At 32.9% G+C, this 57,671-nt stretch carries 53 protein-coding genes, 1 pseudogene and 1 CRISPR repeat array (1 of these 55 running past the window's edge); of the genes and pseudogenes, 16 read left to right on the top strand and 38 right to left on the bottom strand.

From position 1 onward, the window contains the following. Nucleotides 1-155: direct repeats of the CRISPR family, unit length 30 nt; unit sequence ACTCCAATCGTACCATTTAGGAATTGAAAT (it extends 1,123 nt beyond the left edge of the window). 77 nt (nucleotides 156-232) lie between these two features. The 9 genes from ACOVO2_RS02760 to ACOVO2_RS02720 all read right to left on the bottom strand — a co-directional run bounded on the left by ACOVO2_RS02760 (nucleotide 233) and on the right by ACOVO2_RS02720 (nucleotide 13,030). Continuing rightward, the gene (locus ACOVO2_RS02760) at nucleotides 233-1,549 is read right to left on the bottom strand and encodes a TolC family protein (RefSeq protein WP_421768505.1); all 1,317 of its coding nucleotides are present in this window, start codon (nucleotides 1,547-1,549) and stop codon (nucleotides 233-235) included. 39 nt (nucleotides 1,550-1,588) lie between these two features. Then, nucleotides 1,589-3,028, bottom strand: coding sequence for an HlyD family secretion protein (locus ACOVO2_RS02755; RefSeq protein ID WP_421768504.1), 1,440 nt, complete (start codon nucleotides 3,026-3,028; stop codon nucleotides 1,589-1,591). Beyond that, the gene (locus ACOVO2_RS02750) at nucleotides 3,028-5,232 is read right to left on the bottom strand and encodes a peptidase domain-containing ABC transporter (RefSeq protein WP_421768503.1); all 2,205 of its coding nucleotides are present in this window, start codon (nucleotides 5,230-5,232) and stop codon (nucleotides 3,028-3,030) included. Before ACOVO2_RS02750 ends, ACOVO2_RS02755 begins: the two co-directional genes overlap by 1 nt. A gap of 26 nt (nucleotides 5,233-5,258) precedes the next feature. Further along, nucleotides 5,259-6,305, bottom strand: coding sequence for a glycosyltransferase family 2 protein (locus tag ACOVO2_RS02745; protein ID WP_421768502.1), 1,047 nt, complete (start codon nucleotides 6,303-6,305; stop codon nucleotides 5,259-5,261). Continuing rightward, complete coding sequence (locus ACOVO2_RS02740; RefSeq protein ID WP_421768501.1) at nucleotides 6,305-7,702, bottom strand: TlpA family protein disulfide reductase; 1,398 nt, start codon at nucleotides 7,700-7,702, stop codon at nucleotides 6,305-6,307. The genes ACOVO2_RS02745 and ACOVO2_RS02740 overlap by 1 nt, the downstream gene beginning before the upstream one ends. Before the next feature lie 177 nt (nucleotides 7,703-7,879). Further along, on the bottom strand, nucleotides 7,880-8,119 hold the full coding sequence (locus tag ACOVO2_RS02735) for a hypothetical protein (RefSeq protein ID WP_421768500.1): 240 nt from the start codon (nucleotides 8,117-8,119) through the stop codon (nucleotides 7,880-7,882). Between the two features lie 57 nt (nucleotides 8,120-8,176). Next, nucleotides 8,177-9,604: a TlpA family protein disulfide reductase gene (locus ACOVO2_RS02730; protein ID WP_421768499.1), complete on the bottom strand. Its 1,428-nt coding sequence runs from the start codon at nucleotides 9,602-9,604 to the stop codon at nucleotides 8,177-8,179. Between the two features lie 433 nt (nucleotides 9,605-10,037). Next, the gene (locus tag ACOVO2_RS02725) at nucleotides 10,038-11,660 is read right to left on the bottom strand and encodes a vitamin K epoxide reductase family protein (RefSeq protein ID WP_421768498.1); all 1,623 of its coding nucleotides are present in this window, start codon (nucleotides 11,658-11,660) and stop codon (nucleotides 10,038-10,040) included. Then, nucleotides 11,657-13,030: a glycosyltransferase gene (locus ACOVO2_RS02720; protein WP_421768497.1), complete on the bottom strand. Its 1,374-nt coding sequence runs from the start codon at nucleotides 13,028-13,030 to the stop codon at nucleotides 11,657-11,659. Before ACOVO2_RS02720 ends, ACOVO2_RS02725 begins: the two co-directional genes overlap by 4 nt. Nucleotides 13,031-13,336: 306 nt before the next feature. Between ACOVO2_RS02720 and ACOVO2_RS02715 the strand changes: the two genes are divergently transcribed. Beyond that, nucleotides 13,337-13,540: a helix-turn-helix domain-containing protein gene (locus tag ACOVO2_RS02715; RefSeq protein WP_305951699.1), complete on the top strand. Its 204-nt coding sequence runs from the start codon at nucleotides 13,337-13,339 to the stop codon at nucleotides 13,538-13,540. An 85-nt stretch (nucleotides 13,541-13,625) separates the two neighbouring features. Next, entirely contained in the window at nucleotides 13,626-14,936 is a 1,311-nt protein-coding gene (locus ACOVO2_RS02710) for a helix-turn-helix domain-containing protein (protein WP_421768496.1), read from the top strand. A gap of 191 nt (nucleotides 14,937-15,127) precedes the next feature. Here the strand turns inward: ACOVO2_RS02710 and porV are convergent. After that, nucleotides 15,128-16,027 (bottom strand): annotated as a pseudogene (gene porV, locus ACOVO2_RS02705) (type IX secretion system outer membrane channel protein PorV); the annotation flags it as partial. Between the two features lie 805 nt (nucleotides 16,028-16,832). Between porV and ACOVO2_RS02700 the strand changes: the two are divergent. The 4 genes from ACOVO2_RS02700 to ACOVO2_RS02685 are packed head-to-tail and all read left to right on the top strand — an operon-like array spanning nucleotide 16,833 to nucleotide 19,277. Next, the gene (locus ACOVO2_RS02700) at nucleotides 16,833-17,465 is read left to right on the top strand and encodes a hypothetical protein (RefSeq protein WP_421768495.1); all 633 of its coding nucleotides are present in this window, start codon (nucleotides 16,833-16,835) and stop codon (nucleotides 17,463-17,465) included. A gap of 58 nt (nucleotides 17,466-17,523) precedes the next feature. After that, nucleotides 17,524-18,339, top strand: a complete 816-nt coding sequence (locus ACOVO2_RS02695; RefSeq protein ID WP_421768494.1) for a DUF932 domain-containing protein — start codon at nucleotides 17,524-17,526, stop codon at nucleotides 18,337-18,339. A 50-nt stretch (nucleotides 18,340-18,389) separates the two neighbouring features. Beyond that, a complete protein-coding gene (locus ACOVO2_RS02690; protein ID WP_421768493.1) occupies nucleotides 18,390-19,067 on the top strand; it encodes a PD-(D/E)XK nuclease-like domain-containing protein in 678 nt (225 codons plus the stop codon). A gap of 6 nt (nucleotides 19,068-19,073) precedes the next feature. Then, nucleotides 19,074-19,277 carry a hypothetical protein gene (locus ACOVO2_RS02685; protein WP_305951693.1) on the top strand — a complete coding sequence of 68 codons (204 nt, stop codon included), beginning with the start codon at nucleotides 19,074-19,076 and terminating at the stop codon, nucleotides 19,275-19,277. Between the two features lie 332 nt (nucleotides 19,278-19,609). Here the strand turns inward: ACOVO2_RS02685 and ACOVO2_RS02680 are convergent, their stop codons facing one another. From ACOVO2_RS02680 to ACOVO2_RS02655, 6 genes are read right to left on the bottom strand one after another with little or no spacing between them, the layout of a single operon-like run. Beyond that, entirely contained in the window at nucleotides 19,610-20,110 is a 501-nt protein-coding gene (locus tag ACOVO2_RS02680; protein WP_421768492.1) for a DNA N-6-adenine-methyltransferase, read from the bottom strand. Continuing rightward, complete coding sequence (locus ACOVO2_RS02675; protein WP_421768491.1) at nucleotides 20,107-20,571, bottom strand: hypothetical protein; 465 nt, start codon at nucleotides 20,569-20,571, stop codon at nucleotides 20,107-20,109. Before ACOVO2_RS02675 ends, ACOVO2_RS02680 begins: the two co-directional genes overlap by 4 nt. A 9-nt stretch (nucleotides 20,572-20,580) precedes the next feature. Further along, nucleotides 20,581-21,726, bottom strand: a complete 1,146-nt coding sequence (locus tag ACOVO2_RS02670; protein WP_421768490.1) for a PorV/PorQ family protein — start codon at nucleotides 21,724-21,726, stop codon at nucleotides 20,581-20,583. Beyond that, on the bottom strand, nucleotides 21,723-22,550 hold the full coding sequence (locus tag ACOVO2_RS02665) for a T9SS C-terminal target domain-containing protein (protein ID WP_421768489.1): 828 nt from the start codon (nucleotides 22,548-22,550) through the stop codon (nucleotides 21,723-21,725). Before ACOVO2_RS02665 ends, ACOVO2_RS02670 begins: the two co-directional genes overlap by 4 nt. A gap of 1 nt (nucleotide 22,551) precedes the next feature. Beyond that, nucleotides 22,552-23,613, bottom strand: coding sequence for a hypothetical protein (locus tag ACOVO2_RS02660; RefSeq protein WP_421768488.1), 1,062 nt, complete (start codon nucleotides 23,611-23,613; stop codon nucleotides 22,552-22,554). A gap of 20 nt (nucleotides 23,614-23,633) precedes the next feature. Next, nucleotides 23,634-25,676: a hypothetical protein gene (locus tag ACOVO2_RS02655; RefSeq protein WP_421768487.1), complete on the bottom strand. Its 2,043-nt coding sequence runs from the start codon at nucleotides 25,674-25,676 to the stop codon at nucleotides 23,634-23,636. Between the two features lie 78 nt (nucleotides 25,677-25,754). On the opposite strand from ACOVO2_RS02655, the gene ACOVO2_RS02650 reads away from it, so the two are divergent. After that, nucleotides 25,755-27,842, top strand: coding sequence for a YWFCY domain-containing protein (locus ACOVO2_RS02650; RefSeq protein WP_421768486.1), 2,088 nt, complete (start codon nucleotides 25,755-25,757; stop codon nucleotides 27,840-27,842). 13 nt (nucleotides 27,843-27,855) lie between these two features. Further along, complete coding sequence (locus ACOVO2_RS02645) at nucleotides 27,856-28,242, top strand: hypothetical protein (protein ID WP_421768485.1); 387 nt, start codon at nucleotides 27,856-27,858, stop codon at nucleotides 28,240-28,242. Here ACOVO2_RS02645 and ACOVO2_RS02640 read toward each other — a convergent pair. Then, nucleotides 28,232-28,804 carry a M23 family metallopeptidase gene (locus ACOVO2_RS02640; protein WP_421768484.1) on the bottom strand — a complete coding sequence of 191 codons (573 nt, stop codon included), beginning with the start codon at nucleotides 28,802-28,804 and terminating at the stop codon, nucleotides 28,232-28,234. The genes ACOVO2_RS02645 and ACOVO2_RS02640 overlap by 11 nt on opposite strands. Nucleotides 28,805-28,860: 56 nt before the next feature. On the opposite strand from ACOVO2_RS02640, the gene ACOVO2_RS02635 reads away from it, so the two are divergent. From ACOVO2_RS02635 to ACOVO2_RS02625, 3 genes are read left to right on the top strand one after another with little or no spacing between them, the layout of a single operon-like run. Continuing rightward, nucleotides 28,861-29,523: a hypothetical protein gene (locus ACOVO2_RS02635; RefSeq protein ID WP_421768483.1), complete on the top strand. Its 663-nt coding sequence runs from the start codon at nucleotides 28,861-28,863 to the stop codon at nucleotides 29,521-29,523. Continuing rightward, on the top strand, nucleotides 29,523-29,735 hold the full coding sequence (locus tag ACOVO2_RS02630; protein ID WP_421768482.1) for a hypothetical protein: 213 nt from the start codon (nucleotides 29,523-29,525) through the stop codon (nucleotides 29,733-29,735). Before ACOVO2_RS02635 ends, ACOVO2_RS02630 begins: the two co-directional genes overlap by 1 nt. 19 nt (nucleotides 29,736-29,754) lie before the next feature. Then, nucleotides 29,755-31,926 carry a toprim domain-containing protein gene (locus ACOVO2_RS02625; protein WP_421768481.1) on the top strand — a complete coding sequence of 724 codons (2,172 nt, stop codon included), beginning with the start codon at nucleotides 29,755-29,757 and terminating at the stop codon, nucleotides 31,924-31,926. A 33-nt stretch (nucleotides 31,927-31,959) separates the two neighbouring features. On the opposite strand, the gene ACOVO2_RS02620 is transcribed toward ACOVO2_RS02625, so the two are convergent. The 16 genes from ACOVO2_RS02620 to ACOVO2_RS02545 all read right to left on the bottom strand — a co-directional run bounded on the left by ACOVO2_RS02620 (nucleotide 31,960) and on the right by ACOVO2_RS02545 (nucleotide 44,941). Then, nucleotides 31,960-33,099 (bottom strand): replication initiation protein, encoded by a 1,140-nt coding sequence (locus ACOVO2_RS02620; RefSeq protein ID WP_421768480.1) that lies wholly within the window; start codon nucleotides 33,097-33,099, stop codon nucleotides 31,960-31,962. 1,166 nt (nucleotides 33,100-34,265) lie between these two features. Further along, complete coding sequence (locus ACOVO2_RS02615; RefSeq protein WP_421768479.1) at nucleotides 34,266-34,739, bottom strand: hypothetical protein; 474 nt, start codon at nucleotides 34,737-34,739, stop codon at nucleotides 34,266-34,268. A 1-nt stretch (nucleotide 34,740) separates the two neighbouring features. Continuing rightward, nucleotides 34,741-35,343 carry a conjugal transfer protein TraO gene (locus tag ACOVO2_RS02610; RefSeq protein WP_421768478.1) on the bottom strand — a complete coding sequence of 201 codons (603 nt, stop codon included), beginning with the start codon at nucleotides 35,341-35,343 and terminating at the stop codon, nucleotides 34,741-34,743. Continuing rightward, nucleotides 35,312-36,259 (bottom strand): conjugative transposon protein TraN, encoded by a 948-nt coding sequence (gene traN, locus ACOVO2_RS02605; protein ID WP_421768477.1) that lies wholly within the window; start codon nucleotides 36,257-36,259, stop codon nucleotides 35,312-35,314. Before traN ends, ACOVO2_RS02610 begins: the two co-directional genes overlap by 32 nt. Before the next feature lie 10 nt (nucleotides 36,260-36,269). Continuing rightward, entirely contained in the window at nucleotides 36,270-37,544 is a 1,275-nt protein-coding gene (gene traM / locus ACOVO2_RS02600) for a conjugative transposon protein TraM (protein WP_421768476.1), read from the bottom strand. A gap of 17 nt (nucleotides 37,545-37,561) precedes the next feature. Beyond that, the gene (locus ACOVO2_RS02595) at nucleotides 37,562-37,738 is read right to left on the bottom strand and encodes a hypothetical protein (protein ID WP_421768475.1); all 177 of its coding nucleotides are present in this window, start codon (nucleotides 37,736-37,738) and stop codon (nucleotides 37,562-37,564) included. Between the two features lie 34 nt (nucleotides 37,739-37,772). Then, nucleotides 37,773-38,390, bottom strand: a complete 618-nt coding sequence (traK, locus tag ACOVO2_RS02590; protein WP_305951673.1) for a conjugative transposon protein TraK — start codon at nucleotides 38,388-38,390, stop codon at nucleotides 37,773-37,775. 6 nt (nucleotides 38,391-38,396) lie between these two features. After that, nucleotides 38,397-39,359 (bottom strand): conjugal transfer protein TraJ, encoded by a 963-nt coding sequence (locus ACOVO2_RS02585; protein ID WP_421768474.1) that lies wholly within the window; start codon nucleotides 39,357-39,359, stop codon nucleotides 38,397-38,399. Between the two features lie 9 nt (nucleotides 39,360-39,368). Further along, on the bottom strand, nucleotides 39,369-40,334 hold the full coding sequence (locus ACOVO2_RS02580) for a hypothetical protein (protein WP_421768473.1): 966 nt from the start codon (nucleotides 40,332-40,334) through the stop codon (nucleotides 39,369-39,371). A gap of 38 nt (nucleotides 40,335-40,372) precedes the next feature. Then, nucleotides 40,373-42,832, bottom strand: coding sequence for a TraG family conjugative transposon ATPase (locus tag ACOVO2_RS02575; RefSeq protein ID WP_421768472.1), 2,460 nt, complete (start codon nucleotides 42,830-42,832; stop codon nucleotides 40,373-40,375). 4 nt (nucleotides 42,833-42,836) lie between these two features. Further along, complete coding sequence (locus tag ACOVO2_RS02570; RefSeq protein ID WP_421768471.1) at nucleotides 42,837-43,148, bottom strand: DUF4133 domain-containing protein; 312 nt, start codon at nucleotides 43,146-43,148, stop codon at nucleotides 42,837-42,839. Next, nucleotides 43,145-43,348, bottom strand: a complete 204-nt coding sequence (locus tag ACOVO2_RS02565) for a DUF4134 family protein (RefSeq protein ID WP_421768470.1) — start codon at nucleotides 43,346-43,348, stop codon at nucleotides 43,145-43,147. The genes ACOVO2_RS02570 and ACOVO2_RS02565 overlap by 4 nt, the downstream gene beginning before the upstream one ends. Further along, nucleotides 43,349-43,606: a hypothetical protein gene (locus ACOVO2_RS02560; RefSeq protein ID WP_421768469.1), complete on the bottom strand. Its 258-nt coding sequence runs from the start codon at nucleotides 43,604-43,606 to the stop codon at nucleotides 43,349-43,351. It lies immediately after the preceding gene. After that, the gene (locus tag ACOVO2_RS02555; protein ID WP_421768468.1) at nucleotides 43,593-43,856 is read right to left on the bottom strand and encodes a DUF4134 family protein; all 264 of its coding nucleotides are present in this window, start codon (nucleotides 43,854-43,856) and stop codon (nucleotides 43,593-43,595) included. Before ACOVO2_RS02555 ends, ACOVO2_RS02560 begins: the two co-directional genes overlap by 14 nt. Beyond that, on the bottom strand, nucleotides 43,856-44,155 hold the full coding sequence (locus tag ACOVO2_RS02550; protein WP_305951665.1) for a DUF4134 domain-containing protein: 300 nt from the start codon (nucleotides 44,153-44,155) through the stop codon (nucleotides 43,856-43,858). Before ACOVO2_RS02550 ends, ACOVO2_RS02555 begins: the two co-directional genes overlap by 1 nt. A 69-nt stretch (nucleotides 44,156-44,224) precedes the next feature. After that, a complete protein-coding gene (locus tag ACOVO2_RS02545) occupies nucleotides 44,225-44,941 on the bottom strand; it encodes a hypothetical protein (RefSeq protein WP_421768467.1) in 717 nt (238 codons plus the stop codon). Nucleotides 44,942-45,124: 183 nt separating this feature from the next. Here ACOVO2_RS02545 and ACOVO2_RS02540 point away from each other — a divergent pair, with 183 nt between their 5' ends. Beyond that, on the top strand, nucleotides 45,125-45,871 hold the full coding sequence (locus ACOVO2_RS02540) for a ParA family protein (protein WP_421768466.1): 747 nt from the start codon (nucleotides 45,125-45,127) through the stop codon (nucleotides 45,869-45,871). An 11-nt stretch (nucleotides 45,872-45,882) separates the two neighbouring features. Continuing rightward, complete coding sequence (locus ACOVO2_RS02535; protein WP_421768465.1) at nucleotides 45,883-46,665, top strand: hypothetical protein; 783 nt, start codon at nucleotides 45,883-45,885, stop codon at nucleotides 46,663-46,665. A 51-nt stretch (nucleotides 46,666-46,716) separates the two neighbouring features. Here the strand turns inward: ACOVO2_RS02535 and ACOVO2_RS02530 are convergent, their stop codons facing one another. Genes ACOVO2_RS02530 through ACOVO2_RS02520 form a run of 3 tightly spaced genes read right to left on the bottom strand, consistent with a single transcriptional unit; the run spans nucleotide 46,717 to nucleotide 48,056 of the window. Further along, nucleotides 46,717-46,995, bottom strand: coding sequence for a hypothetical protein (locus tag ACOVO2_RS02530; protein WP_421768464.1), 279 nt, complete (start codon nucleotides 46,993-46,995; stop codon nucleotides 46,717-46,719). Beyond that, complete coding sequence (locus ACOVO2_RS02525; protein ID WP_421768463.1) at nucleotides 46,992-47,699, bottom strand: hypothetical protein; 708 nt, start codon at nucleotides 47,697-47,699, stop codon at nucleotides 46,992-46,994. The genes ACOVO2_RS02530 and ACOVO2_RS02525 overlap by 4 nt, the downstream gene beginning before the upstream one ends. A 9-nt stretch (nucleotides 47,700-47,708) precedes the next feature. Further along, the gene (locus ACOVO2_RS02520) at nucleotides 47,709-48,056 is read right to left on the bottom strand and encodes a hypothetical protein (RefSeq protein ID WP_421768462.1); all 348 of its coding nucleotides are present in this window, start codon (nucleotides 48,054-48,056) and stop codon (nucleotides 47,709-47,711) included. 314 nt (nucleotides 48,057-48,370) lie between these two features. On the opposite strand from ACOVO2_RS02520, the gene ACOVO2_RS02515 reads away from it, so the two are divergent. Continuing rightward, the gene (locus ACOVO2_RS02515; RefSeq protein WP_421768461.1) at nucleotides 48,371-48,895 is read left to right on the top strand and encodes a plasmid mobilization protein; all 525 of its coding nucleotides are present in this window, start codon (nucleotides 48,371-48,373) and stop codon (nucleotides 48,893-48,895) included. Between the two features lies 1 nt (nucleotide 48,896). Continuing rightward, entirely contained in the window at nucleotides 48,897-50,087 is a 1,191-nt protein-coding gene (locus tag ACOVO2_RS02510; RefSeq protein ID WP_421768460.1) for a relaxase/mobilization nuclease domain-containing protein, read from the top strand. Between the two features lie 367 nt (nucleotides 50,088-50,454). Here the strand turns inward: ACOVO2_RS02510 and ACOVO2_RS02505 are convergent, their stop codons facing one another. Together ACOVO2_RS02505 and ACOVO2_RS02500 are read right to left on the bottom strand one after the other, a co-directional pair. Continuing rightward, nucleotides 50,455-55,455, bottom strand: coding sequence for a helicase-related protein (locus ACOVO2_RS02505; protein WP_421768459.1), 5,001 nt, complete (start codon nucleotides 55,453-55,455; stop codon nucleotides 50,455-50,457). Continuing rightward, the gene (locus tag ACOVO2_RS02500; protein ID WP_421768458.1) at nucleotides 55,445-55,870 is read right to left on the bottom strand and encodes a DUF1896 family protein; all 426 of its coding nucleotides are present in this window, start codon (nucleotides 55,868-55,870) and stop codon (nucleotides 55,445-55,447) included. Before ACOVO2_RS02500 ends, ACOVO2_RS02505 begins: the two co-directional genes overlap by 11 nt. 268 nt (nucleotides 55,871-56,138) lie before the next feature. Between ACOVO2_RS02500 and ACOVO2_RS02495 the strand changes: the two genes are divergently transcribed. Then, a complete protein-coding gene (locus ACOVO2_RS02495; RefSeq protein WP_421768457.1) occupies nucleotides 56,139-57,569 on the top strand; it encodes an AAA family ATPase in 1,431 nt (476 codons plus the stop codon). The last annotated feature ends 102 nt before the right edge of the window (nucleotides 57,570-57,671 follow it).

The following is a 57,671-nucleotide window of genomic DNA, read 5'->3' as shown; positions in this document are numbered from 1 at the left end:
ATCCCACCATTTAGGAATTGAAATTTTGAGTAATACCAAAAAGTGTTAGGTATGGGCTGCACTCCAATCGCACCATTTAGGAATTGAAATGAGCTAACCAGTCGATGCAACGTGGCTGGCGTGATACTCCAATCGTACCATTTAGGAATTGAAATAATAAAAAGATATTTAAATATAATCTTCACCAAAACTTGAAATGAATTGGGGAATGGGAATATGATTTAGAAAAAAGTTACTTATTCGAATAATAATCCAATACGGTTTTTCTAAAATTAAACTCGTATTTCGATTGAATCAAATTTGATTTTGCCCTTTCGAGATTAATACGAAAAGTATTTAATTCAATTGCATGAAGTAAGCCTTCTAAATAACGGTCTTTGGCAGAATCGTAGGCAATTTGTTGAGCTGAAACCTGCCTTTGGGCAGCCTTTAGCTTTTCTTGGGCAATTTTGGCAGTCAGATACACCTGCTCAATTTCTTGCTTTATTTGAAGTTTTGTCTGTGATAGCTGAGTTTCTACAATTCTTTGATTGATTTGAGCATTTGTAATTCGTCCTTTAACCTGCCCATTGGTGTAAATTGGGATATTTATACTTAAACGTGCAAATTGATTCAAATTAAAGCCTAATTGATTGAAATAATTATATTCTTTCGCTGCTGCACTCGAATACGCTGAACCAACTCCTGCACCCAAAGAAACAGTTGGATATTTACCTGCTTCGGCGAGTTTTACGCCTATATTGGCACTTCTTACTCGTAATTCTGCACTTTTAATAATTGGTTGAAAATAAAATCCAGAAAGAATATTTTGCAAGTAATTATCATTCAAGAGAACTGTTTTTTCTTCTATCGAATTACTCTCAATATCATACGCCACAAAATTCGGAAAAGCCATCAATTGAGCCAATGAAAGTTTTGAAACATCAATATTGTTTTTGGCATTTAGAGCATCATATTCGGCAGTGGCGAGTTGTGCATCTAAATCAATTAAATTAGTTTTTGGCATATTCCCTTCATTGACCAATGCCTTTGCTCGTTCATATTGAGATTGGATGTTTTGAATTTGCTCCTGAGCAATTTTTGATAATTCTTGGTTCATCAGCACCTGCATATAAGCAAGTGTGATTCGGATTCGTAATTCATTTTTTGCCCTTTGAATTTCCACTTGGTCTGCTTCGGCATTGTATTGGTTTTGAATAATCTGATTTTTAAGCGAAAACCCATTAAAAATTATAAAATTGGCATTTGCACCAAACGAATTGGAAGAAATAGTGCGTTGAATGAAGCCATTGGTGAAAGGGTCAATGCTCCGACCTGAATTAATCCCCTGCGAAAACGAACCTGAAAGATTTGGGAGAATAGCTTTTTCTGACTGCTCCAAAGTATTTTCAGATTGCTTTAATCTTAACTCTTTTAACTTTACATCAAAATTTTGTTTGTAGCCGTATTCTATACATTGATTGAGAGAAAAACGCTGTTGAGCATTTCCTCCAAAGTAGAGCAAGATTAGAATTAGTTGTAGAAAATATTTTAAAATACGGTTATCCATATAAAACAAACTCCCTTTTAGGGACGATTCGATTGGGAGCTACCTCTCAAAAATCCTAATAAATTCTTTAAAAAACCTCTCTATCAGCCTTTTATCTTCTGTAATTATTTCACCTGATGCGGTCATTCCATTACGAAAAGGGATAGTTTTATTTGCTGAAGTTTTTAGTCCTTTTGGGAAATTTACTTTAACAAAATAAGCCGAGTCTTTTGGGATTTCGGAAATACTTTGAATCTGCCCTCGTAGTGTACCATACTCTTCATAAGGATAACTTTGAAGCTTTACTATAATTTCCTGCCCACGTTTTACTTTACCAAAATTAAATTGACCGATATTCATTTCTCCGTGAAACCCTTCTCCATTAGGTAAAACATAAAGCAATTCTTGTCCTGTTTTTACTAACTGGTTTTCTTGTAGTGATGTTAAAAAAACCACTTTTCCTGCCGTTGGAGCAATAGCAACGTAAAGTTGTTTCCATGCTTCAATATCACTTTTGAGGGTGTGCATGGCTTGAATGAGGGCATTCTTTTGTTCTGTAATCGTTTTGTCTAATTCCAAAATTTCTTGTTGCTTTTGATTTTGAGATATTAGATTATTCTTCATCGAACTCTGCATTTGCTCATTGCTTTGCTGTTTGCCAAGCACTTTGCTGATGGCTTGCCGATAATCATTTTTTGAAACATAACCTTTTTCTTGTAGTCGTTTTTGGCTTTCCAGTTCATCTTCGGCTAATGCTAAATCTTTTTGATTATTCTGTAATTGATTTTTAAGATTTGACTGCAATGAATTTAGTTGAGCAAAATCATTTTCGAGCATTTTTCGTTTTTGTAAATAAGTACCATTACCAACAAAAGATTTTACTCTGGTAAATGTTTCTTGAAAAACCTGATAAGATTTTTGTAATTCACCCAATTGAAAAAAAGATGGAATTTCGACGGTATAAGCAGCCGAAAGATTATCATTAGCAGTCATATTGACCAAAGAATCCGTTAAATCATTCAATATCAAAACTTCTTCATGATTGGCGGTACTCTCCAAAAATGCAATCCTTTGTCCTTCTTTTACTGTCTGGCCATCAGTTGTTAGTAATTTTACGAGTTTTCCATCTGTTTTAGCTATAACTGATTTTGGTAGGTTCTGTGAAACAATTTTAAGACTTCCGCTCACCAAATCAGGGTAACGAATAAACCAGGTAACTGCCAGCATCAGCACCAAAACAAAGAAAAAAACAGTAATTCCCCAACGAATAAGCCACGCAGGTGGTTTGCTCAAAACTTCATTTACCTCGCTGCTTCGTAGTTCGGGCATTCTTCCATCATTGCCATTATTTCCGTTTTTGTTGATAATTGGAGGTAAAGTAGGAGGTACAATGATTTCTTGTTTCAATAAATCATCAGTTATTTCCATACCTTTTCCACCCAACAATTCCATCAGATTTGTTCGGAGTAATTTCTCTGAATTATTTGATTCGTCGTTCATTAATTCCCTAATTCTAACTGATTTTTCACTAACTCAAAATATTTTCCATGTCGTTGTGTGAGTTCGGCATGAGTTCCAACTTCTACAATTTCTCCTTTTTCCATAACTACAATTTGGTCAGCATTTTTTACCGTACTTAGTCGGTGAGCTACTACAATTACCGTCCTTCGACCCGTGGAACCGCTTTTAAAGAATTCTTCTAAATTTGCCATGATAACGCTTTCGTTATTGGCATCAAGTGCGTTGGTAGCTTCATCGAAAAATATAAAATCAGGGTTTTTGTAAACGGCTCTGGCAATTAGTATTCTTTGCTTTTGCCCTTGTGAAATACCATTTCCTTCTGCACCAATTTTTGTATTATAACTCAATGGCAATTGTTCAATAAACGATTGAATATTAGCAACTTTTACTGCATGAAGCAGCTTTTTAGTGTCTGGAAATTCATCACTGAAAGCAATATTCTCAGCAATAGTATCTGAGAAAATAACCCCTTCTTGCATGACCGTTCCACATTTACTACGCCAAAGTTTGTGGCTGATATTTTCGAGTGAAACATTACCTAAGCGAATTTCTCCGCTTTGGGGCTTATAAAATTTTAGTAATAATTTTAATAGTGTAGTTTTCCCACTACCACTTGTGCCTACAATTGCCGTTATTTTTCCTTGTGGAATTGTCAAATTAATATTTTTCAAAACAGGTTCATTTCCTGCACCAGTATAAGTAAACGTGAGGTTTTTGAGTTGAATATCTTGATTTTCGGGCAAAATATGTAACAATGGTTTTTGTGTAGTTTCTTCATCATCAATTTCATGAATTTCATTCAATCTTTCGAGGCTGATTTGTGCATCTTGGTAGTGTTGCATAAACTGAATCAATTGCTCGACAGGGCTATTGAGCTGCCCAATGATGTATTGGAGTGCCATCATTGCCCCTAAAGTCATTTGCCCATTAACAACCGCAGTGGCTGCCAAAAACGAAATGACAATATTTTTACCCTCGTTGATAATCATTGCTCCCGTTTGCTGATATTGTTGCAAAGCAAGCCCCTTGACGCTTAAATGAAAGTTCTTCACTTGTAAATTCTCCCACTCCCAACGTTTTTTTATTTCGGCATTATTGAGTTTTAGTTCAGGAACAGACTGTACAAGTTGTATCAAAGAACTTTGATTTTGACTCGCTAAAGCAAAGCGTTTATTATCTAATTTTCGGCGATAACGCAGAAAAAATACTATCCAAATACTATAAACAATACTACTCACTAAAAAAACGCCAAAGATAGTAAGATTATAATACGCTAAAACTACGCTAAAAATGATGAGATTGAACATCGAAAAAAGTATATTAAGCGATGTTCCCGTAAGGAAAGACTCAATGCGTTGGTGGTCGCCGATGCGTTGGAGAATATCGCCAGTTTTTTTTGATTCAAAAAACGAAACGGGCAAACGCAATAGTTTACCCAAAAAATCTGACAATATACTGAGGTTTATACGTGTACTAATATGAAGGAGTATCCAGCTACGGATAAACTCTACCGACATTCGGCCAATAAACAGCATCAGTTGGGCTGCCAGTACCAAATAAATAAAATGCAAATTGCGGGTTTGGATGCCAGTATCTACCACCGATTGTGTAAGAAACGGTAGAATAAGCTGTAATATTGAACCAATAAAAAGCCCCAAGAAAAGTTGTAGGATAAGGCGTTTATACTTAAAAAGGTAGCCCGACAGCATACTTAGGTTAATACCCTTTGTTTGCTCGTCAGTTTCTTGGTAAAATCTTTGAGTTGGCTCTAAAAGTAGTGCAATGCCTGTTTTTTCACCTTCGACTATAGTAGTTGCCCACTGGCTTTCAAACTCGGCATAAGAATATTTAATAAGACCCAATGCAGGGTCTGCAATATAAACTTGGTTCTTTTTGATTTGATAAACAACAACAAAATGATTTTGTTTCCAGTGAATTATACATGGCAGTGGAGCATCTTTTTCTAATTGTTTGAAAGGTACTTTTACTGCCAACGTTTTGAAACCAATGCTCTCGGCAGCCTCACTGATACCCAATAAAGATACACCCTCTTTGCCTATCTGGGTTGCCTCACGTAGTTTTTGTATAGAAAACCCTCGCTCATAATGCTTTGCTACCATGCGTAGGCAGGTAGGACCGCAATCCATTGCATCGTGTTGTTGGAAGTGAGGAAATTTAGGCATTATATAAATCTTTTTACTTTAAAATCTTAACAAAACCCTTCAAACTCATTACTCGTTTTCATCAATCCTAATTCAACTAACTGGTTTGCATCTTTAAATTTTTTAGACTTTTCGTAATAAAAATTTAGTTTTGGCTGCTTATCTATTGTTTTGGCGTAATGTTCATATCTAATTGCATTACCATAATGTTGCTTTCTGCTTACTTCCTCCTGCACTTCCCCTATAAAATCTGATAAAAATTTTGTGTGAAATACAACCCCTTCAATATCGGCAGAATTTGTATTTGTTATTGCGTGCATTCCTTGAACAAGATAAACACCATCACAATATTTGAAGAGTGGAACTTTTGAAAGAATATCTGTTGGATTCATTTTCCCAAATACTCTTTCTCTCATACCGCCTGCATAGGCACTAATTTGAATTGGTTTCATATTTTTATTATCATAAAATACAAATGAGGCTTTGTAGTATTCTGTATCAAAAAAAAGCAATATTTCTAATGGATTAGTTTGTGTATATTCAACTTCTAAAATATTATTATCAGCGTACATATCTAATAAAAGCGTTGAAATTGAAGTAAATTTATGTTTTTCAAGGTATTTTATTAAACTCGGTAAAGATATAGTATTGAAATTTGGATAATAAAACAGTTCATCAATATCAACTACTATACACCAATAATTTTTACCATAAGTATCTAATAGATGTTCCATCCAAAACCAATGATTTTTATATGTTTCATTGGTAGAAAAAAGATGAAGGTTTATTTCTTTTAAAGCAATTTCTACGGAGTTATCGGTTGAATTATTATCAATTATGAAAAATCTATTAACCCCCATTTGTTTATAATATTGAAAAAAATGAGGTAATCTCATAGATTCATTTCGCATAATGGCAAATAAACGTATTTCATTTAAGTCTGCTGGTATACTATATTGGTCTATTCTATTGAGCGTTTTAACAGACTCTTTTCTTCGCAGATTATATTCTCGCCTCTTCTTTTTTATACTCCAATATTCTTTTGCCTTGCTTAACAAGGTTATCCATCTATATTTCAAAGAATAATTCGGCATTACTTTTTCTTTAAAAGTTGTTCAAACAAAATTTTAGTTTCGGCATCAGAAGGACGAGGAGCATTAGGATTTATAACTTCACCATCTTTTCCAATTAGAATATATCGAGGTATTGTTGTAATATTAAACTTTTGTGCAATTTCTGATTCGCTTCCTTTAGGTAAGAAATAGCTTTCATCCTCTGATAAGCCCATTTGATTTGTTGCTTTAGCCCATGCCTTAAAATTTTCATCAATTGAGATATAAACAAAGTTTACTCCCCTGTTTTTATATTTATTATTTAGCTTTTGAGATATTGGCATTTCTTTCCTACAAGGTAAACACCATGAAGCCCAAAAATCTATATATGTAATTTTACTATCGCAAATAGCTTTTAACGTTTTAGGGGCTTGATTTAAGGAAAGTAATTCATCATTACTTATTTCTACCTTTCTATTATTACCTAATAAATCTTTTAAATATACATTATATTGAAGTGATTTACTTGTTAGTATAAATTCATTAACCAAGCTATCATATTCAGCATGTGTAAATTTAAAATCTGTTCGATTATTTTTTACCCAAGATAAAATTTTAAATTGCATATAAACCTTAGTATGACTCTTAAAATTTGAGCTAATGAGTGTGTAATATTGCTTTAAGGATAAGTCTTCTCCAGGATTTTCTAAGTAGTATAATAAATTTGATATGCCCCAACACCCTTTACGATAGTAAGGAATATAGAGAAGCTCATCATTGTTATAATACTTTAAATTATAACTTAACTCTTTTAAGTATTTGGCATCCCATTTATTATAATTACCAAAATAAGTTTTTCGAAACAATTTGTCATACATTATTATTTCTTGCCAATCCGTTAAGAAAGTGCTATCCAAATTATGTCTTACACAATAATCTTCAAGAAATTGTCTCTTTTCTTCATAATAGTTTTCTATTTTTTCTTCTCTCAAGTTATATTTTTTTAAAAAAGTTGTATCTAAAAAAAAAGATTCTAAGAATGATGCCCTTTTTTGCGAGAATTGTTTATCAAATTCTACTGAGAAATTTAACTCTTTCTCCCATTTTTTATCTTCAGTTTTAGTTCTAATTTGATTTAAAGAATCACTAATACTTATTGAAATATTTTTATAGGCTTCTCTAATTAAAATATCTTTTGATTGCCAACCCTCTGTTGAAATTATAGATGGCGATTTTACTTCATTTCTCCCTTGGTTCAAGTCAATGATTTCATCAAAAATATTTTCATAAGATAAGAGTTGATTTTTAGTATTATTAAAAATTAGTGAACTGTATTCATTTTCTGACTTGTTAGGCACGGTTTTATCAGCATAATTTATTTTGGATTCATTTGAACAGTTACATCCAAATACTACTATAAAATAATTTAAAAATAACATCAATTGGCTTCTTTTATAAGTAATGCTATTTTGTTTCCCTTTAAAAGTATAAATTAGACATCTCCTAAAGAGATTCGAATGTTTCTTCTGTGGCATACTATTTATTTTAAACCTATTTGAAAAAAATAAAACGAACCTAAAACAATAAATTAGGCTCGTTTTAGCACTTTAATCTAATTACCAAGAGGCACTTTTATGTGATGAACAACTATCACAGCAGTAAAAAGTTTGTACCCCTCCCCCCCAAGAGGCAACAGTTTTTGCTTCTTTTTTTGCAGAGTCTAAGGACGAATGATTGCAGTTTCTGGAACCACCTGTGTTACCTATAACAGTTACACAACAAGCTCCACCACCCTTTACTTTTTTCATTTCTGACCTTGTCAAGATTGAATCATTAAAGCTTAATAAACTTTTCATTTTTTCATTTTTTTGAATTTAGAAAATTGATTTTATTTTTGATTTCGAAATCCATACCTATTTCCTCAAAAGTTCGTCAAATATTTGCCTGATTTTTGGGTCTGATGGGCGTGGTGCATCTTGATTGATTACTTTGCCATCTTTATCAATAATCATATATCTCGGAATTGAATTAATTTTATACTTTTTTGCTATTTCAGATTCAGTATTTTTGGGAAGAATAAAACTTTCATTTTCTAAAAGCCCTATTTGTTTCATTGCTTTTTCCCAAGAAGCAGGATTTTCATCAATAGAGATATAAAGAAAATTTACCCCTTTTTCTCTATATTCTTCTTTTAGTTTTTTAGAAACGGACATCTCTTTAAGGCAAGGGAAACACCAAGAAGCCCAAAAATCAATATAAGTTAACGGAGACTGATTTAATTTATCAAAAACAAACTGTTTATTATTGATATCTAATACTTCATTACCTTTTGTAATCAAATTATCTAAATTTTGTTTTTTTGTTAAGCTATTAATAAATTCAGGAGTTTTACATGAAGAAATATATTTGTTCAATATTTCACCATACTCTTGGTCAGTAAATTTAAACCTGTATGGATTATTTTTTACAAGGGAAATGTATTTGTATAAAAATAAATCTCTAGTTTGATTAGTAAAAATCTTATCAAGTTCATCATATTCAGATTGTAGGTTGTAAGCTTTTTGTAATGGTGCTTTAGTGGTAAAGTAGTCATAGACTAAACCTACACTATTTTTGTAAGCTCTTAAATATAGTTTTGAATCATTATTGAAGTTTGAAAAAGTATTTTTTATTTCCTCATGATACCACTTTGGTAAAATTGTCATAATTTTTCTGTTAGGTATAATATACAATTTTTTCTCAAGCATTTCATATTTAAAAAAATCTCTCCAAGCACTAATCGATTCCTCACTCAATTCAAACTTTTGTTTATAACTCTCTAAAAAAATATTTTTTGATTCTAAATCTATTTCTATTTTTTTCTCCCTTTCCTTCAAGTTTTCATTCAAATTATTTTCTTCTATTGTAACATCAGGTACATTGTCCACTATTTTAACCTTACTCTCTTGTATATATTTTAAATATAAGTTATCAATTATTGAGTCTTTCAAATTTTTAGATTTAATAAAGAAAAATGATTTTTTTTCGGAAATTTTTATGGTGTCTTTATTTGTATCACAAAGAAAAACTTGTTTAATTGTTCTATTTTGGCATACAACTTGGATTTTTTTTTGTGAAGTTTCTATATTTGTTATCCCCGTGGATAATAAATGATACTTTCCAAAACTATCATAATACAATACAGCAGAGTTGTTCTGACTAAGTTCAATTTTAAATACTATCAAATCCTTATTTTTTTTAAAATTTGTCAAAACAAGGTTTTCTACTTTTTTTACTTTTGTGCCTTTAGATTCGCATGAAATTAGAAAGGTGATTATGAGTGAAAAATAAAATATTTTCATAATGTTTATAATATAATTATTGACCTGATTATCAGATTGTTATATTAGCTAAAACATAATTTAATTAGTATTGTACACATAAATTACAATTAAATTATTTTAATTTTACCTCAACTAAATAAAAACTTGTGAGGTAAAATTAAAAGAAGTATTTTAGCACCAAGAACATACTTTCGATGGGCCATCTGTACAACTAGAACAGCACCATCGAGTAGACCCTCCATTGCTTGCACAAGTTGCCTTTCCCTCTTTGCTCAATACTTCACCTTTATTACCATAAATGGGTTGCATCGCCCATCCATTTCCATAACATTGGGAAGAACATTGACCACCCTTAACACTCTTCATCTCTGACCTTGTCATTGATGAATCAAAAAAACTCATTAAACTTTTCATTTTTTTCATTTGTAAAATTTAGAAGAAATTAAATTTATTATTGATTTCGAAATCCTATTTTTGATTGTAAACTGAGCAATTTTATAATTTCGGTCGTGTTATAATACTTTGGTATTTCTATATTATTCAAGAAAGTAACTGGTGCTTCTGTTACCCCTGCTAACTCAAGCCAACGAAGATAAAAGGCTGTTTGTTTATACCCTTCTTCATTCTCTTCTATAATCTGTGTGCGTTTTATCCATTTCTTTACATTTTTAGATTCATCAGCAAACCATTCCCGCAAAGCTTCACTCAAATTTTCTTGGCTCAATATTCTTCTGCTTATTTGCCCAGCGTTGTCATTGCGTGCCAAAGAAGCCGCTAAAATTATTTGAACTTTTATTGTATCCTCAATTTCTAATAATTTCTTAACGATATGGTAAGTTTGTCGGCAAGAAGCACAAACAGGACTTAAAACTAAAATCAAACTATTCTCCGCTGCAGGATTTCCCATTTCAATAGTTTTCATACCCTCAAAAATAGGTGGAAGAAATACTTCTTTACCCATTAATGCTTGAATATAGTCTGGGTCAAATTTGAGTTTCTGAAACTCTCGATATATGGTGTCAATTCGTAATGATTTTTGTATTGGTTTCTTTATGAAAGCCCAAAGGATAGGAGTGAGAACAAACGCAAAAACAGCTCCCCAACCCCCGATGGGGGAGTTAAAAAATAAAATAGGACTTGTAAAACCCATTTTCAGAAAGATAAAAAACTCCACCCAAATCAAAACTTGAATTGTTACGCAAAGCGGACACCATTCTTTGGCAATAAATGCTTGGTAATAAATTGACCAGATGGTGTAAGGTAAGGCTAAAACACCCAAGCTCCCTAAGCTCCAGAGAGGGAATTTAGGAAAAAATAATAGTGTTAGAAATCCACCTGCAAAATAGAAAAGCCCAACTTCTGACCACGTAAGCCAACCGAAAATTCTAGCGGCTTTTGAGTTCAAAATATTATTACAATTTGTTTTGTTATTGAGTTGGCAAACACTTCTTAAAAACGAATTATTACTATCAATACTGTACCAAACCAGCATTACCGAAACAACTAAACCTAATGTTTTTGTAAGTAAGAGGGCATAATATTGCCAGTTGTCAGTAATTGAGTATTGTTTTGTAACTTGGTAAAGCAACAAACCAAAACATGTTAATAGCCCTGTAATAATGAAAGGAAATCGAAGGCTCTCAATGATTTCTTGCTTGCGTTTTTCTTTGTAATTTACTTCACCCGAAGTTTCATTGGGTTCAATTAAAAGCGTAGTACCTTGCCAGTGATGCAAAAAAGAGGTAATGCTTTCTTTTTTTATTCCAATTTCATCATGTGTCCATTCAATAGTATCATCTATTATTTTAGTAATGGTTATAAATGTGCCACCACCACCCTCAAAATGAGCAATAGCAGGTAATGGAATTTCGTGCAAACGGTCGGGGGTTAGCCGTGTTGCTAAATTTGGCACATTAAAGTCATGCAGTACATCACTAAAAGCAACAAATGTTGGAAAATTAGGATGTTGTAATAGTGCATTTTTTAGACTTGTTGCTGTTATTTTTAAATTGGTCAACCTTACTAATTGCCAAATAGCCTCAAAAGCATTCTTTTCGTTAGGATTGAGTTTCATAATCCAATTTCGTTGAGTGTTTGTTTAAGTATTTCGGGTGAATAGTTCTTTACATTTATTTCTTTAAATGTTTTAATCTTATTTTTAAATGCTTCATCATCAAGTAATTGATTTATTTTTATTTTGAGTTCGTTTAATCTTTCAAAGCCAAATACCCCTCTTAAACCAATACCAAAATACTCAACTTTAAAGGCATTTCCGTTTTGGTCATAGTGCATATCTAAAGGATAAACCAGCATTGGCACTTCATAATGAATACTCTCTTTTATTGAACCAAATCCGCCATGTGTGATAAACAAATCACAGATTTGTAGTACCTGTAATTGTGGTACTCTCGAAAAAAAAATGACGTTTGGTATGTCTTTTCTATTACTCTCTATAAATTCAATCACAAATCGATTAACGGATATTATTAGAAATGAATTAGGAATACTGCTCACAGCATCAATTATTGTATTCAGAAAATCTAATAACTTTCGGTCTGGACCTTCATAATAGGTACCAAAACTGCAATAGATAATTTTTTTAGGGGATATTTCATCACTTCCTTGTTTTTCTTTGATGATTTTTTGCCAACCTTTTTCAAAGTTTTCATCTAATTCTGTATCTTTTCTCTTTTCTCGGTGGCAAAGTCCTAAATAATATTGATAGCTTTTGCGAACTTCGGGGGCGAACTCAAATTCTAAGGGTGCAAGTAAAAGTTCGGGTACATTATCAAATGACATCGTAAAGCTATTAGGCACTATTTTATATTTTTCTGGAATCTCATTGTTCATTATTAATTTTTTAACTTGGTTTTGAGCTAAATATGCCAAAATTGTTGATTTTGGGTACTTCAAAAAACCTTTGATTGAAAACTTATTCAGTTCTTGATTCTCATTTTTTCTGTTACTTTTAATCAAAAATCCTTCTGAAACAATAGGGTAATCTCCAACACGATAAGTAGAAGGCATCGGATTGAACAAACAAATTTTTATTTCATGATGCTTGTGATAGAGACTTATAAAATCGGTACTATTAAAAATGTCTAAAATAATGACACTCGGTTTTATCAATTCAATTAGTTTATTGTACTCTCCTTTCCGATACTCATATACTTCATTTGTTCGGTATGCTTTTACAAGCCTCAAAAAACTGACCTTATCTTTTTTTATTTCTGTAATAACTCTCCCTTCAGCACCGATAGCAACCTTAAAACTTGAAATGATATACGCTTTGTAGGCATTTTTCTCAACTATTTCCTTTAATATTTCGGTCGTTACGGCGTAATGAACTTCATATCCATTCTCTGAAAGTAAATCAGCCAAAAACAAAGATGGTATAACATGACTTCGTATAGATGCAGGTACAATCAATGCCCTTTTATTCATTGGTCGGTTGCTAAATGAAATATTTAAAATACTTTACGATGTAATACAAGGACTCACCAATCAAAAATTAGTAATTCAGGAGTTTATAGGAATGTAATTTTTTTAAGAATTACTTTACTTTTTGGAAGTGAGACAAAATTGAGAGATAAGCGAGTGAATTCCTATGCAAAAACGCATAATCGTTATGCAATTTTGCATAATTTTTAATGCGTATTTTTACGTATTAAAAATAGGTATTTTTACGCTATTATTTTTTATAAAAAGTTCTTTAATTTGCCAATTATATCCCTAACTTGAGCACAAACCATGACTTACGGTACTAAACTCCGCAATATCCGATTACAAAAAAGTTTATCACAAGCAGAAGTAGCTAATGCTATTGGTCTTGACCAAAGTAGTTATTCTCGCATCGAAAGCGACCAAAGCGAACCCAAAGCTGGTGTATTGATGAAAATCGCCAAGTTTTATCAGGTAGATATAACGTCTCTGTATCCTCCATCTGCATTATGAGTGTTTTATCTTTACTCTAATATTGGGTTAGTAATTATTTCTATATCACAATATTGTTCAAACTCATTACATCACATTAAATAATATGTTTAATAAAAAACTGCAAGACCTTACTTACCAAGATTTGGAGGATTTAATTTATATTCAACAGGTTGGTGAAGGGTACAACTTAGATTTTAAAGGAGAACCTAAGAATATAGATGATTTTTCTAATAAACTCCTTAAAATATTTTCATCATTTGCAAATACAAATGGGGGGTATATAATTATTGGGGTAGAAGAAATAGACAAACAACAAAAAGGATTTGAGATAAGAGGCATAAATCCAGCCATTAATAATAAAAATGCCGTTGAATGGATAAACCAAACAATTAATGGTAATCTTGAACCTAAAGTATTTTACTACGACCCCAAAGTAATAGAGATACCTAACACTGATAAAATAGCGGTTATCTATCAAATTCCAGAGAGTTCAAAAAAACCACACTTTAATAATCGAGACTGTAAATACTACATTCGTCAGAATGATAGTTCAGAAGCGGCCAAACATCATACAATTAGAGATATGTTTGAATTTTCAAGACATCGAACAGAGGAATTAAGCAATTTTTTAATCAAAAGAAACCTTTTCAATGAAAATGACGAAGATTTTGGCTTGACAAATATTTCAAAACAGATTAAGACTGAAGAATTTACAGCAGAAATAGCAGTTCCACAACCATTATTTTTAGCGTCTTTTATTCCTAAATACTTAAATCAAGATGTTTCAAAAGTTCAGAAAAGAGATTTTGTGAATTGGTTAGAGCAAAACTCACGAGGTTATCCACCTTTACCAAATTATCCTGTAATTTCTACTACTAAAAAAGAATATAGTTTAGATGGTGTAACTTTCAGAAGTTACAATCAATCATCTTATTTCGATTTTCTAAATAATGGTTTTTTCGAGGTTGGCTTATGCGATTCGCTATTTTGGAATTTTGAAGAAGAATGGGAAAAGCAACAGGTTTATTGCCTACATGTCACGTTTACGGCTGGTTATATCATTAGTTTACTTCATTTCATGAAAAAATTCTACGAGTATATCAATTATGATGATGAAGTAATGTTACAGTTGAGTTTTAGGAATGTTTTGAATTTTCATATTGAAGGCTTTAATCAAACAAAAGGCCGTCGTGAATGGAGAAACTACCGTGATATTCCTAAGAATAAAAACCACAATCATTTCAAAATTTTGCATTACTTCACACCAAGTTCGCTGAATGATGATTCAATCTCTTTGATAACTCAGGAGTTATGTGAAAAGATACTTTTAGGTTTTGGTATTAATGATAGTACGGCTTGTTTTATAGAAAATAATATTGATGTAAATACTTACAGTCATAAACGTCATATTTAATTTATCAAAAATGTCCGAACTATTGTCCTATCATACCGTCCGATTAACATTCAACGTGATTTTTTAATAGTTAGGAATTTCTTATATTTAAGCCTCATATATTTTCTGTTACAAGAAATCTTAAATAATTCATTCACATATCGTCTGATAACCTTCAAAAGTATCAGACGATATGTAATAGGAACAAAAAACTACTTGGTATTGTAGTAATTCAAAGAAACCCGAAAAGTATTCGACAATACCTCATTTAGTTTATTTGGAATCAAATACGCTAAATCAAGTCCAAAATCCTTAAATTTTCCACCTAAACCAAGTGTGAAATATTGTATATCCCCCTTACGCTTATTCTGAGTATAGTAGCCCGCACGAGCATAAAGAAATTCACGAAATTGAAATTCTATACCTAATGAAAAAGTAATTTCTCTCATGGTTTCACGAAAGCCATCAGGTGCAGTACCCCAAGATTGAAAAATTGTGCCGATTCCTGAAATACTTTCTTCATTTCGCCCTGCAATCACTTCATTTTGAATATTTCGTATCGAAGGCGTTGGCACGAGTAATTTGTTGGCATCAACAGTAAACATAAGTACATTCTCTTTCTTCCCCAAAACGAGGTTTTGTGCTGCACCAAGTTTGAGCAGTGTTGGTTGAAAATTTCGTGCTTTATAGTCTCCATAAGAAACTTTACCACCAATATTGGTCAACGAAGCACCATAATTTAACCAACGCTTTTTTGTATTCCTCCCATCGTGGTAAAAATATAAATCTCCAGCAATAGCATTGACTGGTTTTATGGTGATATTTTGGGTGATTGAACGAGCCGATAAGTTGGAATAAATATATTTCAAACCAACGGAAAGGCTATTGTTGTGGCGAAGTTTGAGGCTATAAAAACTATTGATTGAAAACTCTTTCGATTGGAAGTTTTTGATAAACTCCCTTTTATCGCCATAGATTGCTACATTTCCTGTATCAAAATATTTTGCCCCAAATCCATACGCATTTTTCTCTTTGGCTTGAAATAGATTCAACCCATATAAATTCATCCCTTGAATGAGGTTTCTGTAATAGGGTGTATAATGCAACGATGCACCGTAGGTTTTTCGATTTTTTTAGTGTTAGTGGTTGCTTAATTGTTATTTGTTAATAACAATACCACCTAACCCCAATCGTGCCATTTAAGAATTGAAATGACGTTAACAGTTTATAATATTACAGGGGAAATATTCCAGCCCTCAACCATCATCAAATAAACAATTTTGAAAGAAAATTAATTATTTGACTCGCACCTAATTTTAAACACAATTACTATTCATTCTTCATTTTTCGCACCCGTTGCACTGGGAGCTGGTAAAATGAAAGGAATAGCAATTAAGTTAGTGAATAAAAGGGGAAGTTTTTTAAAATCTTCTCCCTTACTCAAGTTATTACATTTCTTCAACTGATAGATACAAACTGACAGAATTTGAGTATTCGCCTTTCAATATATCTACACAATATTATTTCTTCTTTCTACCAAAAATCATCAAAACAGCGATTACAAAAGAGAACAGCAAAATTGCAGGCGTTGGCTATTTGACTGACAAGGGTAAACATAGCTCATTTGTGCAGTTTGGGTATCCCGAAGGGAACCCTCCCAACTTCCGCATTTCGCCCTTGTCCGCCAAGCCCACGACTGCTTTTCATTTGGCGTTCTTTTTGCTTTTCGCAGTTTCGATAAGATTCTTGCCTACGAAGAAGGGAAATAACCTCTTCCGAAGTATTGAAAAAACGACCAAACATTGGCCGGCTCATACATCATCTGTCTAAAAAACAGGTAATGAGATGGGAAAGAAAAAATGCGAAAGTTTACTGAACGCCAAATTTTTTTCAAAAACTTTTTAAATTTTTACAATCATGTCAAACAACAAATCAACCTCTCTCAAATCTTATCAAACTGTTGATGAAACAAACGGTGAAGTTTTATCTATTTATCGCTACCTCACTGGCAACCCAAGAGAATACCGCTTTAATGGGCAGGTAGGTAAATTTTACCTTGATGGCAATGATATAGGAGCAAAACTCAAAATGCAACCGATTGCGTGGCGTTTCTTTGAAGAAAACCTCTTTGCGAGAGATAGAAAGGAAGAATGGGGCGAAGTATTTTTTATTGACAAAGATAATTGTGTGGCGGTTGTGATGTTCAATAATTCGAGTGTAAACAACCTCAAAAAAGTAATGCAAAGTATCTATTATCGTGGTAGCCTTCAAAACCCAAAAACCTTTGCTGATTTTATTGTGAATATTGCTTCGAAAGAAAAAACAAACGAAAAAGGCAAATACTACATTGCAGAGTTTGATATTGAAGATGCCGACCCTGAAAAAGTAAAAGGATACCGTGAGTTTGCTTTAGACCACCACATCTACCGTGAAGATACGTTAACACCTACGGCAGTGTACAATAAAAGTTTGGTGTCAGATACCTACTTTTTACCACCAGTCCCAAGGGTTGAGGAATTAGACGAAGTAACCGAAACAATTCTAAACTAAACATTTAGGGGGTGAAACTCCCCCTACTCTATTTTAATCCTAATTATAAATCAAAAGCATGGAATCAAATACACTCTCGTGGGACATTGTAGAAAAACCTATTTTCTCAAATGATGCAGTTTTGACAAGTCATAAAGCCATTTTTAGAAACGATACCAATAATTTATTGAATGTAACTAAGCAAAGTTATACACCCACGAGCAACGAAAGATTTTTGGAAGTAGTTGAGCGAATGAACGAAATTACAGGTTTCCCGATACGTTGTTATGATGAATTTGAGGGAGGAAAAAAGGTTTTAGCATTTTTGGAATGTACCGAACCAATAAAAGTTTCGGGTTATGACTTCACTGATTATATGCTTATCGGCAACAGCCACGACAGCAGTACAGGATTTTTTATTGGCAATAGTTCGATGATGATACGTTGTAAAAATCGTTTCTCTAAAGTCTTCCGCCAGTTGCAAATACACCACACTAAAAACCACGACCAAAAAATTGAGGGTTTACTGAAAAACTTTGAAACGTATATGCAACAACGGCAAATACTTTTTTCAAGAATGGAACAAATGCACAGCGTTGAAATTGATGAATCAGTCAAAACGGCTTTGGTTGAAAGATTAGTACGAATGAGTGAAGAAGAGAAACTCGGTAATGAAGAACTAACCTCAAGAAAGAAAAACCTCATTACAAATATCAATACTTGTATCAAGAAAGAATGTTTGGCTTTGGGCGATACCGCTTTTGGTTTAATACAAGGTATTACCAATTTTACAACTCACGTACGTCGAAATCGTGAAAATGTTTTTGGTAATGTTCTCGGCGGAGCTGCCCGAATCAATGAAGAAGCATTTAGGTTTTGTGAGGCTTTGGTTTAATTCTAATCAAACCCTTTCCAGTTCTCAAAAGTGTTTAAAACTATCTTTTTATGCAAAACAATGTATTTATAAATAATTATCGAGCCTATCCAAGTATTTCTAATTCAGATTTGACTGAGTTTAAAAATTATCTTTTTGGCTTAAACCCCTTCAAACCTTACAAGGCTTTTGCGTTTGGGTCGGTATTACATAGTAAACTATTAGAGCCTCATTCACCCATTATTATTCCGCAAGATGTTGATATTGATTTGATTGAAAATCTCATTTCAAGAATCAAACAAAACCGATTTTGTAGCTGGGTTTTGAATGGAAGTCATAATGAAATGGGCATTTTATTTAACGACAAAAACACGAAACTACCTTGCAAAGCCAAATTAGATTTGGTATGTAGAAAAAATATCATTGTTGATATTAAAACCACCAGTCAGCGAAGCTATAATGCTTTTGTAAAATCTTGTTATCAATACGAATACGACCGCCAAGCGGCTTTTTACTTAGATGCCCATAACAGACAAACACCAAGCAAAAGTTGTTTCTTTTTTGTTGGAGTGCAGAAAAAAGAACCCTACGATATTTTTGTTTTTGATGCACTTGCCCATCCCAATTTTATTAAGGATGGCAGAAATAAATACCAAATGCTTTTACAGAAATGGCAAGAAGTAGGTGGAATCCCGAACGGCTTTATAGCACCATCTTGGAACATGAATCTTTTAAAAAATGTAGCATAGAATTGTATGAAATGGAAAGATGAAATTTTGAAAATGACTAACTCCGATGGGAGTTATCATTTTTTCAACCCTGCTTTGATTATTGATATTTTGGTTTGTGAAACTACATTTCAAGTAACAACCGCCAACAGAGAGTTTTTCACATTTCCCATTGGATTAAATCAAAACCAAATAGAAAAATTTGTTGGTCAAAAATTGGCAAAACACTAAAAATTTTCGTGCATTCGCACGATTTTTCTTGAATGAGAGGGGAATGTATGGCGAATTACTTTCATCCGTGAGTCTCGTAACAGAAAATTTTTGCCAATAGGCAAAATATTTTCTATCTACTCAATCACCAATGAAAGGGGCTTGTGATGGCTTGGCACTGAAAAAGTTTTTCAAAACTGCCTCCGTTGTTTTAATAAACACTTTCAATTGGCTTGGCTTTGAATGGAAGGGGAAGTTCCTTGAAGCGATAATTGTAAATTCAGATTTTAGAATTTTCGCACTAAATTACATTCGATATTTTTGGAAATAAATCTATCCATGAATTAAGTTTATCAGTTTATCTCAAAAATCACAAGCATGGACGGAAATGGTGCTGAATTTTTAGAATCACTGAATTTTAGACGTCCTTTAATAAATTCAACTTTGTACTTTCCAAGTATTAATTCATGAAACCATTTTGTATCGGTTCGAGCAGGTAGTAGGGCAATAACTTTACATTTACCTGTGCTGACTTCCAAATGTGCTTTTTTAACCCAACTACTAATTTCTTTCCCATAAGGAGGATTCATCCAGCAAGTTCCTGTCCATTCTTGTTGCAAACCATCGGTTTCAGGGCTAAAGAATATGGCACATTTTGTATTTTCTGAGGTTGCACAAACATCGGTCGTGAAATTATATTTCTTATCCAATTCGTCAAAAAAGCCTTGTGGTGTGGACCAAACTGTATTTTTATGACTAAAAAATGCCTTAATATTCATACGCTTTAAATCATTCATAAGAAAAAAAGCAAAGCCAAAAGCCTTGCCTTTTTGGAATCCTAAGTTAAAAATCACATGGTTAAAATCTCTTGCTGAGTGAATGTTACACCTTCGCAATCTGTACCCAAACAACTAAATATATTTCCATCACTGGTACGAATTGATTTCAAATATTTTTTACCACAAGCACAACGATATACTCCACGCATAAAACGATTGGTCATTTTCTCAACAATTTCCTTAATTGTGGCTATGGCATTTTCATCTACGGTTATAAAATGACTCTCACCTATATACGCATCCATTTTTTTGCTATATTGATAGAGTCTGAAATGTCGAAAATTAGTATCCATCAGCTTATCAGATTTCCGAAAATTAGTGATGAGTTGAAGCGAAACATCTTCATCTAATGGAGAATCCAAGACAACTAAATGGCTTTCGGCTTCCTGTTCTACAAAAAAACCAAGGCTTTGTGTTGTCTGAATAAAAGTTATGTAATCGAATGGTGGGGTTAAGTTATTTTTATATAATTGCATGTTTGGTTTTTAATTTGTTTTTGAAAGGTTCAATGTGAGCATATAAGTACGATTAAGAGCAGTAAAACCTCCAAGTCCGACGGTGGCCGCAATGTCAACATTCATTTGATATTTATCTCCTTTGAATTGAATATGTTGTAATCCGCCACCCAAAGTCAAAAGTTTTCTATCTCCTTTTAGTTTAGGGTCATTAAAATAGCCTATTCTTCCTACAAGTTTATCAGCATGATTAAATGTTGCACCAATTGAAAACATTATTTCATTAATTTCTTCTTTCACACCATCGGGTGCATCGGCCCAACTGGAAAAAATAGCAGATAAACTACTCGTTTCGTAAGGGTTCAAACCTTTTAGAATGTTACCTTCGGTATTGAGCAATGGTGGCGTTGGCACTAACAACTTATGAAAATCAATATTAAAACTCAATAAATCATTTGATTGGATTTTTTGATTATACGTACCTCCTATCTTAAAAACAGTTGACTGAAAATTATTCTTTTTATAATCTCCAAAACTTACTTTAGGCCCGATATTTTCAATTAAAATTGCCCCATTGAAATAGTGTTGCTTGGTCCTATCTCCTTGGTAGAATACACTCAAATCACTATTGAGTGTGGAAGCTGGTCGAACAGCATACTGACCGAATATTTGACGAGGCAATAAATGAGCATTAACATACCGAAATATCAAACCTCCACTCAATTTTTTGCTAAACTTCATAGAATATCCCGTTTGAATCGCAAGTGTATATGAATGGAATATTCCATTTGAATTACTGTTGTCATCTCGTAAATCAATTGTGCCGCTATTAAAATATTGCAGCCCCAAATTAATGACACCTACTGTTTTTAATTTGGAATAGGCATTTAATCGAGATAAACTCATATCAGAAACATGTCCTCGTGCCACAGGATTATACGAAATATTAACACCACTTTTTGCGTCTAAAAAAGACAACTTTGATTGATTATTTGTCCAATTACTCTCGTTCGGATTAGAAGCAAAGCCACCCATTCCTACACTTAACGAATGTGCATCAGTAGGATACAATAGAAAATTAAATGTGCCTAATGGAATTCGTTTTGAATTTACTTGACTGAACGTAAAAAGGGGAAAGTATAAAAATAGGAGGTTGAATAAATGCCTAAGTCTCATGGTTTATTTAATTTGATAAATCTTTTAATAACGCGTTCGCCTGTTTCGGGTAAGCTTAATTCAATAATATATTCCTCACTGGGTAAGTTTGACACATTGATTTGTAAAAAATCATCATTACTTTCTGCCCAACCTTCATACAATTTTTGACCGATAATACTGTAAATTTGACATTTTACCCCTGTTAAACACCCACTCGATTTGAGTTTCAACCAATGGAAGGTAGGATTAGGATAAAGTACCAAGTCATCCAATGTTGACTTTAAAACTGGTATTACAATACTGGTAAACTTGGAAATACCGTCCGATTGTAAACAACGGAATCGGTACTTTATGGTATCTACTTGAGCAACCTTAACCATTCGCTTATTGCTCGGCATAAAGCCATCTTCCCAATAGACTTCCCCCGTACACCCTTCTACTAAGTGAGAAATATCTGTACCAACACATACCTTTTTACTTTCGTCAGTATTGACAACTTTTCCTTGAAAAGTATAATCAATCTCAAAATAGGCTGTATCGGATGGACATCTTTCTTTGCTCTGACATATTACCCCTACCCTACCAACTATATTTTTAGTTATTGATTCCCCTGTTGAAAGAAACTTACTTTTAGCATCAAACCATTGAATTTCTCCCGAAGTGCAACCTGATGCTGTCAGTTTCAACAATTCTCCTTTTGAAGAAATCACAGGTATTATTTTAGGAGCAGGGAGTTTCTTCCAAATTTGGACTTTTAGGCTGGTTGTATCAATTTGGCAAACACCTGTAAAGGCTGAAAACCAAAGTCCAAGCAAAATCAATAATTGTTTCCCTTTATTCATATTATTGAAGAGTAAACTTAATTCTCTTAGCAGCCGAAATACCAGCAGTATCTTGGCAAGTAACTTCATATATACCTCCTGTTTGCGTGTTTACTGTAATGCTGGGAGTTGTTTGCCCTGCCCCCCACTTGTAAGTACCACTACAACCCGATGCTGTAAGAGTTACACTTGTCCCTTGACAAACATCTGATGCAGAAGCTGTTACATTAGGTACTGGCGATGAAACTGTAATAATAAACGCACCGCTGTAAGCTGACGAACAATTTTGAGCGGATGTGCATCTTGCTCTGTAATTGCTTGTTTTGCTTAAAGTAACCGTTTTAGATGCTCCTGTTCCATCATCCGTCCAAGTATTCGCCATTTCTTTTTGCCATTGCACTGTACCACTACAATTTGAAACTAACATTGTACTTGAACCATTGGTGAATATAGTTGTCGGATTGGCTGAAATAACTGGAACTTGTGGACGAAAATTGACTTTAACGACAACGGATGCCGATTGCGATTGCCCGTTGTTGGGATAAGTACAGGTGTATGAATAGGTAGTTTCTGAATAAATTGGTGATGGTGTAACGCTACCTGCCGAATAAGTTGGATTGACAACAGTAACTGCTCCTGTTTGCCCAGTATTCCATTTGATAGTACCACCCGAACATCCATAAGCGGTTAGAGTCGTTGATTCTCCATCACAAATAGTTTGAGGAGATGCTGTCGGAATAGGTACATTTTGCACATTAACCTTAATCGAATCCTTTAAACCAACACATCCAAAAGTGGATGTACAAAACGCAGCATAAAATTGTGTTTGATTGGGTGAAACCGTCAGACTATTTCCAGTTGTACCATTAGACCAAACGATTGTGCCATTACAATTGGCGGCTGTTAATGTTACTGCTTGTCCAACATAGATGGAATCTCTATTTTTACTCAAACTTGGTTTAGAAGGAAGCAAACGAATAATAACTTTGAGTGTATCCGAAGGGTTTGCTGACTGTGCAAATACTCTATTTTTAAATGACAATGCACAAAAAATGGCCATCAAAGCCAGTATTGACTTCTGCATAAATGAATCTGGGGTTTGGTTTATTGAATTTTTATTGAAATAATTTTACTCGGCGAAGTCCGACCGTTGACATTACAACTGACGGAGTAATTGGTTGAAAGTGTAGGCGTAACTGAAATAATAGTTGAAGTCATTCCATTTGACCATAATAGATTTCCAGTGCAACCACTGGCAGTTAAAGAGATGCTTTCACCTAAACAAATTTCTGACTTAGATGCAAAAACGCTTGGAACAGGCGGAAGTACAATTACTTTAATTTTATCTGATGTTCCTGTACAATTATTTGATAATTGGCAAGTAACTGAATATTCAGTATCAACAATTGGACTTACTTTAATTGTATGTTGATTTGAACCTGTATTCCAAAGAGGTGTTCCTTGGCAAGAAGATTCTTGGATTCCCAATGCTATACTTTGACCTTTATAGATTGAAATTGAATCTTGGTTTGGAAAAATAACGGGTTTATTTGGTTCGATGTATATCTTTTGTGAAACAACTTGAATATTATTGATTTTAGCTCGGATTTGGTGGTAGCCAGTATCGATTGGCATAAAATTAACTTTTTCGTGTAAATCTAAATAATTGGTATTGGAAAGAATACCACCCGTAGATGAAAATGAAACTTTCTGCCTAAATTCTCTTTTAAGTGAATTATTGATGTAGAGTCGAATAAAAGTACCATCGAAAGTAATTTTGTAAAGTGCATTTGAAAAATCTCCGAAAAGGGTTTCTTCTTCAATATCACCTGCACCATTAATGTATCGAAGTACCACATCATTATTATGAATAAAACGAAATCCAAATCTTTCACCTAAGATGATGTAATGTGCAAAATCCCATTTGACCAAATCAAAACCGTTATGCTGATATTCAAATACAATTGGATTGCTCGGAGATACAACAAAGTATTTGCGAGAAGTTAGAATAAAGTAATCTGTCCCTCCAAAATGAGAGACAGAACCATCGGCATTTATTTTACCTACTTCACGACGATAGGTGTTAGCTCTTGTAATAAAATCTTCAGGTTTTATTACCTGCCCATTGACATAGAATTTTCCAGCATTATATGATTGATTATTAGGAAAATTATTTGGCAGTGCAGCAACCAATTTTGATAGATTGTGCGAGCCAATAGTTGAAATTGGAATGCATTGCTTAATCCTCAGCGGTGTCTCAAGCCTTGATGCCGGAGAAAGGGTATCATCTTCGGCAATTCCATTTCCTGCAAAACTATTGTTTGATGGAATACTCAAATAAGCATAGTCCTCTTCAACTATTGTTGAATTTGAACGCAAACTACCACACTCATCTTCTGCCCAAATAATATCTCCAACATTAAAATACCCTTCTGGAAACCGATATACTCTTAAACCGTAAGCATCAAATAAAACATTTTCAACCTTTTGTATATACTCTGCCCCATTGATAAAAATTTTGGTTTTTCCTGTAGCACTTGAATTTCTGAAATTATTACAACCACTTGGAATGTTATAGATATAAAATTCTCTTTGCGTATTCAAAAAGTCTTCACTAATCCTTAGGCGGTTAACATCAGCCCTGAACAAACTTAGATAAATACCACCTAATTCATAGATTTCATTATCGACAGTGCAAGTTTGTTGGTAATTTGGGCGTACTTGAATTGTTAAGTCAGTATAAATTTCGGCTATTTGACCAGCGTCAATCGGTAAATCAAAACCATTTCGATAGTTGATTTCTGTACCATTGCCCAATGCTACACCTTTCGGTTTTCCAGTACATTCTCCACCAATTTGTCCTAAAACATAGCCTATCTGTTTATTTGTATTATTTGTAATTGTGATTTTGTAATTGCCTCCCGTAGTTGGTAAAAGACTTACTGGGGAAGAAGATGGCGAAGAGGCATCAACGATTACAGATTTATCAAATCCAGTACTTAATGAAAAAACTCGAATCGTGATGGTTCCACTAATTCCTGAAGGAGTATTTAAGCCAGTTCCTTCTACAAAGATTTTTGGGGGGAGGTTTTGAGCATAAGCAGTAAATGTTAAAACAAAAAGTAAGATAGGAAAGCAAAATCTCATAGTTGGATATAATCAAATTCTATATATTTTTACAAAAGTATTATATTATAATATTTTTTACAAATAAAATTTGATTTTATGTACACCCAAACAGAAAGAGATGGCTTACAAAAGACTCTTGAAATTATACTTTATGCCTCAATTACAGCCCTATTCTTCAATATTTACATTTATTGCTTCGCTTTTTTTGAGCATATTCCTCTCATTACTCAATTTATTTTAAAATTGAGTAAAAAAATTGATAATGTAACTCCATTTTTCAAACATCATCTCATTGGAAAAATAATAAGTTTTTTCCTATTATTCTTTTATGTTGCGGGAGGGCGAGGTGTAATTTCCAAAGACATTGATAAGAATAAATCCATTAATCAGCTTCTTCTCGGTACAATTCTATTCTTCGGCAGCAATCTACTTTTATACATCTCTTTCTATGCAAAATATTTCACTGAGTTTTTATATATCTTAGGCTCTGTTTGGGGCTATTTTATGATGATTAAAGGCGGACAAAACCTAAGTCGTTTATTAAATTTCAATGTAAAGGAGGATATTTTTAATCAAGAGAGTGAAACTTTTCCTCAAAACGAGGTTCGACTGGAAAATGAATTTTCGGTGAACTTTGAAACTTCATACAATTATGATAAAAAAGTTCGCAAAGGCGAAATTTCGATAGTGAACCCACAAAGAGCAGTTATGGTAATCGGAACACCTGGTTCGGGGAAATCTTACAGTGTTTTACTGCCAGCAATACGCCAGTCTATATCAAAAGGTTATGCTCTTTTTGTATATGATTTTAAATTCCCTGACCTAACTATAGAAACATATAGTTCAATACTAAACAACTTGGAAAGCTATGGAGCTACAAAACCCCAGTTTTTAGTGATTAACTTTGATGACCCCGAACGTTCACATCGCTGTAATCCAATAGCTCCACACTTACTTTTTGAACAAATGGATGCATATGAATCTGCTCGTACATTAATGTGCAATCTAAATCGAACTTGGATTTCTAAAGAAGGTGATTTTTGGGTAGATAGTGCGATAAACTTTGTAACAGCGGTGATTTGGACATTAAAAATGATTGCTGATAGAAAACACCAAACATACGTATATAAGTTACAGTCAAATCCCTGCGAAAAACCAGACCCTCTGATGAATGTTTGTACGCTTCCCCATGTGATAGAATTTGCGAATCGAAAATATGAAGAGATATTACCAATTTTGGTTAGTTATCCAGAAACAAGAAATTATGCCAAATCCTTTTTTGAGGCTTTCTCAAAAGGGACTTATGAACAATTAGATGGACAGGTTTCAACCACGTTAAATGCACTGGCTCGTCTTTCAACACCCACGCTATATTGGGTGATGTCGGGGAATGATTTTGATTTAGATTTGAATAATAATGACGCACCTAAGATTTTATGTGTGGGCAATAACCCTGAGCGAGATAAAATTTACGGAGCAGCCTTAGGTCTTTATACATCTCGAATGATAAAAACCATTAACAAAAAAGGGAAAAAGAAATTGGCCCTATTTTTAGATGAACTGCCAACGATTTATTTAGGCGGATTAGATAAATTGATAGCAACCGCACGCTCGAATAAAATTGCTACTTGGATGGGTATTCAAGATTTTTCTCAACTCAAACGTGACTATGGCGACAAAGAAGCAACGGTTATTATCAACAATGTCGGAAATATCTTTTCTGGACAGGTAACTGGCGAAACGGCGGAAAAATTATCAAAACTATTTCTGAAAACCAAACAGGTAAAAGAATCTTTAACCGAAAGTCGAAACGATTCGTCAATGCAGTTTTCGATTCAAGTTTCAGATACTGTATATGCAGCCAAAATAACAAACCTAAGTCAAGGAACATTCGTAGGGCAAATGGCAGATAACTTTGACCAACCGATTGAAAACAAAACTTTTTATGCAAAAATCAATGTTGATACCCCTCAATATCCGTTGCAAGAATTGCCAATTATCAAAGATTTTACTACATTTGTAAGCGAAGACTTTGCTAAAAATCACACCAAAGAAGCAATCAAAAAATATGTAATTCAAGAAAATTACAATAGAATTATTAAAGACATTGATTTGCTTACCCAAGAAGAAATGATTCGAATCAAAGAAACGCTTCCTCATCTAATTAAGCCTAAAAATCCCTAAAAGTTAAAAATAGATGCCCAGAAAGAAAAAGGATGTTTCCGAAAAAGAAGAGTTGTTTTACAAAGCATTTGTATCACTGATACATAAGGAAATCGACACAAAAATTGTCGAAAATGCTGAAAAGTGTAACCCAATCAGCCCAAGGCAAATCGCAGTTTTTGAAAAAAAACGTGCCGAATTTCTTGGGATAAAGTATTTAATCTATCGCCACCTTGCCAATGGCGGAGGTACATTAGCAACATTAGTTCAAATTTTAGATGTTTGTTTTGAACATAATGTACCTGTAAGTGAAATCTTTACCCCTGAGGTTTTTAAAGCTTTAAAAGGTAAAGCTGAGCTCATCGCTTCAAATCAAGAAACAAAACAGGAAGATATTTTTATACCTGATTTTAGTGAATAGATTTTTGAAAAAGAAAAAGATAGGGCAATGGATTAATATATTGCCCATTTTTTTTTATTCCATAATGCAAATGGAAACCAGTTGCTCTACCCGATTTTCCGACCGCACCAACCTTCTCTCCTAAATAAATTATTTCCCCAACATCAACGTATCGAACAGATAGATGCCCATAAATTGTTTGATAACCATTTGGGTGTTCAATTACGATATATTCGCCTAAGTATTTGTTATAATTCGACTCAATAATCATACCATTTGCCGTCGAAAACACTTCATCAAACTCTTTTGCTGCAATATCAATTGCATGATGAAAATCTAAAGCCCCATTTACAGGATGAATCCTTTCACCATAAAATGATGTAATACCATTACTCTCCGTTATTTTAAGAGGTAAAATACAAGGTATTTCAAAAAATACATTGTTTCTAAAGTAAGCAATCTTTTCAAAAACTATTAACTCTGAGTTATTCTTTATCAAACTTCTCAAGCTATCATACTTGTTTTGGGCAAATATTGTGTTTGAAAACACTAAAAATATGAAATAATAGCAATATTTTTGCATAAAATATTTTTTGTTTATATTTATTTCGTGCAAAATTAAAAAATCGAGTTTATTTAATGACATCTTCTAATAATCTACAAGCATTCTTCGACCAATTTGGTCAACAGATTTTCAGCAATATCAAGCCAAATACCACGGGCGACGAACTCAAAAGAAAAATTTTGCTCAATCGTTTCAATAGTCCAAATAATGAATTTTCGGATTTTACGTTAAAAAATATTGATTCATTGGCCAAGTTTTTTGAAAGTAAATACTTGCATTCTGGAGATTCTAAACCTGTGTCAAACACAGAGCAGATATTGCGAACTCAACTTCACACTGCAGGTATATCACTTTCAGACAATGAGCTGAAAGGATTATTTTCTGGCGAAAAAATTAACTTCATTTTGCGTTTAAAGCATGATTCCCAAAAAGAGAATAGTTCATACAATACCCTTACATTAAGGGTAGATTATAAGACCGAAGAACCTAAACTATTGATTCGCTTTCAACAACCAAGATTGATAATACCTAAGGAAATAACCAAGAATATCTCAACAAACGACCGTAAAACAATAGTTTCCTTGATAAAACGTGGGAATTCGTTTAATTTCACCATCCCAAACACAAATACGACCATCCATTATAAACCTTCACAAAAGATATTAAAACAACCAACTTCTAACACTCCTCAGACTTCAATTTTTAGCGAAATTACAAATACTAAAACCAAATTATAATGAAAGATGAGCTTCTACAACTCGACCTATCTTTTGAAGGTGATACTATTGTACCTGCTGAGATGCTAATAGAGCCCAATAAATGGTTCGCCAGACCTATAGAAGAGCGAAATTTAATAATCGAAGAGATTACCGAATTTTTTTATGGAGATAAGGATGAGGTAAACGGCACATTTAACATTGATTTGAACGACCCCGAGGTAATTGGCTAACTCCAAAAATAATTGTATAATGGACAATAAAATAGTATCGGATTTTTCGACGACTGAACAACAACATATTCTGGGAGCTTTCAATAAAATGAAGGTTAAATACATTGGCTTTGACAGTTATGCGGCTAATTCATATTCTCCTACCCTACCTTATTCCGATATTTCGGTTTGGGTAAAATCAACGCCCGAAAACTTTGAAGCCATAAAGAAAGCCATAAGCCTTGGCTTGGGTAGTAGCAATCGAGTAGCTCTCAAAAAAAATGTTGATGATTTTCAGAACTTCAATGACCCAAATACCCCTTTCATAAACATCGGTTTCACGAAAAATCGCTTAGTTAAAGTTTTTTTGACAATACCTGATTTCCAAAAAGATGATTTTGACAAAGCATTATCAAATGCTCAATTACGTAAAGCGGGTATAGTAAATACCAAAATTTTGAGTGTTGAAGACACTTATAAATCACTCAAAGCATCACAAAATAGACATAAAGGTAAGTTTATTATTAATCTTGAGCGAGAACATGGCAAAATCTTAAATGTAAAAAGTTCATCAAAAAAGGTTTTTCCTAAAAAAGACTTTAATTACATCTTAGCAAATGTTGATTTAGAGGCCGTTTTAGAAAAAATAGGTTACGAACCACGAACAAAAAAATGGGGAAAAGCACAACACCTTTGGACTAGAAAATCGAATGATAGCAAGATAGTTGTTTTTATGAATAATGCCACAAAAGGGTATTTTGATGTAAATAACACAGAAAACAAAGGAACAGTACTTGATTTACTCTTGAATGAGTATAATCGACATTGGCCTGATGTTTTTGCAACGATTGATGAAATATTAGTAAATCCTAACTTAGCAAATGTCAATCAAGAATATGCCAAGGGTAACTACCCAAATACAGAGATGGAAAAACTTTTTCCACTCAATTTAGAACAACAAACCAAACTTCGTGAAAAAGCCATCAGAGAAGAAAATCAAATTTTGGCTTATACACGTCCAAGCTATCTAAAAGAGCGTGGTTTAACCGAAAATGTTATATATGCCCCTGAGTTTTTAGGTCAAATCAATAATATACCGTATGAGTCGAAAGAAACGCAGGGCATGATTTTTTATAATACGGCTTTTCCAATGCGAAATGAATTTGGCTTGACAAGTTTTATTGTTCGATTTATCTCAAATTCTGATAAGCACTCTGGAAAGATATACTTGGCTGGTCCAAAATTCGATGGTATTTGGATGTCAAACGAACTTTTAAAGGCTGATAAAAATATCAAAACCACGCTAAACGGTGAAGCAATAACAATTTCAGAAGGCACTTTAGGTGCAATCCATCGAGTAGAAAAAGATAGTGAAACAAAATTTCAATTTTCATTCAACGCTCATTATTTACCAGAAAACTTACGTCAAAAACATAACCGAGAATCAAACTCAATTGTGAGGGTTATTGTAGATAATGATGGTGATTTTTCTAAAGCTAAAGCTCGACGAATAATTATTACCGAAAGCCCAATTGATGCTCTATCTTTTGCTCAACTAATGCCAATGCCTGATGAATATAATCTTTATATTTCGACGGGTGGCCATCCATCTCCGAAACAGATTGAATTTATCAATAAAGTGCTTCAAAGACATGAATCGGAAGTCATTTTGGCAATGGACAATGAGAATCCTGGTTTACGTTTCAACGCAACTGTGGCTGGAGGTTTACAGCATCCATTGTTACAAACAGAAAATGACATAAAGTTCAGAATTGATTATGTTAATAATAATCAAAATGAAGAAGAAAGCAATGCTTTCAAAAAAACTGAATCACATTTGAAGGTTGAGTTTCCGAAAACCAAGAAATCTACCACTGAAAAAATAGAATCTTTGGTCGATAAAATTATCAAAAACGTAGGTGCATTTTTGGACAAGGACGTTGTAAAAGTGATTGAACGAGTTTCCAGTCAAGAAAATGAATCTTTCAAAATTGCGATGCCCAATAGCCGTCGCCATTTATCAAAAGCCTTAGATATTTTATTGAAAATTCGTTCGGAAATAGCTGGTGAAGGTAAACAGTATTTTTCAGTAAAAAAGCCGATTGGTAAAGACTGGAATGAAGATTTACAAAGCAAAAAGAAACATTCTTTCCAAAATTTAAAGTCTGAAACTAAGCCCTCGGTTGAACAAACTCAAAAGATGAAACTTTAAATTTATAGACAAGTCAGCAGTAAACTGACTTGTCTACAACCAAAAACCACTATTTTTCATGGATTTACGGAAATAAGCTGTAAAATTAGCAATTGCTGGCTTACGCTGTTCTTTCAAGGCGAGCATCCCTTCATATTGCAAATAAATATGAACTTCCATGAATTTATAAATGAAATCTTGATTGAGGGCATTTGTTAAAATATACTCTTTTTCATCTTGCTTAAATCCATAATTAGAGATAGCGTTATTTAACAAACGCCACTTTTCCTCAACCGACTCGGCATTAAAATAGTAGTTTATCGTATCTTCAGTATGCAATTTCTTTTCATCCCTGATTGTTTGTTTTGCCTCCTGCTCAAAATTTATTTCTAATTGTCGTTTCAATCTATTTTCGGTCGTAATCGAAAACTTGACTTTCTCGGCAATTGGTTTTCTTTTTCCTCGGGTATAATGGCTTACTTCCCAATCAAACCTTAGGCTTGTTTTCTTCTCAATTTCTTTTTTGCACCTTTTTAGATACAAATTCACAAATTTATAATTTTCAAATAAAGGCTCATTCATGCCCAATAGCTGCCTTAAATATGAAATGTCATACACTTTTTCTCCTAAATTCAACCAAGCATTAAGGTTTGTAAAAAGTTTGATAGAATACTCACTTTCTAACTTTAAGGCCTCCCCTATCAAAATATTAGTGTATCCTTTTGAAATATCTAAATATTGCTTCAATACCAAGCCCTGAATTTTTAGGGTGATGGTATTGTTTTCAAACATGGCGTATGGGAACGGTACAATGTACCCAAAACGATTTACGCCTTCTATTTGATAACGAACTTTCGTAATGTCATCTAAAGCTTTTCTAATACGTTCTCTATCGACCTGGAGATTATCACCCAAATGGAAACTTAATTTATAAAGGTTATCGGGGTTTAGATTGGCAGAATCATAATTTTCCCCTTGCAGCGATTTTAGCTGTGCGACAAACAGCAAATGTATCTTCTCCTGATGCAAGTCAAAATACTTTCTAATTTGGTCTATATGATTAACAACCCTTGCAACATCTGTCTCTTTACTCGAAAGTCCCTTATCGACAAGTACAACTTCTTGCGGAGATTCAAAAGTTGGCTCTTGTTTTATTTTCATGTTTTCTAAGTCGTTTTCAACTGAGTTATCCACAAATATAGTATTTTTTATTAATAAGGTAACAAATTGTAAGGTTTATAGCTCCTTGATTTTCTTACAATCTGTTACCTTATTCCTTACAATCTGTTACTCTTTATTTTACAATCTGTTACTTTATTCTTACAATCTGTTACCTTATCCTTACAATCTGTTACCTTATTGCCATATTTTCCTTACCATTTGTTACCTTATTACCACTTAACTAATTGTCTATCAATCAATTGCGGGTCTGGACAATTATCTACAAAGTATCTATAAATCTTTAAAATCTGATATTACAATTTAGAAACAATTTTGATATAATAATCTATTAGTGTTAATATGTTAATAAACTTTTCAATTGAACAAAAAAAGGAAAAAAATCAAGAAAAGATAAAATAAATTAGGGTTGGGGGCAGCGGGCAGCAAATTTTGTCAATATTCTGTAGCTTTGGCTTGAATAAGTATCTTTTCTGAATTGATATAAATGGTGCATTTGCTATTTACCATTAAATTTCTTACAAATTGTTACCTATCTAAGAAAAAACATTTATAAATATAAATCAATAATATAAATAACTTATTTTAATATAAATAAATAATATATAACCCTTTATAGTAACCTTTCAAAAAACATCTTTAACTTTGTAAAAATATTGATTTATGCTTATTTTATCCTTTCTCTTCGACCTTTTTAGCCAAGTCTGTAACCTTATCTTCCTATTTTTCTTAATTGCGTTACCTTTTATAGTAAGCTGGAGTGGTTATTTAGGGATAAAATTAAAAAATCGTAAAAATTTAGTCCAAAAAGTACTAAACTATGAGTCTATCATTTATGATGCTAAACTGCACTGGTCCTATTTTCTGCCATCTTTGTCACCATTTGGCTTATTCAAAATAACAAAGCTGGTGTCGAAAATTTGGCATTTTTTTTCACTCAGAATATTAGTAACCAATAACCGAATTATTATTATCGAAGGATTAGCGAAACCTTATATTCGAGAAATCCCACTACACAGTGTTATAAATATACATACTGAGCTTTCATTCATGTTTGGAACAAAGTGTGGTAGAGTAAGTATTTATCATGGCGAACGGACTCACTTAGATTCAATCCTAAATCCATTAGTATTAAAAGATTTCCTGATTAGTTTTTTATCTAAAATCAAACAAACTCAATTTTAGGGATTGACCGTTAGAGACCTCACTACGGTCTTAGTGCGTTTTGTTTTGTCAAAACAACTAAAGTTTATGGCATATGTACCTACGGCAGGCCTTACAGGTGTATATCGTATGTTTATTGGCTGATTTACCAAACTATCATATTCAATCGGTATCCAGTCACCAATACGATAGGTTTTAACTTTTTGATTTTCGAGGATTTCAATGTTGCCATCATAACCAGCGGTTGGTTGAAGTATTAAATAGTAAGTTTGAGATTGCACTTTAAAATCTAATTGTCGTATATAAACACTATAAACCTGACTTTCTGACGATTTTATTAAGTCTGAGCCCGAAATTGGTCTAATATTAAAATTGAAATCGGGTAGTAATTTTACATCTTGTTGATTTGTATTTTGTAAAATTGGAGCTATATCTAAATGTGAGGTACAACCAATAATCCCAAAGAGAAAAAAAGTAACAATATATTTCATACTAAAAATAATTAATGCGAACTCCAAAACCTACTTTACTGTGAAAATCTTGCAAATCTGATGTAGGAGTCCAAATTTGACCAACGCTTAAAATAAAAGAAGTTTTTGTGCTTAGAATCATTTCAATTTCAGTACAAAGCTGCATACCCATTAATATCTTGCTTTCATTTTGAATAAATAATGCAGTTCCAACTTCCTTTTTCTCATTATTTATAGATTCATAGCCTACAAGTCCACTAACGTGAGCATTCAAATAAAATCTTCTACTACGAGATTTTGTTAACTCAAACCCATATCCGACCTCCCCGAAATACTGATTTACAGGTATTCTTTTTTGAATAATAGTTTCATAATATTTTTCTTGAAAATTTAGACCGTACCTAATTCCTCCGCTCCGAGAATTATATTTTGAAACAGCTATATTTAACCAAACAGCCGAATTATCACTTTTATTTGTTGAGAATCTATCCATCATTCCACCAGAAATACTTACTGTTTTTTGGTTTTTACTATGAATTTGAGCAATTAATGAAGCTGGAAACAAGAATATTACTATTAAAATTTTTATCATCTTACAAAGATTTACCACTAATAATTGTTTCATTGTCGATATCAAACTTTAGATGTCGCCCCCCTAATTTTTCATATAGTTCTACTGTCATTACCTTGTCATTTGGAAAAGTAACCACAGGCAACGCAATCACTCGAACAGCACTTTTACCGTTTGATACCCATCCTACATTTTTATTATATTCAAACAATGCCTTCACTTCTATCTCCTGATAAGCCATTCTTTTGGCAACATCAACATCCTTTATATAAAATTTCATAAAATCAATCGTATAATCAATTTCGCTGTGATTATTGATTTCAAATTGAAGGAACATGACTTTATTCTTTATATAAACACCATTTAGAGTCATCCCCATTTTCATCCGGTTAATTCCAGTAGTTTTAATTTGTCTTTTCATAACCGCTACATCCAAACACGTCTGCTCTAAATCTACTTCATTCATTATATTTTCTGGCATAATTATGTTTTCAGGTGTTGATTTTTTCAGGCCAGTTGCTATCGAAAACTCTTCATCATATTCGATATTATTAGCAATTGAAATATTAAGTTTCATAGGATTATCTTCATAGTTTACCAAAAAACTATAAAATCGTCCGTCATCGGTTATAATTGCTAAAGATGTTTCAGAAAATCCTTTTTGATTGGCTTTTACTCTTAAAACATTTTGAGCAGGTTCTGATTTATCTGCTATGATTGCATCTGAACCCAAATCGACATAGACAATTTTATTGGCAAAAATCAAATGAGTGGTCTTTTGAAATGAAACATCCAGGGAATATGAGCCACGAACAGACTTCTTATTTATGGGCATTACGTAAGTGCTTTTGAAGGCATCATCTACCATTAAAAATTTAGATGTTGAATCTCTCAATAAAATTGTTGTATCTTTTTGAGAAAATCCGTGACTTGAAATAAAAAAGAGTAGAAAAATATGTAGTTGTTTCACTATAAAATGATTAAAATTGAACTGGGATTAGTAAAATTTGATGATTGGATTTAATACTAACTTTTGCAACGCTTGCTTTCTGATTTAGAATTTGTTTTCCTGTTTGAATAAGACTTGAAACCCCTTGAGCAGCAATCTGACCGATAATTTGCTGACCTGCTGGAGCATTGCTGGGTGTAGAGTAAAAACCTGGAGAATTTAAGGCATCTGTACTACGAGCAATTGCTTGATTTAACTGTGATTTTACTTGTAAATTCGGAACATAAATACCGTCAACGCCATCATTATCAACCACTTTTACTCGTAATGGCAATAAATCGTCTCCTACTTTTACTGTATTGATTCCAATATAGAGCCTATCGGCGTTAATGGTACAAGTACCCGTTATGAGTGTATTTTTAGGAACTACTACCCCATTTACTTTTATATCTTGGGTCAATCTAACCTTAATATTTGAGCCACTTACCACACTGATTATATCTGCATCACCATGAATTACTGCTTGAATATTTGTAGATGCGTGATTATGCCCTACTTCTTTCTTTTCACCCTTTATTCCATAAAATGCGTTAAGTTTTCTGCCTTCAACCTCAATTTTAGACGAAATTGAGCTGGCAATTACTTTTTCATTAATCACCTTTACATCTGACTGCGGTTTGTTTGATTCTCGTGGTATATCAGAATAATTTGATGGCTGAACGGATGGACTCTGCACGTAAGTCGGATTTGTTCTATTTCCGTTCAGAGCCATCAAATCATTTTGCTGTGATAAACTAAGAGCATAGTTATTCAATTCTTTTGCTCGTTGAATATTTGCTTGAACTTGCCGTTGTTCGGCTGTCTCGGGCTGAGTTTTATAAATATTCTGAATGGCTCTTGTCTGGTCATTCAAAATTGTACTTGTTCGCTTAGAATGTTCTAAAAGGATTTCTTCTTTTGACTTTGGAGTTAGATGATTACGCAGTAGCGTTTGTTTTTCATCATTACTCAGCATTTCGTTACTGCCAATTTTGTTAGCATCAAAATCTGTCAATGAATTATTTTCAAAAGCATTTTTTTCTTCTAATTGTATAGCTGCATCTATTCCATTTTGATACTTATTATCATCAAAATCTTTAATCTTTGCATCAGGCAATCCACTGATAATATCTTTGTTGGAGACCGTTTTTGCTTCAACTTCACCAATAAGCCCGATATTAAAGCCAATGAAACCGATTATTGTGAATACTAAAGGAATTGCAATTATACGAACTCTTCGGACTTGATTAGTATTTATTGTATTCATATCGCTTGATATTTTCATTATAAAAGAGGTTGAATAAAGTACCAGACATAGCCCAGTAAAATACCAATTACAATTATTTTAGTAGAAAACAGACCAATTTTTTCTTGTAAAAAATTAATTTTTTCTCCACTAAATTGTGCTTGGTTTTGAAGTTTTTCAGTAATAATTTCTTTCAATTCTTTCGTTTCATTCATTGCTAACCTTAATTTTTGCCAAGAATATTAAATACTAAAAATTATCTTCAGTTTTAATGTCTTTGTTTTCAACAATTCGCCAGTTCTGCACCATTAAGCCATGCGGATTATTATCACTTCGATTAATTTCCATCAATGTACAATCTGTTACTAATGTTCGAGTTGTTTTGGTGGTTGAACGATTGATATTAATGGTTGCGAAACACTTTGCAGTAAATGGGTAGTCTTTCATATCGACGAATACTGAATCAATATTTATTTCTTGAGAAGCATTAGCCGAAATCAAATCATAATAATATTGTTTTTCAGAATAGGCTTCGTAAAGCTTCTTGATACTGGCATCGCCGTAATAATAGGCTTTACCCATGTTACGCTCGATACTTTTAGGGTCTGGTGAAATCGTAAAAAACAGTTCATGCAATCGTTTTAAATGATGTCTAACTTCGGCAGGTCGGTTTTCTCTCACATTTGATGAAAATGCCTCAATGGCTGCACCTGATGACATTATATAAACTCTTTCTGCTGCTTTATCAGTATTTTTAAAATACAAAAAAGTTATCACTAAAGAATAAATCAGTGAAGCCAACACGGCCACTATCGCAATAGTTTTGGTTAATTGAAAGCTTGTTTCTATGTTTTGAAGTGATTTCATTATCTGTTATTTGACAATTCTTCCAATTGTTTCTCTTTTTACGCTCGAAATTGTGCTTGACGTCATTCGTCCTAATCCAGAAGTAACTTGACTAACACCGCCAACACTAATTATCATATTGGCCGCAGTTGGTACAAAAAAATAACCAACAATACTCAAAATCATGAGAATCAAAATTCCAGTAACAGAGTCTTCCCCACTATTTGTATAATCTTGTAATTGAGCATTTAAGTAGATGACTTCAATCTTAGAAATAATGGTAGCATAGATTCCTGCTGCAAAAGGTAAAAAAGTATAATTCAAATATTTACCTACCCACTCAAAGATATTATTTGTGAAACCGTCCCAAATAGCAATTCCAAAAGCAATTGGGGCAACTACTCGGAGCAATAAGCGGAAAAAGACACTCACTAAAATCATCAGAATGTAACATACATCATGCACGGCACTCAAGATATTTATTAAAAATTTATCTATCGCTAACTCAATTTTTGCAATAAACTGGTCATAGGCAGCACCTAATTCTGATAGAAAAGAAAATGCACTTATATCTGTAATTTTATCTTGTTCGGTGAAAGTTGCTCCATTTTTATCTTTTGCATTTTCATTACTCTTTTGTAGTGCTTGCTCTCGTTTTTTGATTGATTCTTGTATTTTTAATGACATTTGCCCTACGTTGGTGTTTGAAATTTGCAATACCCCCTCTCCCATTCTATCTAATGATTCGCAAAAAGCATTTGAAAATGTTATGAGTTGTAGGATGATGAATGGGCGAATCAACGGGACAAAATCAATCGGTTCGCTTCTTAATAACGAACCCCATATTTTAGTAATGATGTACATTAAAGCTCCAATTCCGCCTATTGCACGACCAATATCAATTAATCCTTTATAGTCATTGGCCATCGAGGTTTTTAATTCTCGATAAGTTGTTTCTATAAGTTTTATAACGTCTGTTGATAATTCCATAATCAAAGATTAATTGTCAGTACAGTTTGGGTCCCAGTATGGCCCTGTTTTATCATATTTCATGCAACCTGTTGACTTTTTAACTCCCGCATTTTTTGTAGTGCTTGAATTAATGGTGTTGGAATTCCGAGTAATAGGCACATTCTCATTGATTGTATTTCTTTCGGTTGTTGTAGTTGTGTTAGATATTGTTCCATTATAATTCCATTGGTATGCACCCATTGCCGATTTTGCAGCCTCATCTTCTGATTGTGATTGCCCCTTTGCTTGAGAAAGTGCATCTGTCCGACCATAACCATTCCAGCCGGTATCTCCATAATTCACATCAATTGTTCCCGTGCTTGGTAAAGAATATTGATTACTATTGATTGCAGTCGAGAAATCCTCAGAAAATCCATATAATGCTACTGTAATTCGATAATCACCATTGGTTTTGGCCCTCATCGTTGATATTGCTCTAACTGATGCTGTGTATTGCTCAATTGATTTGATATGTTGATTGGCTTTATCACAAACTTTTTCAATCCAAGCTAAACGTTCGCCATCTTTCATTTCTAAAAAATTACCTTGTGTACCTTGATTAAGGTCTCTAATTACATTATTTGATTCACGTAATAGAGATTCGTAGCCTAATAGGATTTTTTGCATTTCTGCTGGTTTAAAATGTTTGTCGGTCGTTATTACTTTCACCGCTTGTTGGTAATGTTCCCCTGCATTTTTTATGTTAGTAATGGTTTGAGTAATTCGATGGAAAGTTTTTATACCATTGCTTACTTTTTTTAATTTTTCGGCGGCTTTTAGTACTTCATCTAAATGCAACCCTTCGGTGATTTGGTTTGCGAGGTGTAAGATTTTTGAAGCAATACTAATCCCTGTATGGATTGGGTCGCTTACGACAAACTGCGAAAAAGCTAACGAACTCGTTAAAACAAACATCGTTACAGCTAAAATCCATTTTTTACTCAATGATTTCATAGAATTTATAGTTTTTGAATTATTGAAAATTTGATAGTTTATCCTCTGGCAAAGGTCTTTATTGCGTTTTCTAATCCTATTTTTTCGGAAAGTGCATAGATTAAATCAGACTCTTTACGTTCAGTAGTAAAAGTTGCATAAGCTTCTGGCGAAACTTCCAAACCAAAAACCTTTGATAAATTTCCTCCGAATGTGATGAAAAACTCTTTGTATTTTCTCATGGGGTCATTTGCTTGATTTACACTTAAAAGCATATCCGTTTCAGCCCTTGATAAGCCCAGTGTATTGGCAACTTCTTGTATGTAGTTTTTGTATCGAGAGAAATCTAATAACACTTTGGTCGGTGAGTTGTTGATGATTGCATCCTTCACCAATTCACTCGTCAAATCTTGGTATTCTTGCGTAACTGTTATTAAACCACCCCCGTGTTTACGAGCTGTTTTGGATACCCATTTCATAAATTGAGCAAATGCAGGATTGGAAACTGCTTTCCATGCTTCTTCAATGACTAAAAACTTATAAAATCCTTTCATTTTAACCAGCTTTTGGGCATACGCATTCATGATAATGATACTAGTAATAGGAAATAATACAGGGTGGTCTTTTATATTATCTAACTCGAAAACTACAAATGGATGTTTCTCAATTTCAAAATTTTCACGACTATTAAGTAAGTATCCATACTGACCATTTTTATAATAACGTCGCATGATGTACAAGAAATTTTTTAGGTCAAATTCTTTCTCACGCCCATCATTTTTATTGAAAATGGTTGGATATACTTCATTACAATAATCAAAAAATAGGTTAAAATCTACGAAGAAATGCTTGCCTTTTTGCTTGAGTTCTACTAAAGTTTCGTAGAATCGAACAATCATATCATCTAAGGTTGTATTTTCTGAGGTGCTCACCGATGAATCTTCTCCCTTCCAAAGAGCTTCTAATATCGTTACTAAGTTTTCTTTGGTTTCTAAATCAGGCAATAATGATTGAATATGAAATGGATTAAATGCAATAGGTTTCTTTTCATCGTAGGTGATGTATCGCCCCCCTACCAACTCACAGAGTCTTTTATAAGAGTTACCAGTGTCCACAATTGTAATATGGCTTCCTCTTTCATAGAGATAATACATTAGATTATTGGTTAAAAAGGACTTTCCCGAGCCTGATGGCCCAACAATCATTACATTTCTATTCGTAACCAACCCTTTTTGCATAGGTTCATCAAAAACATCTAACATTAATGGAATTCCAGTGAGTCTATCTGTGACAACCATTCCCTGTGGATTTCCCTGAAATTTATTGAGAAGAGCATCTTTATAGTTTGCTTCTAAAGCCAACAAACATATTGCATGACCTCTGAATACTAGGCTCAGATTATCTTTTCCAATATCTGCGGCATTACCAGGAATACAATACCAATAAAGCAGAAAACCATCATATTCTGCCTGTTTGGGTTTGAATCCCATTTTTGTAATTGCTGCAGAAACCATTGAACGATTATCTTCCAATACATTTAAGTCTTTGTCCCAAATCAAGATATTCGCATGAACCGCCACTGCTTTTTCGTTATCGGCCAAGCTTACCTCAACAAATTCTTCTTTATAATCTCGATTGACTAAATTCTCTTTACTATATGCCGAGAGCGACGTAAATCGTTTAATATCTTGATTTAACTTTTGTAGTAAATCATTGTGGTCGATGATTACTATGATTTGATTATAAATATGGCTAAATGGAAGCATAATGCCTAAGTTTGCTCCCAGAGAAATTCCAATATAGGTTTTGTCTGTACAATATTTTTCCAGCTTAGTTTGATTTGTAATAACTGATGGAAAATCTTCTAATTGATTGATGGTTAAAGTTTTACAGTGATTTCCTCCTATTTTAAATTGTTTGGGGTCAATATCAGAAATACTATTTTCTTTGAAAGATAATGACGAATAGTTATGGTAAATTTTGCTTATTTCTTCGCCGTTTATTTCATGAACTTTGTAGAAACCCGATTCTTTTAAAATCATTATAAGTTGCCCAACGGCTTCAACAAACTCCTTTTTATCTTTTTCGTTTAGTTGTGTTTTAGGCACTGCTTTTGCCTTAAACAAATTTGATGAAGTGCATATCTTCTTTTCAACGGTTGATGTTGATTTGGTAATGAATAAATAAGATTTACTTGACAAAAAAGGTCTATTCGCAAAGTGTCTTTCATTGGCATGTGACACAATTTTGGCTTTTAATAAGTATTCTGCATCATAATTCGGCAAGTATTTTTCTTCGATGTACCAATCTTGTTTGTGTAAAACTGTATTTATCGGTAATACGCCTAATGCTCTTTCCCAAAGCGTTGACAAGTGGTCATAATCAGTTTCATTCAATGAAAATATTTCGGGCATTTCTAATTCAAAACATAAAGTAATATCAGCCATTTTTGAAATAACTGTGTTATCTTCAATGGCTAAAATCGGGAATTTTTCATCTAAATTCATAACCTTACTCATGTTTTTATTTTATCAATTTATCAAAAAAAAAGGTTTGCCTTTTTATACTCTTTGGATACATCCCTTGGGCTATTTTTTTATCCTTTCCCCATCTTCCATTTTGTTTATTTTGCCGAAAGGCATAGATAGTTGTTCCAATTGCTCCAACACCTGCAAAAGTGCTTGAGAGAATATTTGGAACACCAATGATTGTTAGAAATATACCCCCGAAAAGAGAGCCACCAATTCCTACCGCAGATATATATACGTATCTCCCTTTTAAACCTTTAAACTCGATTTCGTTCTCAACACCTCTATTGATTTTATGTGTTGTCATAGTTTGAATAATTTTGTTATTAGTTCAACGGCTATGGTAGTGCTTAATATTCCGAAAAACCAATAATAAAGGTTTTCTTCGATGTCTTCACCCCCATTCCATTTTCTATAAATACGGAATCCTACAACTATCGCAATTATCATTGTGATTGCTTGAATGATGCGTTTGACTGCAAAAAATATTGCGACTAACTCTGCCATTTAAGTAAGTATAGAATTTACGATTGCAAACATCAATGTTCCTAAAAAGAAGACCGAGAAGAACCACCTTATTAGTTTTTGAGGAATATCATTACCTCCATTGTTCCAGGCAACATAGATTTTATATAATCCCCAAGCTCCATAGGCAGTGCCGAGCATAATTGCAATGTTTTTAGCTGTTCGGGCATCAACCAATAGGCTATTCCCAAAGTCATTTAATGGACCAGAAATTTGTAAAATAAGGTTATTGTAAAGCATCACTACTTTTCAAGAGAGTTTGGGATAAAAAAACTAAACCAACAAATAGAATCAGATAAGCGGTGAGCCATGCCCAAAGCTTTTGCGTGGCATCATCTTCTCCATTTTGGAATTTTTTGAAGATTTGGTACGCATAAAATAATCCCATAATTGCCGACAGAGCCATTATTAGTTGTACTACCGATTTCGCTAAGGTCAAATCGGTAAATTCTTTTAGATAAGGACTTATAATGCCTTGTAGAATAGTCATCAACCAACAAATGATTGAATGACTGATGCTGCCACCATAACAAAAATAAATGCTCCAAGCCACTGAACCAATGCCTTTTGAGTATCTTGATCTCCGGCTTGCCATTTATTGAAAACTCGAATTGCTCCATAAACGCCAATTACTGCTGCAATTGCGTACATGAGTAAAGTAAGTGGTTGAAAAAATGCCCTAATTTCGGCGGTTGCTTTTTGTATTCCTGCGGTTGCTTGGGCAAATACCCAATAAGGTGAGAATGCACAGACAATTATCTGAGCCATTAATTTTTGGTATTTGGTCATGTTTGTATTAGAAATTTATATGCACGTTTCATTTTTTACTTTGCCATTTCGCCTGAATTTTGCAAGGATTTATTCAACCAAAATCTGTTTATTGAATTCTTCAAAGACATTTTTTTCCTCAAATTCCTTCTCTATTAGTGGGTCTATACTATCCTTTTCTGATAAACTAATTGGTTGATTTTCATCCGCTGTGCTAAATGAAATTTGAGCAACTGAATGCCATTCATCATTAGTTTTAAAGAATGTATCAATGACAGTTTGTTCGTCTTCTGTTAGAGTTTCATCATTATCATATTTCCTTTTTATTTCAAGAATGTCTAATGATTCTTTTTCAAAGTAATTTTCCTCAATTTCATCTTCAAAAACTATTTCATCAAAATCAGAGTCCTCTAAGTTATCCAAATCAGGTAGTTCTCCTTCAAATTGAAAACCTGATGCTGATTGAACAATTTGTCGTTCTTCAATTATTTCATTGGTTTGAAAAATGTCATCTGTTTTTGGTTCAAATAGCTGTTCTCCATTTGTCATGCTTTCAGATTTAGTTTCATCCGTTGGTGAATGGAAGAAAACCGTATCTTTATTTTTCCCAATAATGTTGATTTTCTCTATTTGCTCATTTGATTTCGAGGGCTTATTTGTTGTAGCGACTACTTTCTTTTTCTCTTTTGTTACTTCAAAAAACAGAATAATTACGATTGAAAATACTATTGATAGAACTACATAATTACTTAAAGAAATGAGCGGTTGATATAGTTTTAAAAGTAATCCAAATTTTAATAATAACATTCTCTTTGTGCTGATTATGATGCAAATATAAGCAAAATATTTTAAAAAGTATTATTCAATAATACTTTTTAAAATAAAAAACTTCTTCAACTGATAAATACGGCATTATTACACAATAAAAAATGCTTTTTTCTCCTAAAATTGTTATTTTTGGGGAATATAAAACCCGATTAATAATATCAGATGAAAGTTATATCAATAACAAACAATAAAGGAGGTACAGGTAAAACCACTACAACATTAAATTTGAGTGCAGCACTTAGCTCGGTTGGGAAGAAAGTGTTATTAATAGATTTAGATGCCCAATGTAACTTGAGTGTTGCCGCTGGAGTAAATACCACTGGAAAACATATTGGTGAGTTACTTCTGAGCGAAACGGATTTTGAAAGTGCTTTAATCAAGAAACAAAACTTTGATATAATTCCAGCAAGCAGAACCCTACTAAGTTATGAATATCGAATCAATTCAGAACCAGATAGTGGGTATTTTTTGCAAGAGCAATTGGAAGGTAAAAATTATGATTTTGTTTTAATTGATTGCCCTCCAAGTTTAGGTTCTTTAACGGTAAATGCTCTTGTGGCAAGTGATTTTTTTATTGTGCCAATGCAAGGAGAAAACTTTGCTTATGTAGGGTTAGATGAAATATTACAATTGAGTGTAAAGATTAAAAAACGGATGAATCCTAAATTGGAGTTAGGAGGTATTTTACTTAATAAATTCGATATTAGAACAAAGTTTGGTCAAATGGTACACAGTAAACTTCTTTCTAATTCCAACGTGAAATTGTATAAAACACAAATCCGACAAGATGTTTCTTTGATGGAGTGTACCGCATTTGCTCAAAGTATTTTTGAGTATGCTCCTGATTCGAGAGGGGCGAAAGATTTTGAAAGTCTTTGTAGCGAAATTTTGGAACAAGTAACTAATTAAAATCACACAAAATGGCAAAAAAGAACTTTAGTAATGATTTACTCCGTGATTTACACGCCGAGCCAATCAATCAATTGACCACGATTGACGACGAGACTACCGTAATATCAGCTTTAAGTAGTGAAGAAAAATTAAATTTGAATACCTACGAAGAAATAATCGAAAAAGGATTAAAAACCTTTATTGAAGTAGGAAATGCTCTTTTTGAAATCAAGAACAATAAACTCTATCGTGAATCTTTTACAACCTTTGAGGCATACTGCAAAGACCGCTGGCAACTAAAAAGACAACGGGCGTATGAATTAATGGGAGCGGCCGAAATAGTCAACCAATTGTCGGAAAATAATTTGTCGGAAATTTCCGACAAACCTAATTTGCTTCCTTCTAAAGAATCACATGCAAATGCTTTGGCACAAATACCTGTTACGTTACGTTTTCAAGTTTGGCGAGGAGTGGTTGAAGAAAGCCTAAATACAGGAAAAGCGATTACGGCTAAAATGATAACTGAGCAGACCGAGTTATTGGCAAATAGTGTAAAAGATACTCAAATGCCAAGTGAACCAACTGAAGAAGAAATAAAAGAAGGAATCTTAAAGAAAATGCGTTCTAAGGTTTCTAAAGCCAAATTAGATGATATAAGAGTAGAAATTAGTGGTAAATGGCTAATTAAGAATAGTTTGGTGGATGTTTGGCGAGAGATAAGACAAAATCCCAATGAAGAAATTGGTGTTGATTATCGAGTGCAAATAACATTATCACAAGCCGAAAAAATGGGGATTATTCGCAGAATTTAGAATGAATAACAATAGCCCAATACTAAATTTGTTGGGCTATTGTGATTGAAATTAATATAGGTTTATAAAAAGTAAGAATAGGAGTAAGGCAATTCCAATGGGTAAAGCCAAGCCCAAACCAAAATAAAATGCTTGCTTTTTATCAGCAAAATAAATAGATTGTGAAACAACGCTCTCTTTAATTTTATCAGTAGCTTTTTTTATCATTTCATTATTTTCTTTGCCATTTTGAACGATGAGAGATAAAAATAATGCCCCACTTTTCCCTAATTTTACTCCATATTTATCTTCAAAGTTTCGGCTTGCTTTTTCTAAAAAATCAGGCTTCATAATTTTGCAAATTCTTCTTCAATCTTAAGTTGTTCCAAAATATCATAGTTTTCAATCCCTGCTCCTTGCTGAATTAAGTTTAGAATCTGATTGCCTATATGACTTTGTGTATCTATATCGCCGAAGCATCTAAACTCCACTTGGTTTTTTAAACAATAATTTTTTGCTTCTTCCAAAATCTCTTGAAAACCATAAAAGCTATTTTCGTTGGCGTGGGTGATAATTGGAAAATGCCCCTCAAGTGTTTGAATCATACTTTTTAGGTATTCCATTGAGGCCATATAAGCAGTATTTCCAGCAACCACAATATGAAAAATAAATGTAGCATTAATTTGATTTTCAAATTTCTTTAATGCATTTGCTTTAAAGTCAATACTAAATAGTGCAGGGAGTTGCTCACTTTCGGGTGCTCCAAAATCTAAAAAATAGGTTTGAAATTCAGCAAACTCGACTATTTTTTTGATGCTGGTAAATAACCTATCTCGAATGATTTTCTTTCTATCATCCAAAAGAGAAATCTTATAGACTCGATTTTTATCTTTGAGAAATTTCAATTGATTAACCGAGGTTTGAGTAGATGAATCTAAGTCAAAGAAAGCAGCATCTTCTTTAAACTGATTTTTGAGGGCGAGTAAGTAAGTTAGAAATGACTTTCCAACTCCACCTTTTGATTGGACAATAAAATGAACTTGTTTTTTTGACATAAGTGTACGCTATGAAATGAGTTTTATGAATGAGTCGTCGGTGTTATTCTTTTCAAATGGATTTGTAAATTCTGCCTTATTTTCAGAGATGATTGTTTTAGGCAAATGCCCAGTTGCTTTTTCAATCGAAATGAGTGTTTTGAATGCTTGTAATTTAGCGGTAGGAATCCTGTATCGAATGGTTTCAATTTGTGATTTCTTAATTGCATGTCCTAAATCATCAGAAATTTTCTTCTGAACCAGAGAGCTTGTCAATGAAGAATCTATCAATTCTTGGAAATACCAATACAAAAGGTAATTCTTGGTTTTGATATTATTTTCTAATGCCCAGACTAAATAATTTCGTGTAACTACCATAATTAGAGGTCAAATATAGATGCAAATTTTATTAAAGTTGCAAACTTAAAGTATTATTCAATGATATTTATTCAGATTCAATAAATATTAAATGAAAGTTAAATCGTGGTTAAATCAATATTCAATCGTAATTAAAAAGACCTGTTTTTGCGGGAAAAATATTTGTATAAAAGAAGTTTATTGGATTGTTTAGCACCGAAATAGAAACTTCGACCAATTTTTAAAAGTAGCAAGCTATGTTTTTTGAGTCAAAAAACTACCTTGCTATTCGGTTTCCCTCATAGAAAATTAGGATTTAATATTTGTGTTATAAGATGAATGGAAAAGCTAATAATGGTGGGAGACCGAGATTGACACAAGGTAATAAAGCTGCAAGTATAATTATTCATTTGACTCACGATGAAAAGACAATGATTGTGAATAAAGCAGGTCAGTTGGCGATGAGTACAAGCGAATATTCAAGAAATTTGGTACTGGATAAACTTGAGAAGCACCCTAAATTTAGAATGTTACCAGATGTAATTAGGAAGGAGTTAAATGACCTAAAGAAGATTTCGGGCTTATTGAAACTATTAGCATTAAAAATAAAAGCAGATGATGAATTGCGTAAGAAGTTTATTGAAATGGAGAATAGTATATTTAATACAGTTCTAAATGCTGAAAAAATTGTTTTGCATGAAGTAGATAATCCTGAATACATTTCAGCTATAGAAAAAGCTATCGATAAAATTGAAGCAAATTTATCTTTAAATATAGTTGAAGGTAGGGGAGAGTTAATTTCTCTGAAAATGATTCTCATAAAATTGAAAACTCAATACACAACCTATTATAATTTGTGAGATGATTGGAAAAGCTATTACTGGTGGCAATATTAGCGGCTTACTGAATTATTGCTATTATGAAAGTACAAAATCAAAGAAAGATAAGAATGTAAGAGGAGAGTATATTTTCTCACAAAATGTTCAGGTTTTACCTTCCGACGGTCGCCTAAATTTGTCGGCTATTGCTAAACAGTTTTCAGGCATTGCACGACTAAACCAAAACTGTACACAACCATTTTGGCATCAATGTTTTTCTTTTCCCAAAGATGAAAATCCATCCAATGAAATATTAGAAAAAATCACGGTAGATTTTGCCTTAGACTTTGGCTTCTTTGAAAGACAAATGATTGCTTTTAGACATTATGACAAAGAACATCATCATTTTCATATCATTGCAAATAGACTTGATTTAGAGGCCAAAAATGCTGTAAAAACGTCGAATAATTATTATCGAATTAATACTTTTTGCAGAAAAATTGAAAACAAATACGGATTGAAAGCTGTTGAAATTGGTAGAGCAAACAAAATTGATGGCAAGGAAAATCCTATTAAAAATAAATATGCGGATGAGTTAAGAGCTTTAATTGACGCTTATCTACCTAATGCTCAATCTATAGATGAGTTCACTATAATGATGCAAAAATATGGATATCTGATTGAAAAGGGTAGGGGAATAACCTTTGTTTTACCTAAAAATAATATCAGAATCAAAGGTAGTGATTTAGGAAAAGAATACTCATTAAGTAATTTATCAAAAAGATTGAAGGGAAAATTTATTCCAAATTTTGTGAAATCATCAGAAATTATTAACCTAAGAAGAATTATTGATGTCGTTTTACCAAAGGTGGGAAATTATCAAGTGTTTAAGCAGAAACTTCAAACTCAGGGTTATTCGGTGAGACTTGTTGAGAAGGATTCAAAGAGAGATATAAAATTTGAAAAGAAGGGTCTTGGATGCAAATTTGTGTTAGGTTCAAGTTTAGGTGATGGCTATCGAATGGAAGATATTCAAAGAAGATTCAATGAAAATTCTCCAATGATAAAATACGATAATAATGAAAATACTCCACTAATCAGTGATTTATTAGAGTCAAGCCAAGCAAACTTTCAGACGGAACAAGATTTAGCAAAAATAGACCAGAGCCTCAATAATAATAAAATTAGAAAAGGGATAAATAGTAAAAAATGGGGGCTGAAGAAGAAAATTTGAAAAATGTTGCTTCAAATATCATTCAATGATACTAATGTTTCAAGAATTGATTATAATTTTGCCACCTATTTTTCACAACAAGCTTTCTTTAATGATAACCGAACCACCAATAGACATGTACCCATGCCGATTAAAAAAATCATTGCCAAATTTGAGGATAGGAACTCACGGATATGTAAAACTGATTTTGAGTAGTGATGTAATTTTGTGCAATAAAGAACAAACGACTGCTGATTTTATTTTTTCATTAAACCAAGATTTTGATGGTGTAGTTTTTCATGTGATGCTAAACGAAGTTCAATTTCTTTAGAATTAAATAAGTAGGAGGGAGGCTGGGCCTTCTTCCTACTTTTATAAATTTAAATTTTTACATTCTTACTCCAGTTTTTGGTCGAGTTTCAGTGTTATTTTTAGATAATTCTTCTACTTTATCCTCTTTATTGTTTGTTTCCATTGTTGATTCTATCTTTTTTTCTAATCTTTTTAATTCAGTTTTTAGCGTTTTTAAATCGCTTTCTTTGTTCCATTTACTACCGACAAATTCTTTTAAAATTTTAATTTCACTCTCAAAATTTATTAGTTTTTTACGGTTATCCTCAATTAATGTTGGTATTTTTTCTAATGAGTTAATAAATTGTTTCAGGGCAACTTTGGGGTTTCCAGACTGTATATGGCCATTGTTATGCCTATAACTCAATTCATCCGATTTTACAGTAAAAATATTGTCCTTGTGTCTGCCCAAATCATTGAAATATGTTTCTGTTTTGACCATGATGTCAAATCCATAGATGTTACCAATACTTACCGAATTTTCTTTTGTATCGAATGTTTTCTTTAATCGTAGTAGATATTTTCCAATTTCCTCAGGGTCTGCTGATTCAAAGGTTTTCAACGAAAATTGATTTATTCGATTTCCTTGTTCATCAAATTTTGAATTTTTATTGAGTTTTGCCAAATCCTTTTCCAAAAAACCTAATACCTTTGTCGATTTATCAAAATTGTTTGAAAGAGCATCTAATTTACTTCGATTATAGGCAATGTCTTTTAAGAAGGATTGTTTTTCGGCTTCTAAAGACCCAATTTTTTTTTCTACTTTGGTTTTTTCTAATAAATCAGTATTCCCCGATAAGATTGCAATGTATTCGTTAAAGTTCATCCCATTTTGTTCATCTAATGAACCTTCATCAATTCTTCGAGTAGCCATGTTACTGTTTTTTATTTGTGATATAAACAGCGATTTATTTTGAAGTAGGTTAAATTTGTAATTATCCAAACTTTTTTCAACAGCGTAAATATAGTTTTTTACAATATTACCGTAATGCTCTTTGGCAATCACGTTACCCTTTCGAGACCCACGACCAACCCTCTGGTCAAATTCTGAAGGCTTCCAAGGAATATCTAAATGGTGCATTGCAACAATCCTTTGTTGAACGTTTACACCTGTGCCCATAGTTTCTGTTGAACCCATTAAAATACGTATTTTACCTGAATTTACATCTTCAAAGAGCTTTTCTCGTTGTAAACTACTGGTAAACTCTTGTACGAATCTAATTTCTGATGGTTTTACTCCATATTCATCAACCAATTTTCTTTTTAATTCAGAATAGATGTTCCAATTAGCGGGTTTGTATGTGCCAATATCTGAAAATACCAATTGTGTACCTAAATGTGGATTGGTTTCTTTGTAATGTTTGAAAAGTCTTTTCGCACATTGTGAAAGTTTATTATTGGGATGGTCTTCGTATTGTTGACTTATTAATCTCATATCAACCGCCATTTTTTTTGCATAGTTTGTTGCTATCAACATTTTGGCATTTTCTTCAGCTCCTACCAACGGAGAACGCCCAAGTAAAGTAGCATCGCCAGTTTCTGAAAATTTCATTAGTTTTTGAATGAAAATTTCTTGTTGTGGGGTGGGAGGGATGCTCACCAAAATTTGTTGAGCCATCGGTCTATCAATACCTATCATTTGAGCTGTTCTATAATCAGTAATTTGATTATAAAACATTGCCAGCTCAGGTACTTTAATAAAATACCTAAATCGCTCTTTCTGAATAATTTTATTTGTAACCGAAAACTCAAAATCAGTAGTCTTTTTGGCATAGACAGATGCCCAAGCGTCGAAATTGACAATGTTTTGCTTTTCTAAAGCTCTTGGACGTAGATATTTGAAAATTAGATAAAGTTCGGTCAACGAATTAGAAATTGTTGTACCTGAAAGAAAAGTTGCACACAAGTCTTTTCCTTTTCGTTCTTGTATCGTTCGTATGGCGTAAAGTAGATTCAGCGAGCGTTGGCTTCCATCAATATTTCCCAATCCTGCCACACGATTATGACGAGTAGTGAAGGTCAGATTTTTAAAACGATGGCTTTCATCAATAAATATATGGTCGATGCCTATTGCTTGAAAGTCGGTTATATTATCTTTTTTCTGATTTATTTGATACTCAATGCTTTTTAAATTAGAACTTAGATTCTCTTTGCGTTTTTCTAAACCTTTTAAAAGTGATTTTGAAACTTCTTTGCCTTGACTTCTCAAAACATCTAAATCTAATTCTAAATTGCGTAATTCCTCGCCTAAAATTTGCTTTTGAATGAGTGGAGATTGCGGAATTTTACCAAATTGGTCATGAGTAAGGATTATACAATCCCATGAGTTATTCTTTATGTCATTAAATAATTTTATTCTGTTTTCAGGTGTGAAGTCTTGTTGTCCAGGGTGGAGCAGTTTGGCATCAGGATATGCAGAACGAAAAGTCTCTGCTATTTGGTGAACATTGGCTTTCAAACCAATAATAAGTGGTTTGTTGGCAAGTCCTAATCGCTTCATTTCATAAGCAGTAACACACATAATCAATGTTTTGCCCGAACCTACTTCATGGTCGGCGACCCCACCTTCATTCTGCAACAACATCCAAACCGCATCTTTTTGTGATTTATAGAGGTCTGTTATACCCAAATTCCGATAATTTAAATCTGTAAATTTCTGGTGAGAACCATCATATTTAGGCTTAATATTGCAATTAAATTTTTGATTATAAAGTTCTGATAAATTATTCTTGAATTGGTCATCTTGTCTAGTCAGCCACTCGATAAAAGACTCTCTAATAGCATCAATTTTACTGTTTGCCAGTCGAATCGCTTCATTATCTTTTACTTTTATTTCCTTACCATCGACAGATATGTTCTTAGTAATCTCGGGACTTGTATTTAAAAGTGCATAGTTCATCAATGAAATACCGTCGTACAATCGACTTTGACTTTGCACGGCAAACTGTGAGCTGATTAGTGCATTAGAACTATCGTAAGGACTCTTTACAGAAAATTCGTCAGATGAAGATGAATAATTGACAACAATACGAGTATTGAAAAGATTTGTCGCATATTCGGAATATATTTTTGTAGGAATCCATCGCTCACCAAAATTGAAATCCAATAATTCAAAAGGAATTTTAGTTGGTTGATTTTCCTCTAAGAATAAGATAGAATCTCTGATAAACTGACTACTGGGTAATGATTCGGATAAATTTTTAAATGTCTGAAGCTTTGCGATAATATCACCAGACAAAAATTTGTCTTTGATTTCAAAATTCTTATCAATGGGGTTATAGAATATTTTGTTTTGGAGGTCATTGATAAGTTGTTCTTTGCTTTTTTTTGAAATGCTTGACATGTATTCAAGATTCACATTTCCCAATTTATTAAGAGAAGCAATCAGGGCTTCATCTGCGTTGAAGTTTTCAATTTGTACTTTAGAGAAAGAAACGGGTTCTGTAAAAATGTCAGCTTTTATGAATTCACCATTTTTTGCACGTTCAAGTGTTAAAATTTCTTTGCCATGAAAATCCGTTAATATCAGCCCTACATTTTCTTCGGCGTTTAGATTGCCAAATTTTTCATAAAATTCATTGTATAATTCATTCAGATTATTTCTTAGTTGATGGTTCTCTTCCGAATACTCCTTTTCGTAATCAAATAGATTGAGATATATATCCCTTATAAGAAGGTAATTTTTTACTTTATTTTGCTCTAATTTTGAATAATCGACTGGTAAAAAATTAGCCGTATTGTTTGAAAAATCAATGCTTGTAATTTTTCCGACCTTGTCATTTTGTTCTACGACAGTGCCGATTCGATAATGATTTTTTAATGGCTGAGTAAAAGGAATTGATTGATTGTATAATTCTGAAAACAAATCATTTTGTATGAAAATGGGTGTTTTTACTTTACTATTCTGGAAGTTCTCTAACTTAAAATGTTCACTAAAATCTCGTTTCAGTATAGTGGTCATTTTGTCTGCTATCCCAGAAACGCCCTCTTCATGATGATAAATTATTGCAGGTTTTCCATATTGGTCGGTATCTATTTTTTGTTTTGTAAAAATGATATTGTCATTTTTAGTATAATAATCATTACCTACTATTTCTCCATCTCTAATATTTCTGACAAAACTTCTTTCTTTGTCCGTCAATGTTGTTTTTAGTGTGTTCTTTTGTAGAATTATCAAATCACTTCCAACACTTGTTCCTGCATTTTCACTAAACAGGTTGTGTGGAAAACGAACGGCAGAAACTAAATCGCTTTTTCGCATTAAATATTGCCTAATTGGGTCGTTAGTAGGGGAGTTCATTACCCCGTTTGATGTAATGAATGCGATAACTCCACCTTCTTGTGTTACATCAATTGTCTTGTAGAAAAAATAATTGTGAATAGCTTTACAAGAAATTCTTTTAGTTTTATCATTCATAAAGCTTGCATCCCAAACATTCAAATCTCCAAAAGGAATATTTGATGAGACAATTTCAAAATGATTGGTATATCTTGAGCTAATTTCTTCAAAACCTTGATTCCTTACTTGATTTTTTCCATAAAGAGCAGATAATATCAAACCAGCTAATAAATCTTTTTCAAACATCAAACTATCTTGATGTTTCAATCCTGCATCAATAAATGATTGTTGAAATTGACCAATACCTGCGGAAGGGTCGAGAAATTTTGATGATTGTAGGCCTGTATCCTTTAACGCTTTACCAATTTCTAAAGTAATAGGGGGGGGAGTATAAAAACTGGTCAGTACACTCGCTTTTAGGCTGTTATAATATTCTTGGAATTGTGTTTCTCCAACATTTTCATAAATAATTTGGTAAAACTGTTGGAGTAATGGTCGTAATTCAATATCAACTTGTGTTTTCCATGCACTATCATCCAAAATTGGGTTTAGTATTGCTTTTATTCCACCGAATCCAGCGTAGGATTGGAGTAATTGAATCTGTTCAGAAGTTGGATTTTGATTATTTTTATTTAGTTGAAAAGCCAATTCAACTGCTTTAATATTTTGAAGAAGTGTGTTTTTTTGATTAAAAGCCATTTGAAAGGATTAGGTTGTCTATTTGGGTTATTAGTTCATGCTTTATTTGCATGTAGGGTATTTCAGCGTTAGTTTTTAATTCATGATACATGGGTAGAAGTTGTTTTATTAAAGCGTTCAGTTCTTTTCCTCCGCTCATAGTTTTATTTAAGTCTGATAAGCTTTTTTCAATTAAATCTCTCAGAAATATTTCTTCTTCCGACATCAAATCTTCAAATAATATTTCTTGAGCGATTTCTTGAGCAGCCAATACGTCAATACCTTTTCTTCTTTGTAGTTCAAATTCTTTTTCAGCTAATTGAACTCGTTTTTGGATAAATTTTAAAAGTTCTTCTTCAGGATTATTATCAATAATAATTGGCCTGACTCTATCTAAATACTCAAATAGTGTTAAATAAAAATAATTTTGATTCATATTTATTTTAATTAATATATTATTGAAACTGCAATTTATGCAAAAGAATCTTTTACTCAATTTTTCGGACCTTGAAAATTATAAACTTATATCTACTCTAATGATTATAGCCTATTTTCGATTGCTTATAATTTTTCCAATACTTGAATTTGGATGTGTTACTTGGTGTTATATTTGGCGGAATGTATTTGTTTTATATTAGATTCCGCCAAATATAATTTGTATGTTAAGTTTGTGTTTGTATATTTACACAATAAAATATATCGGAATGATTATTGGTAGAATAGGAGAGCAGAAAGAGATGAATCATCTTTTGGAATCACAAAATGCTGGTTTATTGATGGTTACAGGCAGAAGAAGGGTAGGGAAGACCTTTTTAATTAATAATGTTTATGTAGAAAATTTTGTTTTTAAATTTACAGGAACACAGCACGCCAATAGGGCTAATCAACTGAAAAAGTTTGCTGAAAAACTATCAGATTTTTCAAAAGAACCAATAGATGCTTTTCAGCCTAAAAATTGGCATGAAGCATTCTCATTATTAAAGAAATATTTATTGGGGCTACGTAAGACAAAGAAAAAGAAAGTCTTATTTTTTGATGAATTTCCGTGGATAGACCATAAGAAGTCAGGGTTTTTAGAGGAGTTTGGTTATTGGTGGAATGATTGGGCATCGACACAAAACTTATTAGTGGTAATTAGTGGCTCGGCAACTTCATGGATGGTCAGAAAGATAATTCAGCATCGAGGTGGGTTACATAATCGTGTCACACAAAGGATACATCTCGAACCGTTTACTCTTTCTGAGACAAGGACATTTATTAAGACTATCAATAAAGGTATTTCTGACTATGATATACTGCAAATTTATATGTGTGTGGGGGGAGTGCCTTTATACTTAAGCCAGTTAAAAGCTGGTGAGTCGGCAGCACAAGCTATTCATAGAATTTGTTTTTCCAAAACAGGTTTACTTCGCACCGAGTTTGATGATGTATATGCGTCATTATTTGATAATTACCAAAACCATGTTGCAGTAATCAGAGCTTTAGCACAAAAATGGAGCGGGCTTACTCGAACTGAAATTGCTCAAATTAGTAAACTTGCAGATGGAGGAAGTCTAAATCGAATATTAGAAGATTTGGAAGAAAGTTCTTTCATAATGAAAATTCAACCTTTGTTCAATCAGAAAAAAGATATGATTTATCGTTTAGCTGATGAATACAGTCGTTTTTACTTACATTTTATTGATGGGAAAAAGTATGGAACTATTGAAGATTGGCTAAAGTTTCAGACGACTTCAAGTATTTATCAGACATGGCAGGGGTATGCTTTTGAAACCATTTGTATAAAACATGCAGAAGCAATCAAAAAGTGTTTGGGTATTTCTGGAATACAAACATATGTCAATAGTTTTTATAAAAAAGGAGATGATAAAACACAAGGATTTCAGATAGATATGCTCATAAGTAGAGCAGACAATGCGATAAATCTATGCGAAATAAAGTTTTATAATGGAACGATAAGATTCATTGAAAAATTAGCGAACAATCTACGAGAAAAACGAAGTTTATTCAAAGAGTTGAGTGGTACAAAATATAGTGTTTTTATTACGATGATTACTACATTTGGAATAGACAAAAGTTCTTATAATAGTTCTGAAATTGATAACGAAATTACAATAAATTGTCTATTTGAATAGGCAATTTAAATTGCTTATTATTTAACATAATATAAGTTATATAACAAAACATATGCTACTAAAATGACTTGACATATATCTTATAAATATATGATAATCAAG

Source organism: Emticicia sp., assembly GCF_049241225.1.
Lineage (GTDB): Bacteria > Bacteroidota > Bacteroidia > Cytophagales > Spirosomataceae > Emticicia.
Note: the sequence above shows the minus strand (reverse complement) of the source record. Positions and strands in the feature narration are given on the sequence as shown.

What these genes read in the sequence shown, in the direction of transcription:
- ACOVO2_RS02760 (WP_421768505.1), bottom strand. Translation starts at nt 1,549, where the DNA reads ATGGATAACCGTATTTTAAAATATTTTCTACAACTAATTCTAATCTTG.
- ACOVO2_RS02755 (WP_421768504.1), bottom strand. Translation starts at nt 3,028, where the DNA reads ATGAACGACGAATCAAATAATTCAGAGAAATTACTCCGAACAAATCTG.
- ACOVO2_RS02750 (WP_421768503.1), bottom strand. Translation starts at nt 5,232, where the DNA reads ATGCCTAAATTTCCTCACTTCCAACAACACGATGCAATGGATTGCGGT.
- ACOVO2_RS02745 (WP_421768502.1), bottom strand. Translation starts at nt 6,305, where the DNA reads ATGCCGAATTATTCTTTGAAATATAGATGGATAACCTTGTTAAGCAAG.
- ACOVO2_RS02740 (WP_421768501.1), bottom strand. Translation starts at nt 7,702, where the DNA reads ATGTTATTTTTAAATTATTTTATAGTAGTATTTGGATGTAACTGTTCA.
- ACOVO2_RS02735 (WP_421768500.1), bottom strand. Translation starts at nt 8,119, where the DNA reads ATGAAAAGTTTATTAAGCTTTAATGATTCAATCTTGACAAGGTCAGAA.
- ACOVO2_RS02730 (WP_421768499.1), bottom strand. Translation starts at nt 9,604, where the DNA reads ATGAAAATATTTTATTTTTCACTCATAATCACCTTTCTAATTTCATGC.
- ACOVO2_RS02725 (WP_421768498.1), bottom strand. Translation starts at nt 11,660, where the DNA reads ATGAAACTCAATCCTAACGAAAAGAATGCTTTTGAGGCTATTTGGCAA.
- ACOVO2_RS02720 (WP_421768497.1), bottom strand. Translation starts at nt 13,030, where the DNA reads ATGAATAAAAGGGCATTGATTGTACCTGCATCTATACGAAGTCATGTT.
- ACOVO2_RS02715 (WP_305951699.1), top strand. Translation starts at nt 13,337, where the DNA reads ATGACTTACGGTACTAAACTCCGCAATATCCGATTACAAAAAAGTTTA.
- ACOVO2_RS02710 (WP_421768496.1), top strand. Translation starts at nt 13,626, where the DNA reads ATGTTTAATAAAAAACTGCAAGACCTTACTTACCAAGATTTGGAGGAT.
- ACOVO2_RS02700 (WP_421768495.1), top strand. Translation starts at nt 16,833, where the DNA reads ATGTCAAACAACAAATCAACCTCTCTCAAATCTTATCAAACTGTTGAT.
- ACOVO2_RS02695 (WP_421768494.1), top strand. Translation starts at nt 17,524, where the DNA reads ATGGAATCAAATACACTCTCGTGGGACATTGTAGAAAAACCTATTTTC.
- ACOVO2_RS02690 (WP_421768493.1), top strand. Translation starts at nt 18,390, where the DNA reads ATGCAAAACAATGTATTTATAAATAATTATCGAGCCTATCCAAGTATT.
- ACOVO2_RS02685 (WP_305951693.1), top strand. Translation starts at nt 19,074, where the DNA reads ATGAAATGGAAAGATGAAATTTTGAAAATGACTAACTCCGATGGGAGT.
- ACOVO2_RS02675 (WP_421768491.1), bottom strand. Translation starts at nt 20,571, where the DNA reads ATGCAATTATATAAAAATAACTTAACCCCACCATTCGATTACATAACT.
- ACOVO2_RS02670 (WP_421768490.1), bottom strand. Translation starts at nt 21,726, where the DNA reads ATGAGACTTAGGCATTTATTCAACCTCCTATTTTTATACTTTCCCCTT.
- ACOVO2_RS02665 (WP_421768489.1), bottom strand. Translation starts at nt 22,550, where the DNA reads ATGAATAAAGGGAAACAATTATTGATTTTGCTTGGACTTTGGTTTTCA.
- ACOVO2_RS02660 (WP_421768488.1), bottom strand. Translation starts at nt 23,613, where the DNA reads ATGCAGAAGTCAATACTGGCTTTGATGGCCATTTTTTGTGCATTGTCA.
- ACOVO2_RS02655 (WP_421768487.1), bottom strand. Translation starts at nt 25,676, where the DNA reads ATGAGATTTTGCTTTCCTATCTTACTTTTTGTTTTAACATTTACTGCT.
- ACOVO2_RS02650 (WP_421768486.1), top strand. Translation starts at nt 25,755, where the DNA reads ATGTACACCCAAACAGAAAGAGATGGCTTACAAAAGACTCTTGAAATT.
- ACOVO2_RS02645 (WP_421768485.1), top strand. Translation starts at nt 27,856, where the DNA reads ATGCCCAGAAAGAAAAAGGATGTTTCCGAAAAAGAAGAGTTGTTTTAC.
- ACOVO2_RS02640 (WP_421768484.1), bottom strand. Translation starts at nt 28,804, where the DNA reads ATGCAAAAATATTGCTATTATTTCATATTTTTAGTGTTTTCAAACACA.
- ACOVO2_RS02635 (WP_421768483.1), top strand. Translation starts at nt 28,861, where the DNA reads ATGACATCTTCTAATAATCTACAAGCATTCTTCGACCAATTTGGTCAA.
- ACOVO2_RS02630 (WP_421768482.1), top strand. Translation starts at nt 29,523, where the DNA reads ATGAAAGATGAGCTTCTACAACTCGACCTATCTTTTGAAGGTGATACT.
- ACOVO2_RS02625 (WP_421768481.1), top strand. Translation starts at nt 29,755, where the DNA reads ATGGACAATAAAATAGTATCGGATTTTTCGACGACTGAACAACAACAT.
- ACOVO2_RS02615 (WP_421768479.1), bottom strand. Translation starts at nt 34,739, where the DNA reads ATGAAATATATTGTTACTTTTTTTCTCTTTGGGATTATTGGTTGTACC.
- ACOVO2_RS02610 (WP_421768478.1), bottom strand. Translation starts at nt 35,343, where the DNA reads ATGAAACAATTATTAGTGGTAAATCTTTGTAAGATGATAAAAATTTTA.
- traM (WP_421768476.1), bottom strand. Translation starts at nt 37,544, where the DNA reads ATGAATACAATAAATACTAATCAAGTCCGAAGAGTTCGTATAATTGCA.
- ACOVO2_RS02595 (WP_421768475.1), bottom strand. Translation starts at nt 37,738, where the DNA reads ATGAATGAAACGAAAGAATTGAAAGAAATTATTACTGAAAAACTTCAA.
- traK (WP_305951673.1), bottom strand. Translation starts at nt 38,390, where the DNA reads ATGAAATCACTTCAAAACATAGAAACAAGCTTTCAATTAACCAAAACT.
- ACOVO2_RS02585 (WP_421768474.1), bottom strand. Translation starts at nt 39,359, where the DNA reads ATGGAATTATCAACAGACGTTATAAAACTTATAGAAACAACTTATCGA.
- ACOVO2_RS02580 (WP_421768473.1), bottom strand. Translation starts at nt 40,334, where the DNA reads ATGAAATCATTGAGTAAAAAATGGATTTTAGCTGTAACGATGTTTGTT.
- ACOVO2_RS02575 (WP_421768472.1), bottom strand. Translation starts at nt 42,832, where the DNA reads ATGAGTAAGGTTATGAATTTAGATGAAAAATTCCCGATTTTAGCCATT.
- ACOVO2_RS02570 (WP_421768471.1), bottom strand. Translation starts at nt 43,148, where the DNA reads ATGACAACACATAAAATCAATAGAGGTGTTGAGAACGAAATCGAGTTT.
- ACOVO2_RS02565 (WP_421768470.1), bottom strand. Translation starts at nt 43,348, where the DNA reads ATGGCAGAGTTAGTCGCAATATTTTTTGCAGTCAAACGCATCATTCAA.
- ACOVO2_RS02560 (WP_421768469.1), bottom strand. Translation starts at nt 43,606, where the DNA reads ATGCTTTACAATAACCTTATTTTACAAATTTCTGGTCCATTAAATGAC.
- ACOVO2_RS02555 (WP_421768468.1), bottom strand. Translation starts at nt 43,856, where the DNA reads ATGACTATTCTACAAGGCATTATAAGTCCTTATCTAAAAGAATTTACC.
- ACOVO2_RS02550 (WP_305951665.1), bottom strand. Translation starts at nt 44,155, where the DNA reads ATGACCAAATACCAAAAATTAATGGCTCAGATAATTGTCTGTGCATTC.
- ACOVO2_RS02545 (WP_421768467.1), bottom strand. Translation starts at nt 44,941, where the DNA reads ATGTTATTATTAAAATTTGGATTACTTTTAAAACTATATCAACCGCTC.
- ACOVO2_RS02540 (WP_421768466.1), top strand. Translation starts at nt 45,125, where the DNA reads ATGAAAGTTATATCAATAACAAACAATAAAGGAGGTACAGGTAAAACC.
- ACOVO2_RS02535 (WP_421768465.1), top strand. Translation starts at nt 45,883, where the DNA reads ATGGCAAAAAAGAACTTTAGTAATGATTTACTCCGTGATTTACACGCC.
- ACOVO2_RS02530 (WP_421768464.1), bottom strand. Translation starts at nt 46,995, where the DNA reads ATGAAGCCTGATTTTTTAGAAAAAGCAAGCCGAAACTTTGAAGATAAA.
- ACOVO2_RS02525 (WP_421768463.1), bottom strand. Translation starts at nt 47,699, where the DNA reads ATGTCAAAAAAACAAGTTCATTTTATTGTCCAATCAAAAGGTGGAGTT.
- ACOVO2_RS02520 (WP_421768462.1), bottom strand. Translation starts at nt 48,056, where the DNA reads ATGGTAGTTACACGAAATTATTTAGTCTGGGCATTAGAAAATAATATC.
- ACOVO2_RS02515 (WP_421768461.1), top strand. Translation starts at nt 48,371, where the DNA reads ATGAATGGAAAAGCTAATAATGGTGGGAGACCGAGATTGACACAAGGT.
- ACOVO2_RS02510 (WP_421768460.1), top strand. Translation starts at nt 48,897, where the DNA reads ATGATTGGAAAAGCTATTACTGGTGGCAATATTAGCGGCTTACTGAAT.
- ACOVO2_RS02505 (WP_421768459.1), bottom strand. Translation starts at nt 55,455, where the DNA reads ATGGCTTTTAATCAAAAAAACACACTTCTTCAAAATATTAAAGCAGTT.
- ACOVO2_RS02500 (WP_421768458.1), bottom strand. Translation starts at nt 55,870, where the DNA reads ATGAATCAAAATTATTTTTATTTAACACTATTTGAGTATTTAGATAGA.
- ACOVO2_RS02495 (WP_421768457.1), top strand. Translation starts at nt 56,139, where the DNA reads ATGATTATTGGTAGAATAGGAGAGCAGAAAGAGATGAATCATCTTTTG.